The sequence below is a fragment of the Gilliamella apis genome, assembly GCF_002142155.1.
In the GTDB taxonomy this organism is placed as follows: Bacteria; Pseudomonadota; Gammaproteobacteria; order Enterobacterales; family Orbaceae; genus Gilliamella; species Gilliamella apis.
Genome location: NZ_NASD01000009.1, coordinates 57,672 through 98,475, shown reverse-complemented (window position 1 = coordinate 98,475; position 40,804 = coordinate 57,672). Strand labels below are relative to the sequence as shown.

34 protein-coding genes (1 of these 34 running past the window's edge) are annotated in these 40,804 nt (G+C 34.3%); 23 read left to right on the top strand and 11 right to left on the bottom strand.

Translation table 11 applies throughout. The features are described from left to right. Positions 1–811: 811 nt before the first annotated feature. Complete coding sequence (locus B6C84_RS06060; protein ID WP_086354189.1) at positions 812–1,993, top strand: sugar efflux transporter; 1,182 nt, start codon at positions 812–814, stop codon at positions 1,991–1,993. Positions 1,994–2,078: 85 nt separating this feature from the next. Here B6C84_RS06060 and surE read toward each other — a convergent pair whose 3' ends face one another. Continuing rightward, complete coding sequence (surE, locus tag B6C84_RS06055) at positions 2,079–2,858, bottom strand: 5'/3'-nucleotidase SurE (protein ID WP_165755153.1); 780 nt, start codon at positions 2,856–2,858, stop codon at positions 2,079–2,081. Between the two features lie 22 nt (positions 2,859–2,880). Next, positions 2,881–3,750: a KPN_02809 family neutral zinc metallopeptidase gene (gene ypfJ / locus B6C84_RS06050; RefSeq protein ID WP_086354191.1), complete on the bottom strand. Its 870-nt coding sequence runs from the start codon at positions 3,748–3,750 to the stop codon at positions 2,881–2,883. A 482-nt stretch (positions 3,751–4,232) separates the two neighbouring features. Here ypfJ and proP point away from each other — a divergent pair, with 482 nt between their 5' ends. Beyond that, positions 4,233–5,732, top strand: a complete 1,500-nt coding sequence (gene proP / locus B6C84_RS06045; protein WP_065614167.1) for a glycine betaine/L-proline transporter ProP — start codon at positions 4,233–4,235, stop codon at positions 5,730–5,732. 127 nt (positions 5,733–5,859) lie between these two features. Here the strand turns inward: proP and B6C84_RS06040 are convergent, their stop codons facing one another. Together B6C84_RS06040 and B6C84_RS06035 are read right to left on the bottom strand one after the other, a co-directional pair. After that, positions 5,860–6,231: a hypothetical protein gene (locus B6C84_RS06040; protein ID WP_086354192.1), complete on the bottom strand. Its 372-nt coding sequence runs from the start codon at positions 6,229–6,231 to the stop codon at positions 5,860–5,862. A 166-nt stretch (positions 6,232–6,397) separates the two neighbouring features. Next, the gene (locus tag B6C84_RS06035) at positions 6,398–8,236 is read right to left on the bottom strand and encodes a GmrSD restriction endonuclease domain-containing protein (RefSeq protein WP_086354193.1); all 1,839 of its coding nucleotides are present in this window, start codon (positions 8,234–8,236) and stop codon (positions 6,398–6,400) included. Positions 8,237–8,467: 231 nt separating this feature from the next. On the opposite strand from B6C84_RS06035, the gene B6C84_RS06030 reads away from it, so the two are divergent. Beyond that, positions 8,468–8,863 carry a hypothetical protein gene (locus B6C84_RS06030; RefSeq protein ID WP_086354194.1) on the top strand — a complete coding sequence of 132 codons (396 nt, stop codon included), beginning with the start codon at positions 8,468–8,470 and terminating at the stop codon, positions 8,861–8,863. A 227-nt stretch (positions 8,864–9,090) separates the two neighbouring features. Beyond that, on the top strand, positions 9,091–10,803 hold the full coding sequence (gene dld, locus B6C84_RS06025; RefSeq protein WP_065614164.1) for a D-lactate dehydrogenase: 1,713 nt from the start codon (positions 9,091–9,093) through the stop codon (positions 10,801–10,803). Between the two features lie 83 nt (positions 10,804–10,886). Here the strand turns inward: dld and mutS are convergent, their stop codons facing one another. Beyond that, a complete protein-coding gene (gene mutS, locus B6C84_RS06020; RefSeq protein WP_065614317.1) occupies positions 10,887–13,445 on the bottom strand; it encodes a DNA mismatch repair protein MutS in 2,559 nt (852 codons plus the stop codon). A 454-nt stretch (positions 13,446–13,899) separates the two neighbouring features. On the opposite strand from mutS, the gene gapA reads away from it, so the two are divergent. After that, positions 13,900–14,895 (top strand): glyceraldehyde-3-phosphate dehydrogenase, encoded by a 996-nt coding sequence (gapA, locus tag B6C84_RS06015; protein ID WP_034903096.1) that lies wholly within the window; start codon positions 13,900–13,902, stop codon positions 14,893–14,895. Between the two features lie 143 nt (positions 14,896–15,038). Here gapA and cspE read toward each other — a convergent pair whose 3' ends face one another. The 3 genes from cspE to yjgA form a co-directional block, all read right to left on the bottom strand. Further along, a complete protein-coding gene (gene cspE / locus B6C84_RS06010) occupies positions 15,039–15,248 on the bottom strand; it encodes a transcription antiterminator/RNA stability regulator CspE (RefSeq protein WP_025315032.1) in 210 nt (69 codons plus the stop codon). A 396-nt stretch (positions 15,249–15,644) separates the two neighbouring features. After that, entirely contained in the window at positions 15,645–16,175 is a 531-nt protein-coding gene (gene ppa / locus B6C84_RS06005) for an inorganic diphosphatase (protein ID WP_065578025.1), read from the bottom strand. A gap of 69 nt (positions 16,176–16,244) precedes the next feature. Further along, on the bottom strand, positions 16,245–16,781 hold the full coding sequence (yjgA, locus tag B6C84_RS06000; protein WP_065578024.1) for a ribosome biogenesis factor YjgA: 537 nt from the start codon (positions 16,779–16,781) through the stop codon (positions 16,245–16,247). 77 nt (positions 16,782–16,858) lie between these two features. Here yjgA and pmbA point away from each other — a divergent pair, with 77 nt between their 5' ends. From pmbA to recG, 6 genes are all read left to right on the top strand, one after another. Beyond that, positions 16,859–18,211 (top strand): metalloprotease PmbA, encoded by a 1,353-nt coding sequence (gene pmbA / locus B6C84_RS05995; protein ID WP_065614316.1) that lies wholly within the window; start codon positions 16,859–16,861, stop codon positions 18,209–18,211. A 6-nt stretch (positions 18,212–18,217) separates the two neighbouring features. Further along, positions 18,218–19,954 carry a SulP family inorganic anion transporter gene (locus tag B6C84_RS05990; RefSeq protein ID WP_065614315.1) on the top strand — a complete coding sequence of 579 codons (1,737 nt, stop codon included), beginning with the start codon at positions 18,218–18,220 and terminating at the stop codon, positions 19,952–19,954. A gap of 37 nt (positions 19,955–19,991) precedes the next feature. Further along, positions 19,992–21,212 (top strand): CinA family nicotinamide mononucleotide deamidase-related protein, encoded by a 1,221-nt coding sequence (locus tag B6C84_RS05985; protein WP_086354195.1) that lies wholly within the window; start codon positions 19,992–19,994, stop codon positions 21,210–21,212. Between the two features lie 139 nt (positions 21,213–21,351). Next, positions 21,352–21,642, top strand: coding sequence for a DNA-directed RNA polymerase subunit omega (gene rpoZ, locus B6C84_RS05980; RefSeq protein ID WP_034903119.1), 291 nt, complete (start codon positions 21,352–21,354; stop codon positions 21,640–21,642). Between the two features lie 19 nt (positions 21,643–21,661). Further along, on the top strand, positions 21,662–23,770 hold the full coding sequence (spoT, locus tag B6C84_RS05975; RefSeq protein ID WP_086354196.1) for a bifunctional GTP diphosphokinase/guanosine-3',5'-bis pyrophosphate 3'-pyrophosphohydrolase: 2,109 nt from the start codon (positions 21,662–21,664) through the stop codon (positions 23,768–23,770). A 5-nt stretch (positions 23,771–23,775) separates the two neighbouring features. Then, positions 23,776–25,869 carry an ATP-dependent DNA helicase RecG gene (gene recG / locus B6C84_RS05970; RefSeq protein ID WP_086354197.1) on the top strand — a complete coding sequence of 698 codons (2,094 nt, stop codon included), beginning with the start codon at positions 23,776–23,778 and terminating at the stop codon, positions 25,867–25,869. Positions 25,870–26,023: 154 nt separating this feature from the next. Here recG and ulaG read toward each other — a convergent pair whose 3' ends face one another. Both ulaG and ulaR read right to left on the bottom strand, forming a co-directional pair. Continuing rightward, positions 26,024–27,091, bottom strand: a complete 1,068-nt coding sequence (ulaG, locus tag B6C84_RS05965) for an L-ascorbate 6-phosphate lactonase (RefSeq protein ID WP_034901431.1) — start codon at positions 27,089–27,091, stop codon at positions 26,024–26,026. Between the two features lie 26 nt (positions 27,092–27,117). Next, positions 27,118–27,879, bottom strand: coding sequence for an HTH-type transcriptional regulator UlaR (gene ulaR, locus B6C84_RS05960; RefSeq protein ID WP_034901429.1), 762 nt, complete (start codon positions 27,877–27,879; stop codon positions 27,118–27,120). A gap of 424 nt (positions 27,880–28,303) precedes the next feature. Here ulaR and B6C84_RS05955 point away from each other — a divergent pair, with 424 nt between their 5' ends. The 12 genes from B6C84_RS05955 (at position 28,304) to uvrD (ending at position 40,466) form a co-directional block, all read left to right on the top strand. Further along, a complete protein-coding gene (locus tag B6C84_RS05955) occupies positions 28,304–30,067 on the top strand; it encodes a PTS ascorbate-specific subunit IIBC (protein WP_065614311.1) in 1,764 nt (587 codons plus the stop codon). 25 nt (positions 30,068–30,092) lie between these two features. Then, positions 30,093–30,566: a PTS sugar transporter subunit IIA gene (locus B6C84_RS05950; protein WP_065614310.1), complete on the top strand. Its 474-nt coding sequence runs from the start codon at positions 30,093–30,095 to the stop codon at positions 30,564–30,566. Between the two features lie 3 nt (positions 30,567–30,569). Further along, positions 30,570–31,268 carry an L-ribulose-5-phosphate 4-epimerase gene (locus tag B6C84_RS05945; RefSeq protein ID WP_065578041.1) on the top strand — a complete coding sequence of 233 codons (699 nt, stop codon included), beginning with the start codon at positions 30,570–30,572 and terminating at the stop codon, positions 31,266–31,268. A gap of 14 nt (positions 31,269–31,282) precedes the next feature. Beyond that, positions 31,283–31,927, top strand: a complete 645-nt coding sequence (locus tag B6C84_RS05940; protein ID WP_034901424.1) for a 3-keto-L-gulonate-6-phosphate decarboxylase UlaD — start codon at positions 31,283–31,285, stop codon at positions 31,925–31,927. A gap of 67 nt (positions 31,928–31,994) precedes the next feature. After that, on the top strand, positions 31,995–32,885 hold the full coding sequence (locus tag B6C84_RS05935; protein ID WP_086354198.1) for an L-ribulose-5-phosphate 3-epimerase: 891 nt from the start codon (positions 31,995–31,997) through the stop codon (positions 32,883–32,885). 390 nt (positions 32,886–33,275) lie between these two features. Beyond that, the gene (gene lptM / locus B6C84_RS11480; protein ID WP_108720888.1) at positions 33,276–33,416 is read left to right on the top strand and encodes an LPS translocon maturation chaperone LptM; all 141 of its coding nucleotides are present in this window, start codon (positions 33,276–33,278) and stop codon (positions 33,414–33,416) included. 12 nt (positions 33,417–33,428) lie between these two features. Next, a complete protein-coding gene (gene lysA / locus B6C84_RS05930) occupies positions 33,429–34,682 on the top strand; it encodes a diaminopimelate decarboxylase (protein ID WP_086354199.1) in 1,254 nt (417 codons plus the stop codon). Between the two features lie 117 nt (positions 34,683–34,799). Beyond that, entirely contained in the window at positions 34,800–35,624 is an 825-nt protein-coding gene (dapF, locus tag B6C84_RS05925) for a diaminopimelate epimerase (RefSeq protein ID WP_034901419.1), read from the top strand. A gap of 58 nt (positions 35,625–35,682) precedes the next feature. Beyond that, positions 35,683–36,417, top strand: a complete 735-nt coding sequence (locus B6C84_RS05920) for a DUF484 family protein (protein WP_086354200.1) — start codon at positions 35,683–35,685, stop codon at positions 36,415–36,417. 9 nt (positions 36,418–36,426) lie between these two features. Next, complete coding sequence (gene xerC / locus B6C84_RS05915; RefSeq protein ID WP_086354201.1) at positions 36,427–37,350, top strand: tyrosine recombinase XerC; 924 nt, start codon at positions 36,427–36,429, stop codon at positions 37,348–37,350. Then, positions 37,350–38,063, top strand: a complete 714-nt coding sequence (gene yigB, locus B6C84_RS05910) for a 5-amino-6-(5-phospho-D-ribitylamino)uracil phosphatase YigB (protein ID WP_086354202.1) — start codon at positions 37,350–37,352, stop codon at positions 38,061–38,063. Before xerC ends, yigB begins: the two co-directional genes overlap by 1 nt. Before the next feature lie 183 nt (positions 38,064–38,246). After that, the gene (gene uvrD, locus B6C84_RS05905; protein WP_065578011.1) at positions 38,247–40,466 is read left to right on the top strand and encodes a DNA helicase II; all 2,220 of its coding nucleotides are present in this window, start codon (positions 38,247–38,249) and stop codon (positions 40,464–40,466) included. Positions 40,467–40,526: 60 nt separating this feature from the next. Here uvrD and cyaY read toward each other — a convergent pair whose 3' ends face one another. Then, positions 40,527–40,804, bottom strand: partial view of an iron donor protein CyaY gene (gene cyaY, locus B6C84_RS05900; RefSeq protein ID WP_065578010.1) — the 3' portion only. It continues 34 nt past the right edge of the window; 278 of the gene's 312 nt are visible here — the last part of the coding sequence; its start codon lies beyond the right edge, outside the window; its stop codon occupies positions 40,527–40,529.

The following is a 40,804-nucleotide window of genomic DNA, read 5'->3' as shown; positions in this document are numbered from 1 at the left end:
TATCTATCATATTGATTCAAATCAATTTACCAAGTTTATATATTATTTTAGTTTTACTAAACCATGTCACTTATCTATTTGCTTCTTCATTAATAACTAAGATATCAAAACTTTTTTGGCTCAAATTTTTGCATTAAGAATGATGTTTAAAAATTTTGAGGAAAGGGGTTTTTGGATAATTAAAAATATTAAATTTTTGTCTTTTTTCGAATTAAAATTAAGAAATCTTCTTAAAAAACTCATTTGTTATCCTCTATTACTACTAATATTTAATCATCAAATAAAGAGTTCTTTCTATATTAGAAAAGAGATCTAAAACTACGTCATGAGGATTACAAATTATTGGCAATCTTAACATAAATGTTTATTTAACTTGACGAAGCTTAATAGTACAAAATTCTAATACTATTGATAATTTACTTAAGAAATTTGATTTAGTTAATAAATTTTATCTTCCTTACGAACAATTTGCTTTTTTATTAATTCGGTAATCACCTAAGCAAGGTTTACCTAAAGATAACTAATTTATTACTGTATTAAGTTATTTCTTTAATAATATAGTATAAAAATCAAAGAAAGTTGGTTAAGTAATGAATTGGGAAAATCGATTAAAAGAATAATGTTGAAATAAGATTTTTATTCCAAACTAGAATGATTAATTTAATGGTGAAAAAATGATTAGCACAAATTTATTTTATTATTAAAATTAACTATTGCTTGAATAATTAGCTAATGATCTAACTAAAGCCTATATTCGCACTACTTTTAGGGATATAATTGTTACACATTATCATATTGTTAAGTTCCTATTATGACTTCATCATCTCTTCGAAAACCGAGCGTAATTTTTGGCGCTTTTTTAGTAACTACATTTATTATTGGTGTCGCTGGTGCATTGCAATCACCTACCTTAAGTCGTTTCTTATCATTTGAAGTGGGTGCTGACCCTCGTTTAGTAGGTTTATTTTTCTCAATTAATGCATTAGCCAGTATTATTGGTAGTTATTTGCTAGCTAAATATTCAGACAACAAAGGTGACAGACGTAAGATTGTTATTTTTTGTTGCTTGATGGGGTTAGCAAATAGTCTGATTTTTGCTTATTCGCGTAACTATTATGTATTAATTACATTAGGCGTATTTTTTGCAGCATTAGCTTCGGCTGCCATGCCACAAGTTTTTGCTATGGCGCGCGAATATGCTGAAAAAAGTGGCAGAAATGCCGTTGCCTTTAATTCATTGATTAGAGCACAATTATCATTGGCATGGGTTATTGGTCCGCCATTATCATTTGGTTTAGCTATCCATTATGGTTTTACCTCAATGTATTTATGTGCGATGTCGATGTTTATCATATCCATGTTTGTAGTAGCAGTTTTTTTACCACCAGTAGAAAAGAAGTCAATCAGCTCACTTAGTCCTAGTCAGTTAGCTACCGCTAATCAATCAATTTTTACTAATCGTAATGTGATGTGTTTGCTACTTTCTACTATTTTTATGTGGACTGCTAATATGATGTATATTATCGATATGCCAATTTATGTTGAAAAGGTATTGCATCTTTCTGATTCATTACCTGGTGCGTTAATGGGGTTGGCTGCAGGGATTGAGATTCCAGTAATGATAATTGCTGGTTATATGGTACCCGCATTAGGTAAGCGCAATCTATTTTTTATCGCTATCATTTGCGGAATTTTATTTTATATTGGTATGATTTTATTCACTGACCCAACCATGTTATATGTATTGCAGCTTTTTAACGCACTATTTATTGGCATCGTTGCCAATATTGGTATTATCTATTTCCAAGATTTGTTACCAACTCGAATGGGCGTTGCTTCAACTTTATTTAATAATGGCATTATTTGTAGTATTATTTTGGCTGGGATTATTCAAGGTTTTGCATCACAAGCATATGGTCATGAAATAATTTATTGGATTGGCTTAGTGATGGTTACTATTTCTTTTGTCTTTTGTGCATTGGTTAAGAAATAATTTCAAAAGCTTTATATTTATATTTTACGTCTTCCTGATTTTTTAGCTAATCAAGGAAGACGCATTAATTCCATCAAACAAAAAGTTAAACGTTAAAGGTAGCTTTTATTTGTTGATAAAAGTCGTAATCAGTACGTTCATAATGTAATGGTGTAATCGCGACATAGCCATTATTGGCTGCATCGAGCTCTTTATCATCATCAAGCACATTTTGGTTGCGTTGTGCTCTAAACCAAAAATATTCATGGCCTTCAGGATCTTGTGTTTCAGCAACCACAAATTTGCTAACATCAGCAGTCCCTTGTTTGGTGATTTTAATTCCTTTTATTTGCTCTGCTCGGCAATTAGGAAAATTAATATTAAAACAAGTATTCTTTGGTGTCGTTAGGGATAGCAATTGTCTTATCACTGACTCAGCAAGATGAGTTGAACAATGCCAATCTGTTGGTATATTGTCTTCACTACTCACTTGACTCAATGCGATTGCTGGCACACCGAGTGTCATAGCCATCATTGCGGCGCCAACCGTTCCTGATAATACAGTTTCAAAGCCTAAATTTGAACCATTGTTAATCCCAGATAGAACCAAATCAGGCAATTGTTTCGCCATTAATGATTTGATGGCAAATAACGAACAATCTGCCGGTGTACCATAAACTGCATATTCTGTTTGGTTACGCTTTTGTACGCGAAATGGTGATTTCAAACTAACTGAACAAGAAACACCACTTTGATCAACAACTGGTGCGACTATCCAAACTTCGTTGGCGATCTTTTCAGCAATACTTTTTAAAATTCGGATCCCAGGTGCATCAATTCCATCATCATTAACTAATAAAACTCGGTTGACTAATTTTTTCGACATACTTATTTCCTTTTTAATTTCCTTATTGAATAAATGTATTGCACTGATTAATTGCTCCACTATCAAAACCACGTTTAAACCAGTTATAACGTTGTTTTGATGAACCATGGGTAAAACTATCAGGAATTATATAACCATTATTTTGCTGTTGTAAGCGATCATCGCCAATTGCTTGTACGGTATTTAAGGCTTGTTCGATATCACCCATCTCTAAAATATTCTGTTTTTGCATAGCATTTCCCCATAATCCAGCATAACAATCGGCTTGTAGTTCAAGCTTGACTGATAACTGGTTACTGGTTTCGTTAGATTGATTTAGCCTTAATTGTTCAACCCTAGCCAAAATTCCAAGTAAGTTTTGTACATGATGTCCTACTTCGTGGGCAATCACATAGCCTTGAGCAAAATCACCACCGCCACCTAGGCGTTGTTTCATCTCTTGATAAAATGATAGATCAAGGTAAACCGTTTGATCGAGATTACAATAAAATGGCCCCATCATTGCTTGACCTGTGCCACATGCAGTTCGAGTTGCACCACTATAAAGAACTAATTTAGGCGCAATATAGGTTTTACCTAATTGTTGAAACTCTTGACTCCAATAATCTTCAGTACTGGCCAAGATAGTTGAGGTAAATTTAGTTGCATTATTATTTATAGAACTATTATCAACAGGCGATGTTGATGATATGGATGTGGTATCGTCTAAATCAATCAGATTGCTATTCAGTAAGCCAGTTAAATCAACGCCGTAATAACCAGCAACTAACACGACAATAAATAAAACAATTTTACCTTTACCACCAATTGGAATCCTTGTTCCAATATCACTTCCTGATTGTGAGCGGCGATCTTCAATGTTATCACTCTCTCTTTGGTTTCTCCAACGCATAGGGAATACCTCATCAGTTTAAGTAATATCATTTTAAAGGATTATAGATAAGGTTACTAGCTATAGACCTCATTACATGATCAAAAAAAGGAGATGATAAAATGATGTGATAAAAGCGTTTTTTTTGCTGATTTTAGGTATATAATTTTGGTTATACTCTTTGGTGTATTATTCGTATAAACAAAACTAAATTTGCAATTATATGTGATTAAAGTTTTAACTTAATTCTTTATCTAGTCACTTAGAAAACTCTAATTATTTGTTAGTGTTACTTTTTATACAGTTTTATAACTTTATGATTTTATCTTTTTACTATATCAATCATTGTGATATGACCTTCTATTAATAATAATTGTACACTTTCAACAGAAAAGTACATCAAGTCTGGTAATGATAATTACTTCTGTTTGGCATAGTAGCTGATTAAAGTTAATTATTTGGATTTAAATCTTAATATTGATTAATTTAAAAGGCGGTATTTAATGGCAAAAGTGAATAAAATTAAGAAAAAACCGTTAGATATTACTGATATTCCCATTATTGATGATAATCAATTAAAAAAAGCGACTTGGGCATCTGCTTTTAGTAATGCTATTGAATGGTATGATTTTGGGGTATACAGCTTTTTGGCTTATATTATCGGACAGATATTTTTTCCTCATATATCTCCTAGTGTACAAATTATTGCTGCGCTATCAACTTTTTCGATTCCCTTTTTCATTCGTCCATTAGGTGGCATTATTTTTGGCTTAATTGGTGACAATATTGGCCGTCAAAAAGTGTTATCGATTAGTTTAGTAATTATGTCATTAAGCACGTTTTGTATTGGCCTTATCCCCACTTATGAAACGATTGGTGTTACCTCGCCAGTTCTGTTATTAATTGTTAAATTAGCTCAAGGTTTTTCAATCGGAGGCGAATATTCAGGTTCAGCAACGGTAGTTGCTGAATATTCACCTGATCGTAAACGAGGTTTTATTGGTGGCTGGCTTGATTTTGGTTCAATGGTTGGATTTATTTTAGGGGCAGGGCTAGTGGTATTTTTGTCTATGCTACTTAGTCAGTCGGCATTGTACAATTGGGGCTGGCGTATCCCATTTTTAATCGCTTTACCTTTAGGTATAATTAGCTTTATATTGCACCATATTTCAGAAGAAACCCCAACTTTTCAACAACACCTCGATGCCAGACAATCAGAGAACATAGCTGAAACTTCATCAACTACTGCACTAAAGCAAATTATTAGCCAATATTGGCGACATATTTTAATTTGTGCCGGATTGATAATTGTGACTAATGTATCTTTTTACCTATTATTAACTTATATGCCAAGCTATTTAGCACATAACCTCAATTATGATACTGAGCACGGCTTACTAATTATTATTGCTATTATGGTTGGGATGTTAATTATTCAACCCATAGTTGGCTTATTAAGTGACAAAATAGGTCGGAAGCCCTTTATATTGATTGGTAGTATAGGCTTACTGCTTTTGTCTTATCCAGCATTTGTGTTAATTAATAGCCAGCATATTCCTCTCGTCTTTTTAGGGGTGTTTATTTTAGCGTTATTCATAAACTGTTTCACTGGAATTATTACTTCAATATTGCCGGCAATGTTTCCAACTAATATTCGTTATAGTGCCATTGCCAGTATTTTTAATATTGTGATTATCGTTGCTGGGTTAACACCAACACTAGTGGCATGGTTAGTTGAAGCAACCGGCAATTTATTTATGCCAGCTTATTACTTAATGATGATAGGTTTTATTGGTGTTATTACTGGTCTTGCAATGCACGAAACAGCTAAAAAACCATTGCACAATACGACTCCAACTGCGGCTAATCGCCATGAGGCCAAAGCACTCTTATCTGAACATTTTGATTCTATCGAGGGTGAAGTTGAAGATATTGATCAACAAATCGAAGAACTACAAAATAAAAGGCAAGAATTGGTTGATCAGCATCCTAAATTGGATTAAAGAATGCTATTTCAAATAGATAATAAAATTATTAATATAGTCGCGGGTAACTAAAAAATAGTTTGCTCAAATCGTTTTATTAAATTTTAGATAGTGTTGTTATTGGTGGCAAACTATTTTTAACAGATTAAAACAGCAGATCTTTATCCCAAATATAATGGTCAATAGGCAACCATTGCTCTTTTTGTAAATGATACCAAACTGTTAAATTTTCTTTAGCATTAATTTGCCAAGTTATTTCTGTTATTTTAATTTTCCCCTGCTTAATTTCGTCTGGTTTGAAAATATTAAGCAGGCCTATCCTAAATTCTGTTATTAGACCTTCATTAGTTCCTAAAATATATGTTTCTTTTTTATAGGAAGGAAATTTCTTTAGCGCATCATCCCTGGATAAATTTTTTATCAGGTCATAAGAAGTGTATTGAGACTGAGTATTTATTTTTGTCACTATTGATGCTTCCTTAATAGGATTTACCTCAATAGCTTTTTCTTCGGCCATTGCAGAGTTACTTCTGTAAAATGGTAATAAGAAAATAATCAGTAAATAAAATTTTTTCATCATATTAATTAAGATAAAATTTAGTTATTGTATTCCCAATACTTTTTAATATTTGTCTAAATTTTAAGATATTAACTAGTTAAATATACAAAGAATTAAATCAGAGTTAATCTTCTCGTTCTTTATGTTTACCCATTGCCTCTTCAATCAACGAAAATAATTTTTTTTGTCGATCTTCCATAAACCCATTAAAATCATCAGCTCTTAATAATTTAGGATCTATACAATGTGATTCTAAATATCCATCTAATATGCTAGGCGAAATTTGAGGTGAGTCTGCATTACCATTTTCTAATGTTAGTAAATATTGTGAAGGTGCAACACCACCTATTTTACGATTAGTTTTATAGCTAAGTGGCGTTTTGTTAATAATTGAGTCATAGATTTCTGATTTAATTCCTTGCTTATTACACCAGATTCTAGGGAATATATGATGTATATCAACTGCATCACCAAAAAATACTGTATCATCAAATTTTTGACCAGATCTAAAATCTTGTGCACCTTGTTTCATTAGTAAGGCATTAACACCTTTATAAGCTGCAGATAAACGAGATTTCATCGTTTTTAACCTATCTGGTCTAAATTGAGCTTCGCTAATAGTTAAAGGTACTTCTCCGCCTTTTAACCAATCTGGTACTTGTATAAAATCACGAGCATTGAGCGAGTCTACCGCAGAACCATATAGCTCACCAAATACACCACTCCAATACCATTGTTCTAATTTTCGTCGAATAGTTCCATGTTCCCAATCATCTTGTTTTATATCAGCTAATATTGCTGCTAAAGGGACAACTTGTGATTGGTATGGTAGATCATAAATCTCATAAATATTTAATAAATGGAGGAATTTTGCTGCTTTTTGAAAACCTTCTTCTGCTTGTTTTTCATATTTTTTATAGGCAGATAATGGTAGATTTAGCAAAGCTTGACGATTTCCAGATACTGCTGGTAACTCTTTACCCTGTTTTCCTGCTTGTTCTGCTTGTCGTCTTTTTTCTCTTGTATAAAAAAGTGAAATGACCTGCAAGAAATCTGTGTTTGAAACATTGCCGATAATACCTTGTTTTCGTCCTGATAAACGATAAGTATTAGCAAAACGTTTTTGTCGACCCGAATAAGTTTGATCACCATACCAATCTTTTCGTAATTCATGTCCATCAGCAGCATAAATTGCAGTTACTAATTCAAAAGCATCAAGTGCTTTTCCTTTGGTGTTTACTTTTTCAAATACAACACAGACTGCCTCTTTGCTCGTTTCTCTATCTAAAGCTATAACAGGAACTCTATAAGATTTAAAGTTTTCTAAAATTTCTTTTTTAAACTGTCTAAACAGCTCTCGGTTGGATTTATTTATATCACCGGACCAATAGCTATCAAAACCGTCTTGCCATTCATCCCAATCAAAAACTTCAGTCATTGGAAAGACAAAATTACCATATTCTTTTTCAGCAGATGATATATCTAACTCAATTTCCCTTCCAAAATTAGTTGTTAATTTTTTATCTTCAGGAATACTTAGAATTGCTTCCTCTCTATCTATATTAGAATCTAAGGCCTTTTTTATATCAATATAAAACCAGCGTTTAACGTTTTTATTTTTAGCTGTTATTGTTTCAACAACTTGTTTTCGAATTGTTACTTGATACATTGAAGTTATTCGTTGTTGACCGTCTAATAGTAGTGAAAGTGGCGATTCATATTTTGCTTTTTCAGGTGCTCCTTCAATTATTCGGGGTTTGAATTCAACTTGTCCACCAGTATATAAGGTCATTAATGCACCAATAGGAAATGAACGTGATATTGAAGCGATTAAACTTTTTATTCTATCTTCATCCCATACCCAGCTTCGTTGAAAATCAGGTAATTGTAATTTTCCTGTATGGCATTCATTAAGTAAAGTTGAAAGATCAATAGGATTAGTTTGAAATGTTGGTCCGGCCATTAATAAAATCCATTAAATTATATTTTTTTAATTATGACTTTATGAAATCTATAATGCAACAATGTTTAGGTTATCTAAATAATTTAATACCTAAATTACTAAAGTAGTATAATTGCAAAAATTAAAGGATTTCTTACTGAAAAAAATTTAAAATTGTTTAATTTATCTGTAAATTTTATATTTTTGGTATAGTTCTTTTCAGTCATTATTTAAGAAAATAGTGATAAACAAATGTTAAATTTGAAAAGTGTTTATTTATTTCTCATTCTATTTTTGCTAAGTATCACAGATGCCAATGCTGCTGTAGCATTTACAAGATTTTATACTACTAGCGGCAATAGTGAACAGGTATTTTCCTTTGTTTTTTCTGAATTTTTAATTATATTATTTGTTGTTATGGTTAGTATTGTTGGCGCTATAGAGAATCGAATAAAAAATAAAAATATTAGCAAGCCAAAGAAACCGAAAAAAATATCCAAAACAGATGTACCATTAATAAAATCAATCCAAGAATTTAAAAAACTAAAAAAGAATAATTTCAAACACCGGATATTTAATTTTTTGTGGAAGTATTTTTATAGGTTAAAAGAGTTTTTTAGGAAAAAAGTTGAGGAAAGGGGGTTTTAAAATTCAAAATTGTAGATCTTGTTCGATAAAACTTTAATCTTCATTCTTAACCTTTCAATAATACTAATGATTATCTTTTATTTTTGATTCTTTTTAGCTTTTTGTGTCAGTTTTGTTCTTTCTCTCTATAAAGTGTAAAGCGCTCTTTTCAATAAATTTAATTGGTTATAATATAATCAAAATGAATTTGATATTTGTCTAATTCCAATCTAAATAAGGGAACCAAAATGACTGTAAATAATACATCAGATCTTGTTGCGAAGTTAAAAAGTATTGTTGGTGATAAATATACCTTAACTGAACCTAGTCGTACTTTACTTTATCGCCAAGGTGCTCGTTTTGGAGTAGGGGATGCATTAGCGGTGGTTATACCAGGCACACTATTAGAACAATGGCAAGTTTTAAAAGCTTGTGTTGAAGCTGATGTTATTGTAATAACCCAATCTGCTAATACTGGTTTAACGGGTGGTTCCACACCAGATGGTAATGATTATGATAGACCGATAGTTATTGTAAGCACTCGTCGATTAGATGGAATTCAAGTCATTGAAAATGGCGATCAGGTCGTTTGTTTGCCCGGTAGTACATTATTTCATTTAGAAAAAGAACTAAAAAAATATCATCGAGGACCACATTCTGTAATTGGTTCGTCATGTATTGGTGCTTCAGTGTTAGGTGGGATTTGTAATAATTCCGGTGGTGCGTTAATTCAAAGGGGGCCGGCTTATACTCAAATGGCAGTATTTGCTCAGTTGGATGAGCAAGGGCAGTTACATTTGATTAATCATTTAGGTATTGAATTAGGTGATACGCCCGAGGAAATATTACAAAATCTACAAAATCGTGTTTATACCGATAAAGATGTTAACCCGAATGCTGGGTTAGGGCATGATCACCATTATTGCGATCATGTACGACAGATAGATGCTGATACACCGGCTCGATATAATGCCGATCCAGCTCGTCACTATGAGGCATCTGGTAGTGCTGGGCGTTTAATGGTATTTGCGGTACGGTTAGATACGTTTCCATTAGAAGAAAACACTGCAGTGTTTTATATTGGCACGAATAATACCAATGAACTGGATGATATTCGTCGTCATATTTTAGGACAATTTAAAAATTTGCCAGTATCTGGCGAGTATATTCATCGTGATGCGTTTGATATTGCGGCGGTATATGGTAAGCATCTTTTCCTAGCAATTAAGAAGTTAGGGACAGATATGATTCCTCGTTTGTATGCGTTTAAGAATTTGGTTGATCGTATTGTGAAAAAAACACCTTTTTTTTCTGGCAGTTTTTCCGATTGGTTTGCGGTAAATGTGTGTAAGTTGTTACCCAACCATTTACCTAAATCAATGCGTGATTATCGTGACAGTTATGAACACCATTTAATTTTGAAAATGTCTGACGATGGTATCGCCGAAGCTGAGGCATTTTTAAAGGATTATTTTGCCAATAGTCCAACAAATAAGCGTAATGGAAGCTATTTTCGTTGTAATGATAAGGAAGCCGAAGCAGCAATGTTGCACCGTTTTGCCGTTGCTGGTGCTGCGACAGTTTATCGTAATGTGCATACTAAAACAGTTGAGGATTTAGTCGCGTTAGATATCGCTTTGCGACGCAATGATAAAGATTGGTTTGAAACCTTGCCCGAAAGTATTAGTCAGCATTTTATTCATAAATTATATTATGGTCATTTTTTCTGTTCGGTTTTCCATCAAGACTATTTAGCTAAAAAAGGTACTGACTGTTCAAAAGTGGAAGAAGAGATGTTGGTGATACTCGATCAGCGTGGAGCGCAATATCCAGCTGAACATAATGTTGGCCATTTGTATCATGCTAATTCAGATTTAAAAAACTTTTACCATGAGTTAGATCCAACTAATAGTTTCAATCCGGGTATTGGTAAAACCTCCAAAAAGAAATTTTGGAAATAAACCAAACCAAAATTCTAAAATTATCACCGCCATTATTGATTTAATGGCGGTTTTTTTATTAATTTACTATTATTGTTGATTAGTTAAAGTAATTTTTTTAATTGGTAAATGGTTTCTAACGCTTGTTTTGGCGTTAGAGCATCAGGATCGATCTGTTGTAGGGCTAGTTCGACTTCTGATGGTTCTGTGTCGCCAATAAAGGTAAGTTGTGAGCTTTCAATATGGCTATTAGCTGAATGTTTAGAGATGACTTCTAGCTCTTTTAGTTTTTGTTTAGCGCGTTTTAAGATGGTTTTCGGTACACCTGCAAGTCCTGCTACTGCTATACCAAAACTCTTACTAGCTGCACCTTCTGAGACTTCATGGATAAAAGCGACGGTATTGTCGTGTTCTATGGCATCAAAATGGATGTTATAAACACCTAGCATTTGTTCTGGCAATTGAGTTAGTTCAAAATAGTGGGTAGCAAATAGAGTCATCGCTTTGATTTGGTTAGCCAAATTTTCAGCACATGCCCATGCTAGTGACAGACCATCATAAGTTGACGTTCCACGCCCAATTTCATCCATTAAAACTAAACTATTTGGCGTAGCATTATGCATGATGTTGGCAGTTTCGGTCATTTCCACCATAAAGGTTGAACGACCAGAAGCTAAGTCATCTGATGCCCCTATTCGAGTAAATATACGATCAACAGGGCCAATTGTCGCTTTAGACGCTGGAACAAAGCTGCCAATGTAAGCGAGTAAGACGATCAATGCTGCTTGGCGCATATAAGTACTTTTTCCGCCCATATTTGGGCCAGTAATAATCAGCATTCGTCTATCTGATGAGAGAGATAGTGAATTGGCGATAAATGGTTTTTGTAATACTTGTTCTATCACAATGTGTCGCCCATCTTTGATTTCAATGCCTGTTTGATTGGTTAATGTTGGGCAATGATAGTTGAGTGTTAGGGCTCGTTCAGCAAGATTAGTCAGTACATCAAGTTCGGCAATCGCATCTGCACTGGTTTGCATATTGGCTAATTCAGGTATCAGTTGATCGAACAGTTGTTCATAAAGCTGTTTTTCAAGTGCCAATGCACGGCCTTTTGAGGTTAAGACCTTATCTTCATACTCTTTTAACTCAGGAATAATATAGCGTTCGACATTTTTTAGTGTTTGTCTTCGGGTATAATGGATTGGTGCTAAATGACTTTGGCCACGGCTAATTTGGATATAATAACCATGAACCGCATTAAAACCAACTTTCAATGTATCAATGCCTAAAGTTTCACGCTCGCGAATTTCGAGCTGTTCTAAATAGTTGGTTGCACCATCTGCTAAATTACGCAGTTCGTCCAGCTCTTGATTATAACCGTTAGCAATGACACCTCCATCACGAATAATTACCGGAGGTGCTTCAATAATTGCTCGATTTAACAGATCGGCAATTTGATCAAATTGATTAATTTTGGCGCGTAATGCAATAAGTGATGGTGCATTAAATTGCGCTAACTGTTGTTGGAGTTGTGGTAATAGGTTATAGGCATCACGTAACCGAGCAAAATCGCGTGGCCGAGCACTTCGTAGTGCTAATCTTGCCAAAATTCGTTCAAGATCACCAATTTGCTTTAATAGCGGTTGAAGGTCGGTGACATCATTTTGTAACTCTTTAATGGCTTGTTGTCGATTTTCTAAAATGGCCAAATTACGAATTGGCGAGTGTAACCAACGTTTAAGCATTCGACTACCCATAGCGGTTTGGGTTTTATCTAAAATGTCGGCCACAGTATGTTCAGTACCACCTGATAGGTTTTCGGTGATCTCTAAGTTTCTACGAGTGGCGGCATCTAACACCACAAAATCAACTGAAGATTCTTTAACTATTGAGCGAATATGTGGCATGGCTGTGCGTTGGGTATCTTTGACATATTGCAATAAACAGCCAGCTGCACATAAGGCATAATGGCAATCTTCCACCCCATAACCGACTAAATCATTGGTACCAAATTGTAAATTAAGTTGCTGTTTGGCGGTTTCCAGATCAAAGTCCCAAATTGGGCGTCGTCTTAATCCGTGACGATTTTCGATTAAATACATTGATGGAAAGTCTTCAGGGTAGAGTAACTCAACTGGGCTGGTTCGCTGTAATTCAGCTTGCATTGCTTCCGGATTATCACATTCAAATACAAAAAAGCGACCTGAACTTATGTCTAAAGTGGCATAGCCAAAGTGCTGTTTTTGTTGCCATATGCAGGCAAGTAAGTTGTCTTTACGATCTTCTAATAATAATTCATCGCTTACAGTGCCGGGAGTAACAATACGAACAATTTTACGTTCAACCGGCCCTTTACTTGTAGCGGGATCGCCGATTTGTTCACAAATTGCGACTGATTCACCAAGTGAAATGAGTTTAGCTAAGTAACTTTCAACCGCATGATAAGGTACTCCTGCCATCGGGATAGGTTGACCATTAGACGAGCCTCGTTTGGTTAGCGAAATATCTAAGAGTTGTGAAGCACGTTTGGCATCTTCATAAAACATCTCATAAAAATCACCCATACGATAAAACAATAAAATATCTGGGTTTTCAGCTTTCAACTTTAGATACTGGCGCATCATTGGTGTGTGGTCGGTAAAATCTTGGTTATCTGTCATAGTGTGTTAGTTCTTTAATCTTTTGTATTCAATGTATCAAATCTATCGCAGATTCTCATAGTCGGACTGCCAACAAATAGCTTATGATAGTAAAAATTTGTAACTAAAATAAGCTAGCATATATTATTGCTAGGATAATATATATTAGGTTTATGGTCGATAAAATCTTCGCTATGTAATTGTTACTTAATTTAATGATGTACCATGCTAATAATCTATTATTATAACGAATTATTTTTACTTAATGCAGTGGTTATTTTTATGCTGAGAGTAAAATTTTTAATTACATTAACCAATTGATTTTATTGATTATTGTTTGTGATTTCTTTTATGGTTAAAAACTATTTGATTAATTCGTGCCTAATTATGTGTAATGGTCTTGAATAAGACCCCAAAATTTGATAGTTTACTGCAAGTTATTTTTATCATTTAAAACAAAAAGAAGGTAATTGTTATGACAATCAAAGTAGGTATTAATGGTTTTGGCCGTATCGGTCGTATTGTTTTCCGTGCTGCACAAAAACGCTCTGACATTGAAATCGTTGCTATCAATGATTTATTAGACGTTGATTATATGGCTTATATGCTTAAATATGATTCAACTCACGGTCGTTTTGACGGTACTGTTGAAGTTAAAGACGGTAAATTAATCGTTAATGGTAAAACAATCCGCGTTACTGCTGAAAGAGATCCTGCGAACTTAAAATGGAATGAAGTAGGTGTTGATGTTGTAGCTGAAGCAACAGGTTTATTCTTAACTGATGAAACTGCTCGTAAACACATCCAAGCTGGTGCTAAAAAAGTTGTTTTAACTGGCCCATCTAAAGACAATACTCCAATGTTTGTTATGGGTGTTAATGATAAAGAATATGCAGGTCAAGATATCGTTTCTAATGCTTCTTGTACTACTAACTGTTTAGCTCCTTTAGCTAAAGTAGTTAATGATAACTTCGGTATCGTTGAAGCGTTAATGACTACTGTTCACGCAACTACAGCAACTCAAAAAACTGTTGATGGTCCATCTCACAAAGATTGGCGTGGTGGTCGTGGTGCTGCTCAAAACATCATCCCTTCATCAACTGGTGCTGCTAAAGCTGTAGGTAAAGTTATTCCTGAATTAAATGGTAAATTAACTGGTATGGCTTTCCGTGTTCCAACTCCAGACGTTTCTGTTGTTGACTTAACTGCACGTTTAGCAAAACCAGCTAAATACGAAGACATCTGTAAAGCTATCAAAGCAGCTGCTGAAGGCCCAATGAAAGGCGTTCTTGGTTATACTGAAGATGACGTTGTGTCTACAGATTTCTTAGGTGAAGTTTGTACTTCTGTATTTGATGCTAAAGCTGGTATCCAATTAAGTGATAACTTTGTTAAATTAGTTTCTTGGTACGATAACGAAGTTGGTTACTCTAACAAAGTACTAGACTTAATTGCAGTTGTTGCTAAATAATTAGAAGCAGTTGTAATTGCAAAAAAAAGCGGCCTTGGGTTGCTTTTTTTAGTTCTAATAAAGGGATTAAAATACTACCCTTATAAAAAAACGCCTATTTCGAGAAATAGGCGTTTTGCTTTTATTATTTAATTAAACTTTAATTAGATAACAACTACTTCAGCCGCTGCTGGTCCACGAGGGCTATCTTGGATAGCAAATTCGACTTGTTGTCCTTCAGCTAAGGTTTTAAAGCCATCACCTGAGATTGCAGAGAAATGTACGAATACATCTTTGCTGCCATCGGCTGGAGTGATAAAACCGAAACCTTTACTTTCGTTGAACCATTTTACTTGGCCTGTTTTTTTATTCATTTACTAGACATCCTAACAATAATTAATAATTTGCCTTATCGGCTGTTTAGGCATTAACTAACATTAATACACCAACTCATAAACTAATCTAACTAGTCTGGAACTAAATTAAAAAGTTAATCGTTTTCATAAAAATGCTTCTTGTTGTTAGCCCATTACTATTACCTCACAATTTAAAATCGAAAGCAAGATGTTAATGACAATTTTTTCATCTTAGTGTACGGTTTTATATAAAATTTTTATATTAATTTATTTAATTTGATAAATGACAAATTGTTACAACGCTAAGTCATTGAAGTTATTTCGAAAGTAAAAAAAAGTTTAAAGATTGAGTCATAAAAATTATTTTTTATGACTCAGTAGAAATGATTACTTTTTTGAATAATTTAGGTAGGATTACTTCTGTTTTGCTCTTTCAAAAGATTCAATAATTTCTTTACGAGCAGCTTCGGCATTATCCCAACCATCAACTTTTACCCATTTGCCTTTTTCAAGTGCTTTGTATTGCTCAAAGAAGTGCTTGATTTGAGATTTTAATAACTCAGGTAAATCGTCTACATCTTTTATATGGTCATATTCTTTTGATAATTTAGTATGCGGTACAGCAACTAGTTTAGCATCAGAACCTGCTTCATCAGTCATTTTTAAGACACCAACTGGACGACAACGAATTACAGAACCAGGTTGTAATGGATATGGAGTTGGAACTAATACGTCAACCGGATCTCCATCAAGTGATAAAGTGTGATTAATATAACCGTAATTACATGGATAAAACATTGCAGTTGCCATAAATCTATCAACAAATACTGCACCAGTATCTTTATCGACTTCATATTTAATTGGGTCAGCATTCGCTGGAATTTCAATCACGACATAGATGTCATCAGGTAATTCTTTACCGGCTGGTACGTTTAATAGTCCCATTTTTGTATCCTCTATCTTTTATTAGTAAGTAGTGTTTAATCATAAATATAAAACGAACATTATAAAAATTTACTCTGTTTCGCTCAATTCTTTTAAATATTGAAAAATTTGTCTGGCTGTTTTTGGCGGTTTATTTGCAGTCAGTTCTTTTCTAGCTGAACGTGCAAGTGTACGTAATTGCTGTCTATCTGCGGTAGGAAATAGCTCCATAATTGATTCTGCATCGCCAGTTTCTATTAACTCATCACGTAATTTCTCTAAACGGTGAAACATGGCAACTTGCTGGTTATGGCGATTTTTGAGTTTATCCAATGCTTGTGTAATCGGTTCAATATCACGATTTCTAAGTAATTTACCTATGTATTGAATTTGTCTGCGATAGCCTTCTTTTTTTATTTTTTGAGCTAATTCAATAGCATATAATAAATCTTCATCAAGTGGAATTTTACTTATTTCATTTTTGCTTAAATTGACAAGTTCGACACCTAATTTTTTAAGCACCTCGGCATCTCTTTTGATTTCACTTTTACTAACGTAAATAATTTCATCATCTTCTTGATTTATATTGAAGTCGGGTTCTAGATTTGGCTCTTGATTGTTATTCATGCTATTTCTTTTGTTAACTAAAATTAAATTCTGGCATATTATAACGTATCACTAGCAGAATTGTAGAAAATAATAAAATGAGTATTGAACAAATTAAAAAAGATGCGATAAGCCAACAACAACATCTATCCGCTATTGTTGCCGATGCTATTAAACAAGCACAAGCTCGGGTCGATTCAGTAGAGGTGTCGATTAATCAATCTACTGGTATTAGTGTCAGTACAAGAGAAGGTGATACTGAAAATGTTGAATTTAATAGTGATGGAGCATTAGGTATAACCGTTTATCAAAATCAACGTAAAGGTAGCGCATCTACCAGTGACTTATCTCCACAGGCGATTAGCCAAACGGTGGATATGGCAATTAATATTATGCAATATACTTCGCCTGATTCATGTTCAGGTTTAGGCGATCGTGAGTTAATGGCATTTGATAATGCCGATTTAGATCTTTTTCATCCAAGTGATTTAAATGTTGATAATGCAATAGAACAAGCAAAACAGGCGGAACTAACAGCGCTTGCTGAATCTTCATTAATAAGTTGTGATGGTGGTTACTTTAATAGCCGTTATGGTGTTTATGTTTATGGAAATAGTTTAGGAATGTTACAAGGCTACTGTGCCAGTTCACATTCACTTTCTTGCTCGGTGATTGCTGAGCAAAATGGACAAATGGAGCGAAATTACGCCTATACTTCTTCTCGGGATATTAATGAACTGCAATCACCAGTTTGGGTCGGAAAACAAGCTGCTGAGAAAGCTGTTGCTCATTTAGGTGCTAAACAAATTCCAACCATGCAAGTACCTGTCCTTTTTTGTTCGGAAGTTGCTGTCGGTTTAATAAGGCATTTAGTTTCTGCAATTAGTGGTGGTTCGATTTACCGAAAGTCTTCTTTTTTGTTGGATAGTGTAGGAAAAGCAGTTTTCCCTGCTTGGCTGTCAATTTTGGAAGATCCATACATTTTAAAAGGGGTAGGTTCTTCACCATTTGACAGTGAAGGGACGAGAACTGTTAAGCGTAATATTATTGAACAAGGTATTTTGCAAACTTATTTATTAAGTAATTATTCTGCCAAAAAATTAGGTTTGAAATCTACCGGACATGCAGGTGGTATACATAATTGGTTAGTCTCATCAAGTCAAACTGATGCTGATTTTACTGCAATGTTAAGAAAACTCGATAAAGGTGTTGTTATTACGTCATTAATGGGACAAGGTGTCAATAATGTGACAGGTGATTATTCACGTGGAGCTACGGGTTTTTGGGTTGAAAATGGTAAAATCCAATATCCTATTAATGAAATTACAGTAGCTGGTAATCTTAAAGAAATGTATCAAAATATTGTAGCAATAGGTAATGATATTGAAACAAGAAGTAATATTCAATGTGGTTCAATATTGATTGAGAAAATGAGTATAGCAGGAAAGTAATTATACATGGGAAAGTTTACCAATAGTGCATTATTCCAAAAAATCATTTTTTGGATGCCAGGGCTGACGAGTTTATTGCATTATAAGCGAGAGTATCTTGGTTTTGATATTAAAGCTGGATTGTCAGTAGCAGCTGTATCGTTACCTGTTTCAATAGCATATGCTGATCTCACTGGCGTAGGAGCAATTGCTGGTTTATATTCGACAATCTTGCCACTGATTGTGTATGCACTATTTGGTTCTTCTAAGCAATTAATCGTTGGGCCAGATACAGCAACTTGCGCAGTTGTAGCCGCTGTAGTTTTCCCTTTAGCGGCTAATGATCCCGTTTTACGTTGGCAATTAGTTGTATTATTAACCATTATGATTGGTATTTGGTGTCTAATTGCCGGTAAACTTCACCTAGGGGCTTTAGCTGATTTATTAAGCCAACCGATTCTAATTGGTCTTTTAAATGGTATTTCAATTACGATTATGGTTGATCAGCTAGCCAAAACATTGGGATTTAAGTATGACTACTCTTATTTGATTGAGCGCATTGTTTATTTTCCTTTAAAGATATCGCAGATTCATGTATTAACTGCGTTAGTATCATTTTTTACTTTAGTGATATTGGTGGCTTTAAAAAAATTCAAACCTCGTTATCCGGCACCGCTGTTCGCCGTCATAATTATGACTTTTTTTTCATGGCTGTTTAATTTTGAACAATATAACGTACGGATTATTGGTAGTGTGACCAGTGATTTCATCCCAGCAGAGTCATGGTTAGATTTTGATAAAGGCTTAATGCGAAATTTAGTCGTTCCTTCTCTTAATATTGCCGTTATCTGTTTTGTTAGTATGATGATAACGGTACGTAGTTTTGCTTCTAAAAATAATTATGAAACCAATGCCGATATAGAATTTAAAGCATTGGGTATGGCCAACATAGTTGCCGGGTTATCTCAAGGATTTGTTGTTAGTGGTACCTCATCTCGAACAGCTGTTAATGATGCTAATGGCGGTAAAACCCAGTTAGTGTCAATCATAGCAGCTGTTTTAATTGGCTTTGTGGTGTTGTTCTTTTTATCTCCATTACAATACATTCCTACTTGTGTATTAGGCGTGATTCTAATTTATTCTTCGTTATCACTGATTAATTTTCAAACTATTATTCGGTTTTTTAAATTTGATCGCGATGCATTCTATTTAAGTTTAACTACACTCATTTCGGTTTTAGTTATTGGTATTATTCCGGGGATGGCGCTAGCAGTTTTATTGGGATTATTTTTATTTTTGCGTCGTGTTTTTAGACCGAATGATCAGTTATTAGGTGTTGATGATAGTGGTCGAATTCATTCAATTGGTTCTGACGTCAAACCATTGAGTAATACTATGATTTATAGATTTAATTCACCACTTACCTATTTTAACATTGCCTATTTTAAACGTAGAATTATCAATTATATTGATGATTCTGCCGAACAAATCAATTATGTTATTGTTGATGCGATACCTTGTTTTACTTATAAAGATGTTAGTGTGTTGACGGGTATTGATGAATTGGTGAATTCATTAAAAGTTAGAAATGTCGTGCTAATTTTGGCTGGTCGACGTAAAACACTAAAAAATTGGTTTAAACAGATGAATCTTAAATTAGATAGTGATTATATTGAATTTGCTTATGACCTCTATTTTGCTGTGCGATTAGTGCAAAGTAAGGAGCATATGGACAATAAAGTGGATGAAGAAGTTATTAACTAAATATTGAATAATCATTTTTAATTAACTAAGGGTAATTATGAGTAACATCAAAGATCGTATTAAAATTGAAATGATTAGTACCGGTGATGAAGTTTTATATGGTCAAATTATTGATACTAATGCTGCATGGTTATCTGATTTTCTATTTCAAGAAGGTATTACTATTACCTCTCGTCATACAATAGGGGATAATTTATCAACGCTGATTGAAACTTTAAAAGAGCGTAGTTTGCAAAATGATATTTTAATTGTCAATGGTGGATTAGGGCCGACTAGTGATGATCTTAGTGCCCAAGCAGCTGCACTGGCCAATAATGAATCGCTAGTTTTACACGAAGAATGGCTCAAGTCACTTGAGCGTTATTTTCTTAATCGTGGTAGAACGATGCCTGCAAGTAATATTAAACAAGCCATGTTACCTCAAAGTGCGACGTTAATTGATAATCCTATTGGTACCGCATGCGGTTTTAAAATCAAGCTGAATAATTGTCTATTATTCTTTACTCCCGGTGTGCCTTCTGAATTTAAACAAATGATTAAAAATGAGATTATTCCTGAGATCAAGTTGAATTATCCACTGGCAGAAAGCAAACTTTGTTATCGATTAACAACAATGGGCCGAACTGAAAGCGATTTAGCACAAGAAATTGACTCCACATTGGATATACCGGAAAATATCACGATTGGTTATCGTGCCGCAATGCCTATTATTGAATTAAAATTAACGGGTCCTGAAAGCCAAAAAAGTGAAATGGATAAGCTGTGGCAACAAATTAAATTGGTTGTTAATGCTAATTTGCTTTATGAAGGTGTATTAAGTGAATCAGGTGAGACAGGATTAGCTCATGTGGTATCAAAATTATTACACGATACTAATCAATCTATTGTTATTATTGAACAACAATCAGCAGGGATGATTAGTTATCAATTGTTCGAAGCTGATGCGCCTGTCGTCAAATCAGAGATTGTACCTTTATTATTGGATGAACCGAGCAGTTATTTCACAGGATTATTAAAAGCACAAGGTGCTAATATAGCGATCGGTATTATTAATTTTCAAGAAAAGAATAGCCAATTTACTTTAATTATTGCAACATTAAAACAAGTATTACACTTTAATTTAAAGTATACTGGACGAAGTCAAAGCAAAAGAACACAGCAACAAGTCTTAGCAGCAATTGCATTGGATGGCTTACGACGTTACCTTTTAGATATGCCTATAATAGGTGCTAATGTTTGGCTAGAGGTAATGGAATAGATATTTATTATTTTAATTCATCTAAAATAATGGATTTTACATAACATAGTGATATTAGTTATGGACAATTCGCTACAAAATTAAGTAGAATAGCGGATCTTTCAATTGAAGCATATAAGTTAAAATATTAGAGGTAAAAATGGCTCGTGTAACTGTCCAAGATGCAGTAGAAAAAATTGGTAATCGCTTTGATCTCGTTTTAGTTGCCGCAAGACGTGCTCGTCAATTACAAGTCGAAAATAAATCGCCACTAATTCCAGAAGAAAACGATAAAGAAACTGTGGTTGCTTTACGCGAAATTGAAGATGGACTTGTCAATAAACAAATTCTTGATACTGCTGAATTCCAAGCTCGTCAAGATGAAGAATCAGAAGTGCGCACAGCTCTTCATGAAACGGTACTTTTAGAAAATACTCCATCATACGAATAAACATTGCAGAGAATTGCCCATGCAATATTTTGAAAGCTTAAAAGAGGTAGTTGCATCTTATCTTCCTGTCAAGCAAGTTGAATTGATCCAAACTGCATATCTCTTTGCTAAGCAAGCACATGAAGGGCAATTCCGATGTAGCGGTGAACCATATGTAACCCATCCGGTTGCTGTTGCAACCATTTTAGCCGATATGCGGCTAGATTATGAAACCATCATCGCTGCACTTTTGCATGATACTATCGAAGATACCCCGGTCACCTTCCAAGACATTACGCAAAAATTTGGTAAGCATGTTGCAGTTTTAGTGGAAGGGGTTTCAAAACTTGATAAGTTAAAATTTAGAAATCGCCAAGAAGCTCAAGCTGAAAATTTTCGGAAAATGGTTTTAGCCATGACCGAAGATGTGCGAGTAATTTTAATTAAATTAGCTGATAGAACGCATAACATGCGTACTCTTGGTGCTTTAAGGCCAGATAAACGTCGCCGTATTGCTAAAGAAACTTTAGAGATTTATGCGCCATTGGCTCATCGTTTAGGCATTCATCATATTAAAACTGAGCTTGAAATACTTGGTTTTACTGCTATGCATCCTAATCGAGCTAAAGTTCTTAAAAAAGTGGTTAAAATTGCTCGAGGAACTAGAAAAGAACTGATCCAACAAATTCTTTCTGAAATACGAGGTCGTCTAGCAGATGCAGGTATTGATGCTCAAGTAGAAGCGCTTGAAAAGAATATCTATGCGATTTATCAGAAGATGCAACTGCGTGAGCAACATTTTCATTCAATTATGGATATTTATATTTTCCGAATTGTAGTGGAAGATGTTGACGCTTGCTATCGTGCGCTTGGTTTAGTGCATAATTTATATAAACCACGTCTTAATCGTTTTAAAGATTATATTGCTATTCCTAAAGCTAATGGTTACCAATCGTTGCATTCATCATTAATTGGTCCGCATGGTACCCCGGTAGAGGTTCAAATACGAACTGAAGATATGGAGCAAATGGCGGAAATGGGCGTTGCTGCGCATTGGATTTATAATGAGAATGATGAATTAAACAACACCACCACTCAGATTAAAGCCCAACGGTGGATGCAAAGTTTGCTAGAACTTCAGCAAAGTGTTGGTAATTCATTTGAATTTATTGAAAATGTTAAATCAGACCTTTTTCCAAAAGAGATTTATGTTTTTACTCCAAAAGGTCGTATCGTCCAATTACCTGAAGGCTCAACAGCAGTTGATTTAGCTTATGCAGTGCATTCTGATATTGGTTTCCAATGTATTGGTGCGTTAGTAGATCGTAAACCTTATCCGCTTTCTCAACCTTTAAGTAATGGCCAAACTGTCGAAATAATAACTTCGCCAGAAAGTCGTCCTAATGCAAGCTGGCTAAATTTTGTTGTTAGTGCTAAAGCACGCTCTCGTATTCGCCAAGCATTAAAAACGTTAAAAAGAGAAGATGCAATTGAGTTAGGGCGTCGTCTACTCAATTTAGCGTTAATTAAATCAGGCGGTATTGAGTCATTAACACTGAAACAGAAAGATCGTATTGTTGGGTTAACCAAGTTAACATGCTTCGATGATGTATTAGCCGAAATTGGTCTTGGTAACATCATGAGCCATTTTATTGTTAAAGGTTTAGAACATAAAGCGCTTTTATCTAATCAATCTGATACCAATAAAACTTTAGTTATTACCGGTAGTGAAGGGGTTTTAGTGACCTTTTCGAAATGTTGTCATCCTATTCCTAATGATCCGATTGTTGGCCATGTTAGCCCTGAAAAAGGTTTAACCGTTCATCATGAATCGTGTCGCAATATTAGTGGTTATCAGAATAACCCAGAAAAATATATTGCACTTAAGTGGGCACCAAATATCGATCAACTATTTGTTGCAGAGATTTGGGTAGATATTCTTAATAGTCAAGGCACTTTAGGTCATATTCTTTCGATTATTAATGACGAAAAAGCTCATATTCAATGGCTAAATACCGAAGAAAAAGATAGGCAAATTTATACAATTATTTTGCAGCTTGAAGTTAAAAACTCACAACAATTAAATGATTTAATTAGAAAATTATCACTACAACAAGATGTAGTGAGTGTGATACGTAATATTAATTAATTATCATGTCTGATCGTTTACTAAACCATATACCACTAATCAAATTAGCTGGTATTGGTGCTAGTTTAGAAAGTAAATTCCATGCACTAGGCATTAAAACCATTCAAGATTTATTATTACATTTTCCTCTACGTTATGAAGATCGAAGTTCTTCTTGCGCTATAGGTGATGCTACAATTGGCGAATATACCACTATTGAAGGGCGCATAATTAAAACAGAGATTATTTTTAAGCGTCGCCAAATGCTGTTATGTTATATTCAAGATGATTCTGGAATCGCTATTTTACGTTTTATGCATTTTAATGCAGGTATGAAAGCGTCGATGATAGTAGGAAAATGGATAAGTGCATATGGTGAAATAAAAAGCGGTAAAACTAATTTAGAAATTATTCATCCGCAATTTAACATCAAAGCGAATAAAGATGAACGAGCATCGCTAAGCGATTTAAATGAAGAGCGATTTACACCTATTTATCCTTCTACATATGGATTGACACAAAATGTAATCCGTAAAATGATAAAATCGGCATTAATTTTACTAAAAAACAATTTACCAAATGAAATATTACCTGATTCATTAAGTCAAAATTATTTACCTATTTTAGATGCATTGAACATCATTCATAATCCTTCTATTACGACTGATATTGATCAGTTATTAGTTGGTGAACACCCAGCTATAAAACGTTTTGTATTTGAAGAGTTACTTGCCTATCATTTAAGCATGTTAATGATTAAAAGAGATAATCAAAAGCAACATGCTTATTCAATGCACAGTAATCAGCGATTGACTCTACCTTTTCTAGCTTCATTACCATTTAATCCAACTCATGCTCAACAAAGAGTTGTACAAGATATCTATCAAGATATGACAAAGCATATTCCAATGATGCGACTAGTACAAGGTGATGTAGGCTCAGGTAAAACTTTAGTTGCAGCTATGGCCGCCTTAAATGCGATAGAGAATGGTCATCAAGTTGTTTTAATGGCGCCAACCGAAATATTGGCAGAGCAACATTTTAATAATTTTAAACAATGGTTTGAACCATTAGGCATTACTGTAGATTGGTTATCTGGTCGATTAACAGCTAAAAATAAGCAGCAGCGATATGAAGCTTTAAAGCAAGGTGAAATCACGATGTTAGTTGGTACCCATGCGGTGTTTGTTGATAAAGTTGAATTTTCCAATTTGGGGCTAGTTATTATTGACGAACAACATCGATTTGGTGTGAATCAACGGTTACGTTTGTGGGAAAAGGGTATTAAAAATGCCATACACCCACATCAATTAATCATGACAGCAACACCAATACCAAGAACGTTGGCAATGACAGTTTATGCAGATTTGGATGTCTCAATAATTGATGAATTACCTCCAGGACGAACCCCAGTTACCACTGTTGTTATTCCTAATTCCCGTCGAGAAGAAATTATCGACAAGGTTAATCAAGCTTGTTTAAGTCATCGTCAGGTTTATTGGGTTTGTACTTTAGTGGAAGAATCAGAAACTCTGGATGCTCAAGCCGCTGAAATGTTAGTTGAGGAATTGAAAGAAAGGTTACCACACTTAAATATAGCACTTGTCCATGGCAAAATGAAATCTGATGAAAAGCAATCTGTTATGCAGGCTTTCAAAGCGGGAGAGGTTCAACTTTTAGTTGCGACAACGGTTATTGAAGTTGGGGTCGATGTGCCCAATGCAAGCTTAATGATCATTGAAAATGCTGAACGTTTAGGACTTGCTCAGCTACATCAATTACGAGGTAGGGTAGGACGAGGCAGTGCAATTTCACATTGTGTGTTAATGTATCAAGCTCCATTAAGTAAAATTGCTCAGGCTCGGATGAAAGTAATGCGTGATAGCAATGATGGTTTTGTTATTGCCCAAAAAGATCTTGAAATTAGAGGTAGTGGTGAAATTTTAGGGACTAGGCAAATGGGGGAAGCAAATTTTAAAATTGTTGATTTAATCCGTGATCAGCATTTAATTAGCGAGGTGCAAAAAGCATCATATCTTATCTTAAGCGAGTCTCCAGAGTGTGCTAAACAACTTGTTGATTGTTGGCTTCCTGAACGGCAAAAATATATTAATGCTTAATCTTGTTCTTATTGATAAATTGCTTTTAGTTTTGAATGTTAGTGATTATTGTTTTGTTGAAATCTCTTTTCTCACTAGAATATAACAAAATAGAAAAAACAATAAAAAAGTGGACTTAGAAAGTTGTTCTAGTCCACATTAGTTAGCTTTTTAATTATAAAAATGAACGGTATGGCAGTTCAGGTTCATCGGTAAAGATATCTCTAAATCCACGATAGTGTTGATAGTGCATTTTGTTTTTATCGGTTGGATAAGTATATTTACCACCAACTTGCCAGAAGAAAGGCGTAAATTGATACTCCAGACGATCCTTTTTCATTTGCCAAAGGACTTCAATTTCACGCGGGTCACTTTGGAAATTCGCCCATATATCGTGGTGAAATGGAATCACTACTTTAGTATTTAATGATTCCGCCGCCCGTAAAATGTCTGATGAGGTCATTTTATCGGTTACGCCGCGCGGGTTCTCTCCATAAGATAACAAAGCAACATCAATTTTATGATCATTACCATGTTTGGCATAATAATTAGAGTAGTGAGAATCGCCAGAATGATAAAGTGATCCGCCTGAGGTTTCGAATAAATAGTTAACGGCACGATCATCCATACCATCTAATATGGATTTATCGGTGGATGAAACACCTTTCGGTAGAGTGACTAATGAAGTTCTATCAAAAGAGTCTAAAACGCGAATAGTAATATCACCAACTTGGATAGTTTCACCTACTTTGGCAACGATACAGCGATCTTCAGGAACCCCCCAACTTTTCCATAATTCAACACATGCTTTAGGACCAATAAATTTGACTTTTGGTGAGCAGTTTTGAATGACTGCTGCTGCAACATTGACATCAATATGATCAGCATGGTCATGGGTTGCCATTACCGCATCAATCTCTTTGATTGCAAAAGGATCAAGAACAAATGGGCTAGTTCTAAGATTTGGTTGTAATTCACGTACTCCACCCATTCGCATCATTTGATGTTGTTTGTTCATTAATGGATTTGCGTGAGTTTTTTTACCTGTACCACACCAAAAATCGACAGAGATATTAGTATTACCTGCTGATTTCAACCAAATCCCTGTACAAGCAAGCCACCACATCGTAAACGTATTAGGTTTAACTTCTGTTGTTTCTATTTCTTCATTAAGCCAAGTTCCCCATTCAGGAAAGGTGTTTAATATCCAAGATTCTCTGGTAATTTCGTTTACTTTACTCATACTTTGTTCCTTTTACAATTTAATTATTAAACTAAAATCACTTCTGTGCCCTGTTCCTTTATGCTTTCAATTACTTCCTTATTTGCTTGTTTGCCAGTTATTAAAATATCAATTTTAGTAACCGGGCAAAAAAGCATGCCAGAATTTGCTTTGGTATTTATTTTAGAACTATCAACAACGACTACTAATTTTTCAATTTTTTCAAGTATTTGTTGTTCAGCTACCGCTCCCAGTATTTCATTCTTATACAGCCCATTTGGTGTTAATGTTTTACCACTTGTAAACATCCATTTTCCTGCATAAGAATCAGTTATATTTGCTATAGGATTTAGAATAATGTTTTGTGTTTTGTTATATAAACCTCCCATAATGATGACGTTTTCGTGATCATGTTCAATCAAGTAACAAGCTAAAGGAAAATAGTTGGTAATGATCGAAACATTTTTACCACATAATTCACGACCTAATAAAAATGCCGTTGAGCCACAGTTAATAACTATATTTTCATCACTTCCACACAACTTCGCCGCTCTTATGGCAATACGTGCTTTTTCATGATAATGATCGGTATTATTATTTCCTATCGGTGCCCAAATTGGTTTTTGTACTTCTATTCGCATAATGCCATTACGAACTTTTTTTACTTTTCCGTCCTGATCTAGTTTTGTAATATCCCGACGGGCTGTCGCTGGTGATATTGCAAAATAAGAAACCAATTCAGTAACTCTTACCATCCCTTTTTCATTAACCATTGCCACTATTTGGGTGTGGCGTGATATTTCGTTCATTGTACCCTCTTATTAATTTAATATGATTAAATTTGATTAAAAATGATGTTAGTTATCATTTTGTATTTTGTCAATTATTTAAATATTAATATCAATAATAATAAGTTCAATTTATTGATAATAATAGTTATATTTTTAAGTTTTGCTTCTGTTTTTTAAAGATAATGTGATGGATGTCACAATTGCTAAGTCAATAAATTTAGAAAAGTGATCAACATCAAAATAATCACAAACAATCATTGAATGATTGTTTGTGATTGTAGAATATAACAAATGTTATTCAGCGAACTGAATAATATTAAATAGGTTGAAGTTCCATCTATGAGTTTTGCGATAGGTAATTATAAAAAAGACATTTGAAGGTTATAGATACCTAAACAATAACGTTAACGTTAGAAATGTCGATAACCAATGAGAGGGACATATGGAAGTAATTTATAACATTTTTTATATCTTTTATAGTCAAGTTATGACGAAGGCACCATTATTACTGGGCCTAGTTACCTTGCTAGGTTATTGTCTTTTAAAAAAAGATATCACCACAATTTTAAAAGGCACGATTAAAACCATTGTTGGTTTTATGCTGTTACAAGTTGGTTCAGGTGTTTTAGTTTCAACATTTAAACCCGTTATTGCTAAACTTTCCGAATATCATGGTATAACCGGATCGATTATCGATACTTATGCCTCAATGGTGGCTGTCGAAAAGGGGATGGGTGAACAATATTCATGGGTTGGTTATGCAGTATTGCTTGCATTAGCGATTAATATTTTACTGGTCATCTTTAGACGTTTCACCGGAATTAGAACCATCATGTTGACCGGTCATATCATGTTTCAACAAGTTGGTTTAATTACACTTTTCTACTTCCTATTCGGTTATGGTATGTGGGAAACCATCATCTACTCAGCAATAATTACGGCATTATATTGGGGAATTTTTTCAAATATGATGTTTAAACCGACTGAAGCGGTAACTGGCGGCGCAGGTTTTTCTATTGGTCATCAACAACAGCTAGGTTCATGGATTGCGGTGAAATTAGCGCCAAAATTGGGCGATAAAGATGATTCAGTAGATAATTTAAAATTACCAAAATGGTTACATATTTTCCACGATAGTATTGCCGCCACAACGATTGTGATGACGTTCTTTTTTGGTATCATCCTTCTTTCATTTGGTTTGGATAATTTACAAACAATGGCGGGGTCGACCCACTGGACTATCTACATTTTCGAAACCGGACTTAAATTTGCCGTAGCCATCCAAGTTATTGTTGGTGGTGTAAGAATGTTTGTAGCTGAGTTATCTGAAGCATTTAAGGGAATTTCTGAAAAATTAATACCAAATGCAGTGTTGGCTATCGATTGTGCGGCTATCTATGCTTTTTCACCTAACGCCATGGTATTTGGTTTTATTTGGGGGGCATTAGGTCAATTTTTAGCAATAGCGCTTTTACTGGTATTTAAATCGCCAATCATGATTATTCCTGGTTTTATTCCTATGTTTTTCTCTAATGCCACCATTGGCGTATTTGCCAATCATTATGGTGGATGGAAAGCGGTAATGAAACTCTGTTTTGTTATGGGAATGGTTGAGGTTCTAGGCTCTGCTTGGGTAATTAATATTTTCGCCCAAAATGGTACGCCAATTGATTCTTGGATGGGAATGGCTGATTGGGCAATTTTATTCCCACCGATTTTACAAGGTTTATCTTTCTCTCATCTATTTATCTATGTCTTGATTGCGTTATCTCTGGTCTATATGTTCTTTGCGGCTAAATCACTACGAGCTGAAGAAGCCCTACAAAAACAACAACCAACCAATGATATTCATGATGATGTTAATGAAGCAGTAGTTGAAAAAATGGACGAAGTGGCAATTAGTGAAGGTCAACCGATTCGTATTCTTGCTGTTTGTGGTAGTGGTCAGGGATCATCAATGATGATGAAGATGAAAATTGCCAATTATTTAGATAAAAAAGGTATCGCAAATGTCATGGATTCATGCGCAGTCACGGATTACAAATCAAAACTACCTAATGTCGACATTATCGTTGCTTCTAAACATTTGATTCATGAAATCGAGGTTAATGAAGGACAACATGCATTAGGTGTCCAAAACATGTTAAATCCTCAAACTTTCGGCGATGAACTTATTGAGCTTATCAATAAAGTGAATGGTAAATAGGCAGAATATTTAAAGGAGTTCAACAATGGCTTTCAAAGAATCATTAATTGAAAATAACTCTATTTTACTCAAAGCAGAAGCTACAAGTTGGCAAGAAGCTGTTAAGTTAGGAACAGATATGCTGGTTGCGTCTAAAGCGATTGAGCCTCGTTATTATGATGCCATCATTCAATGCGTTAAAACCATGGGGCCTTATATCATTATTGCCCCTAATTTGGCCATGCCACATGCGCGACCAGAAGATGGCGTAAACCGTACGGCTTTTGCATTAGTAACTTTGAAAAAACCTGTTTATTTTGAGGGAGAGACCGATCCTGTTGATGTACTAGTTACCCTCGCCGGTAGTACTTCTGATCAGCATATGGAAGGATTAATGGAAGTGACTCAAATTTTAGATGATGAAAATAGTGAGACAGGTGTTGATCTGGATAAATTAAGACGTTGTAACAGCAAAGAAGATGTTTATGCGGTTATCGATCGCGCGCTAAATGGAGGCTAAATGATGTTTCAAGCATTAAAAGAACGCGTACTACAGGCTAATTTATTGCTACCACAATATAATTTAGTCACCTTTACATGGGGAAATGTATCAGAAGTGGATCGTGCAAAGGGAGTCATGGCCATCAAACCATCAGGGGTTGAGTACTGTGATATGACCATAGATGATATTGTTGTGGTTTCATTAACCGGCGAAATTGTCGAAGGCAAACTAAATCCCTCTAGTGATACCGCAACTCATCTCGAACTCTATAAGGCATTTGCAAATATTGGCGGAATTGTACATACCCATTCTCGTTATGCAACCGTTTGGGCACAGGCAGAATTGGATATTCCTGCATTAGGTACCACTCATGCTGACTATTTTTATGGTGATGTACCTTGTACCCGGCGACTAACTGATAGTGAAATTGCGACAGATTACGAAAAAAATACCGGATTAGTTATTATCGAGGAATTTAAACATCGCGGTATTGATCCTATTGCAATGCCTGGGGTTATTGTTTCTGGTCATGCACCATTTTGTTGGGGTAAAAATGCCTTAAATGCAGTACACAATGCTGTGGTACTTGAAGAAGTCGCAATGATGGCAATTTCAACTCGACAACTTAATCAAACCATCAAAATTCAACAAACATTATCCGATAAGCACTATTTTCGCAAACATGGCGCTAATGCTTATTATGGCCAAAAATCAAATTAGATAAGGAAACCAACATGACAACACCAAAATTACAAATTGCTTTAGATCAAACAGAACTAACCTCAGCATTGGAGGTGGCAAAAAATGTTTCAGGATTTGTTGATATTATCGAAGTTGGCACTATTCTCGCCTTTGGTGCAGGAATAGAAAGCGTTAAAAATCTAAGAAAATTATATCCTAATCATATATTAGTCTGTGATTTAAAAACGACTGATGGTGGAGCGATATTAGCTAAAATGGCTTTCTCAGCTGGGGCTAACTGGTTAACGGTTTCGGCTGCAGCGCATATCGCTACCATTGAAGCATGTAAAAAAGTGGCTGACGAATTTAATGGCGAAATTCAGATCGAATTATATGGTCATTGGACACTAGAAGATGCCAAAGCATGGCGAAAATTGGGGATTAAACAGGCTATTTATCATCGTTCTCGTGATGCTGAATTAGCTGGTATTGGTTGGGGAGAGGATGATTTGGTTAGAATGCGACAATTGTCAGATTTAGGTCTTGAACTTTCCATAACGGGCGGAATTATTCCTGAGGATATTCACCTATTTGCAGGAATTAAAACCAAAGCCTTTATTGCTGGTCGAGCTCTTGCTAGTGAAAATGGTAAACAAACTGCTCAAGCTTTAAGAGAGCAAATTGCTAAATATTGGTAATAGATGCGATGCAGTCAGTAAAATGACTGCATATTTGATGTTCAAATAAATATTATTAGGTTTTATTATGGCAAAATTTGCAATTAATCCGACCAATCAATCTAATTATATTGGTATTTATGAAAAGGCATTACCTAATGAACTTACTTGGCAAGAAAAACTGCACGAGGCGAAAACATTAGGATTTAATTTTATCGAGATATCAATTGATGAATCAGAACAGCGAAGAGCAAGACTTGATTGGTCAGATGATGAGATTTATCGATTAAAGCGATTATGTGAACAATATGGACTACCATTGCATTCTATGTGTTTAAGTGCTCATCGTAAATTTCCATTTGGATCTGCCGATAAAAGTATACGTCAGCAAGCCAAAGTTATTATGAATAAAGCACTGATACTCGCCTATAAACTAGGAATAAGGGTAATTCAATTAGCTGGATATGATGTTTATTATGAACCAGCCAATTTACAGACTCACCAGCGTTTTATTGCGGGAATGCAGTGGTCAGCGAAACAAGCTGAAAAAATGGGGATAATGCTTGCCGTTGAAATCATGGATACTAGTTATCTCAATTCACTCAGTAAGTTTGAAATTCTAAAAAAAGAGGTCAATTCTCCTTATTTTATGGCTTATCCAGATGTAGGGAATATTTCTGGTTGGAATTATGATGTCTGTACAGAGCTTATGTTAAGTCGAGAGCACATTGTTCAAATACATCTAAAAGATACTTATAAGGTTAAAGCTAATTATTCTGGTCAGTTTAGAGATTTAACTATTGGCGAAGGGGAGGTTGATTTTCTTGCTATATTTAAAATACTAAAACAGATAAATTATACTGCTCCGCTTGTTATTGAAATGTGGGCAAAAGATCATAAATGGAGAGAAAACATTATAACAGCTCAAAAACGACTCAAAACCATAGCCGAGAATGCCGAATTTGTTCTGTTTAATTGATTTCTATCTAATCATGAATTATCAATGTTCCATGTTTCATGAATTCTAAAAATGGAGCATTGATATACTTTATAAATCATTTGAAGATATATAGTTAATCCAATTATGGTAACTTTAGATTTATTAGTTGCTATTATAATTTTATTTTTAGAGTCTCTGATTATCAATAATAAAATAATTATGATTAATTGAACTAAATTTCAGCGATACTATGATGTAAGCGTTGTAATTTATATTCAATTTTTATATAACTTTTTATTATCAATAGTATAAAATTATTCAAATTTTTTTGTATCTTGCTTAGAAAACTTAATGATTTGTTCTTTGCACGAATATGGCTATCGTGTAATATAGTCTTCATTATAAATCTGATTAAATTGCGAATATTTTATGAAATCCGCTCTAAAACTCTTTTCTCTTTTTTTAGTTATTTTCACATTATTAGGCTGTGGTTTAAAAGGTCCACTTTATTATCCTGCAGATCAGTCAAATGCAATTATTGAATCTAATGATACAAATAAATTGGCTTAAAGGAATAATCTAATGGACTTTTTACATTATCAAAATGGCCATTTATTGGCGGATAACGTTGCTATTTGTGATTTGGCTAATCAATATGGTACCCCTTTATATGTTTATTCTGCTGATCATATAACTAAGCAATTTCTTTCTTATCAAGATTCTTTAAAAAATAAGAAGCATTTGATTTGTTATGCAGCAAAAGCGAATAGCAATTTATCTGTTTTAAACTTATTAGCTAAACTTGGTGCAGGTTTTGATATTGTTTCACAAGGTGAATTAGAGAGAGCTTTAAAAGCTGGCGCCGACCCTAAAAAAATTGTATTTTCAGGGGTAGCAAAATCTGTTGTTGAAATTAGACGTGCGCTTGAAGTAGGAATTAAATGTTTTAATGTTGAATCAGAACCTGAATTATATCGTATCAATGATATTGCTCATCAATTAGGGAAAATAGCTAGTATTTCTTTACGGATTAATCCTGATGTAGATGCAAAAACACATCCGTATATTTCAACAGGATTGCGTGAAAACAAATTTGGTATAAGTTATCAATTAGCTTTAGATACTTATCGTAAAGCAGCATCATTAAATAATATTAAAATAGTTGGTATTGATTGTCATATTGGCTCTCAATTAACCGAGTTATCGCCTTTTCTTGACGCGGCTGATCGTATATTGGCATTAGTTGACCAACTAGCAGCAGAAAATATTCATCTTGAGCATATTGATTTAGGTGGAGGGTTAGGTGTTTGTTATCATGATGAACAGCCACCATCAGCGACATTACTGGTATCAAAACTAATTGAAAAGTTAAAAAATTATCCTGAACTTGAAATTGTTTTCGAACCAGGTAGATCAATCATTGCCAATGCTGGATTATTAATTACTAAAGTTGAATATACTAAGCATCAAGATGGTAATCACTTTGCGATTGTTGATGCCGGGATGAATGATTTAATACGACCAGCTCTTTATCAAGCGTGGATGCAAGTTATACCAGCCAAAAAGTCAACAGATTCAAATACCAAAAAGATTTATAATGTTGTTGGGCCAATTTGCGAATCTAGTGATGTATTAGCTTATCAACGTGAACTCTCAGTTGAACAAGATGATCTGTTAGTTATTTGTAGTGCAGGTGCTTATGGTTTTAGTATGGCATCTAATTATAATAGTCATCCTCGACCGGCAGAAGTCATGCTTGAAAATGGTAATCAGCATAAATTGATTCGAGAGCGTGAAACTTTTGATGATTTATGGCGCGGTGAATTAGTATTATAATTCATTATAAAGCTGATAAATATGTTTTCTAAATTTTGCTTGATGACTCCATTTAATCAAACAAATATGATGAAAAAGTAAAAAATACTGATGATTTACAATAAAAGGTAACTAGAGATGAACTTTTCAAAAATGCATGGACTGGGTAATGATTTTATGGTTATTGATGCAGTAACGCAAAATGTTCATCTTTCAAGTGAAATGATCAAACGTATGTCAGACCGATATACAGGGATTGGGTTTGATCAGCTACTTATTGTTGAGCCACCTTATTCTCCTGAAAGTGATTTTCATTACCGTATATTTAATGCTGATGGTTCTGAGGTTGAGCAATGTGGTAATGGTGCTCGTTGCTTTGCTCGCTTTGTGCGATTAAAAGGATTGACTAAAAAAAGAGTGTTAAAAGTCAGCACTATGAAAGGTAATATTGTTTTGACGGTGAATGATGATGAAACCGTTCGGGTTAATATGGGAACACCAATTTTTGAGCCTAATAAAATTCCTTTCAAAGCCATTAAAGAAGAAAAAACTTATATTATTCGATCACAAGAACAAACAGTTTTATGTGGTGTCGCCTCTATGGGGAACCCGCATTGTGTAATTCAAGTTGAAGATGTGCTAACTGCTCAAGTATTAACTTTAGGTCCGCTATTAGAGCAACATGAACGCTTTCCTGAAAAAGCGAATATTGGTTTTATGCATATTATTGATCGAGATAATATTAATTTGCGTGTTTATGAAAGAGGCGTGGGTGAAACTCAAGCTTGTGGAACAGGAGCTTGCGCCGCTGTTGCTGTTGGCATTAATCAAGGATTATTAAACCAGCGGGTGAATGTTAATCTACCCGGAGGAAAATTAATAATAGATTGGAAAGGTAATCAGTCGCCGCTTTATATGACTGGACCAGCTACACATGTATATGATGGTTATATTGCTATTTAATTGCGCTAAACTTTATGAATTTTATTAACCTGATTACATAAAGACAATGAAATAAATTATGGTCGTAAAAAAAACACAAACATTGAAGTTAAAACAGCCGCGACGAAAAATATCATTTGTTAAATTAAATGATGAAATGGTTAGCCAATATATTATTGATAACCCAGATTTTTTTATTCGAAATGCGACTCATATTGAACGCATGCGCGTACCACACCCTGTGCGAGGTATGATTTCACTACCTGAATGGCATATGGCAAGGCAACGTAATAAAATTAGTCAACTTGAGTCGGAAATCACATTACTGATGGAGCACGCAAGTGCTAACGAATTACTCTTTAATCAGTTAATAAAATTGCAATTTCAATTAATAAAAGCAAAAGATATAAACGAATTATTAGATTCTTTAAAAATTTGGGCCAAAGATTTAGGACTTAGTGGTGCCTATTTATATTTATTTGATGATAAATGGTTACTTAGTGCACCATCAAATTATCATTATTTAGCTTTAAACTCCTCGCAGTTTGATTTTATTCGTGTAAGACATTTACAGTATAGCCAATTTTATTTGGGGTCATTAAATACAACTGAATTAGATTTTTTATTACCTAAACATGGTTATGTTGGCTCTGTAGCTTTATCACTATTGGGGCAATTTGGTGATCTTGGTTTATTAATGTTTACGAGTACAGATCCTCAGCATTATCAGACTGGACAAGGAACCTTGTTGTTAGAAAAGATCAGTGAAATATTGCCAATTCTTATTGAAAAATGGATTATGCGAAAAAAGTAAGGAAATATGATGGTTAAAATTAATCCTAATTACTCTTCTTTTTTAACCAAGCCTGTTGAGCATTTTTTAAATTATTTGAAATCTGAAAAACAACTTAGTATAAATACTCAAATTAACTATCGTCGTCAACTTTATGCGCTTATTGATTTAACTGAAGGCTTAGATATTACTAAATGGCAGGATATTGATTCATCTGCTGTGAGGTTACTTATTAGTCGCAGTCGACAAACCGGCCTACAAGCTCGTAGTTTATCATTAAGATTATCTGCATTACGCAGTTTTTTTGATTGGATGGTTAAAAATGATCAGATCTCAGCCAATCCAGCCCGTGGTGTATTAAACCCTAAATTGGGTCAACATCTTCCAAAAAATATTGATATCGATGAGATCAATCAACTACTTGATATTGAGTATAGTGATCCGCTTTCTGTACGTGATAGAGCAATGTTAGAAGTAATGTATGGCTCAGGATTACGACTTTCTGAATTAGTGAGTCTCAATTGCCGAGAATTAAATTTAACTGAAGGTGAAGTCCGAGTAACAGGAAAGGGTAATAAAGAGCGAAAATTACCTTTAGGCCGAGAGTCAATTAAATGGATTGAGCACTGGTTAACTATGCGAAATGATTTAAAGCCACAAGATGATGCCGTTTTTATCTCTAAACTGGGTAAGCGTATATCACCACGAAATGTTGAAAAACGGTTTGCACAATGGGGTGTAAAGCAGGGATTAAGTTCACATATTCATCCGCATAAACTGCGCCATTCATTTGCTACTCATATGCTTGAATCGAGCGGTGATTTACGGGCAGTACAAGAATTACTAGGTCATGCGGATTTATCCACCACCCAAGTTTATACCCATTTAGATTTTTCGCATTTATCAGAAGTTTATGATTCGGCTCATCCAAGAGCTAAAAGAGGAAGAAAATAATGCACTTTTATCGTTCAATTAACTGCATTAAAGCAATCACATTCGATCTTGACGACACTTTATATGACAATAGTACGATTGTTGATAAAGCTGAAGAGGAAGTGATAAAAAACTTACAACAATATGAGCCATTACAGTATCTAACCTTAGATTTGTATTATCAAGAAAAAAAGTTGGTCCTTGCTGTAAATCCAGAAATATATCATGATGTTATAGATTGGCGAGTTGAGACAATCAAATCGTTATTAAATAAAACCAATATCCCTTTAAATGAATATAGCAAGATTATTGATGAGGCTATTGATTGTTTTAATTTTTGGCGTCATAAAATGGTTGTTCCTAAATCAACACATATATTACTAACTAAATTAGCCAATAAATACCCATTAGGTGTGATTACTAATGGTAATGTTGATATAAACAGAATCGGTTTAGGTGACTATTTTAAATTTTCGCTAAGAGGTGGTCCTGATGGTCGCTCAAAACCATTTCCCGAAATTTTTGCTTTAGCCGCTCAGAAATTAGCTATTCCTAATAATTATATTTTGCATGTTGGTGATAATTTGGAGACAGACGTCAATGGTGCGATCAATAATGGTTTTTTAGCTTGTTGGATTAATATTTTTGGTAGGGATATTTATCATCTTTCAGATGCTAGATGTTTACCACATATTGAAATAACACAATTGCCAGAATTAGATAATCTGTTATAATTCAGTGCATATATGTATAAAAAGACAGGCATTAAATGTTTATTACATTTAATGCCTGTCTTTGTTCTTTTTTATACCTACTTATAATAATTATAAATACAATGAAAAAATTAAAAACGTTTACAACATTTACAACATTAATACTAATTAATGTTTGCTATAATTGCGATGGGTTAACACATCATGGAAAATAAACAGTCATTATTAATCGACCTAAACACTGAACAAAAAAATGCTGTTACAACTGATAGCCAATACACCATTGTTCTTGCTGGTGCGGGAAGTGGTAAAACACGTGTATTAGTTCATAGAATTACTTGGTTGTGTGTTGAAAAAAATTATTCACCAAACTCAATTTTTGCCGTTACCTTTACCAATAAAGCGGCGGCTGAAATGCAAGAGCGTATACAAGCTTTAGTTGGTGAAGGATACTTAAATGGTATGTGGGTAGGAACTTTTCATGGTTTAACCCACCGTTTGTTGCGTATGTTTTCTCAACAAGCTAAATTACCTGAGAATTTTCAACTTATTGATAGTGAAGATCAGATCCGCCTTATCAAACGAATTTTTCGTGAACTTAAAATTGATGAAAAGGAATGGTCACCAAAAGAGTGTGCTAACTTTATCTCCACGCAAAAAGAAAAAGGACTTAGGGCAGATAATCTAAAACCAGAAGATTCGAAACAAGCAATGTGGCAAACAATTTATCGTGATTATCAAGCAATTTGTGATAGAGTTGGTTATGTTGATTTCTCAGAGTTAATTTTGAGAGCATATGAATTGCTTTGTAGTAATGAAACTGTTTTAAATTATTGTCGCCATCGTTTTTCAAATATATTAATAGATGAATTTCAAGATACTAATAAAATTCAATATTGGTTGGTGAAAAAATTAGCTGGAGACACAGCAAACGTAATGATTGTTGGTGATGATGACCAGTCAATTTATAGTTGGCGTGGAGCTAATGCTGATAATTTACAAATGTTCATCGATGATTATCCAGAAACTGAAATCATTCGTTTAGAGCAAAATTATCGATCGACAGGCATTATTTTAGACTCTGCAAATAAGTTGATTGCTAATAACCGCAATCGTTTGGGTAAAAATTTATGGACCGACAGTGGTGACGGAGAAAAGATTTCACTATATATTGGTTTCAATGATATTGATGAAGCACGATTTGTTGTAGGTCAAATAAAAAAATATCATGCTGATAATCATAATTATGCTAGCTGTGCCATTTTATATCGTAATAATGTGCAATCACGTATTTTTGAAGATACCTTATTACAAGCCGGTATACCTTATCAAATTTATGGTTCAATAAGATTCTATGAAAGGCAAGAGGTTAAATTAGCTTTAGCTTATTTACGATTATTGCATGACCATGATAATGATATGGCATTTGAAACTACGGTAAATACCCCAACTCGTGGCATAGGCAGTGTCACTTTAGATAAAGTTAGATTATGTGCTAAGCAGAATAATATTTCGTTATGGGATGCATGTTTAATGCTGATCGAAAAAAATGCTTTAGCTGAAAGACAACGTTCAGGTATTAGTCGTTTTTTAGAATTAATGGAATCTATTCATGTCGAAGTTAATGAATTACCATTTTATAAACAATTAGATGCAATTATTAAATTATCTGGCGTATTGCAAATGTACGAACAAGAACCTGGTATTAAAGGACAAGCTAGATTAGATAATCTAGAGGAACTTGTTTCATCTGCAGAGCAATTTTTTAGAGTTAACCAAGACAATGTAATTCAAGACAATGAAACTGGCAAAACCTTGACTGTTTTAGAATCATTTTTAGCATTTACCTCTCTTGAAAGCCGTGACGTAGTAAATCAACAAGATTCGGTGCAATTAATGACGTTACATTCAGCGAAAGGTTTAGAGTTTGACAATGTCTTTATTGTTGGTTTAGAGGAGGGTCTTTTCCCTGCATTACGCTCTCAAGAACGAGAAAAAATGGAAGAAGAAAGACGCTTAGCTTATGTTGGTATTACCCGAGCTCGTAAGTTTTTAACTCTCTCTTTGTCTGAATCAAGGCGACTTTATGGCCGTGAGGAGCGTAATTTGCCATCACGTTTTTTAGCTGAATTACCAACTGAAAATTTGCAAGAAATCAATTCTCGAGCTAATTTAACATCATATAATAATGATTCTTCCAATAAAAATGAGCAGTTCTACCAAGATCGTAAAAAGTCATATATTAAGAAGAAAAAAGAAAGCGATGGATACACATTAGGTAGGAAAGTTAAGCATAATCGTTTTGGTGAAGGTACCATTGTTAATTTAGATGGTGAAGGTGAGCATAGACGAGTGCAAATTGCTTTCATTCATGAAGGGGTTAAATGGCTAGTAGTGAAGCTGGCAAATCTTACCTTAATGTAAATGATAGATTCTAAATAATTAAAGGATGCTAAGTTTTAGCTTAGTATCCTTTTTGGATTATTATTGCTCTGATTGCTCTTGTACTGATAAAGCAAATATCTCTTCAAATGGTTGATCTGTTCGATTACATATCCATTTGTCATCAATCAAATCAAAATGATAACCTTGCTTTTGTGTTGCTAACCAAACTTGAAAAAGTGGTTCTTGAGTATTAACGATAATTTTACTATTGTTTGGAAAACTAATGGTAATAACGTTGCCGTTAGTTTCATAATCGAGGTCTATATCATGTTCGTCAGCGTATTTATCTAGATATAATTCAATTTGATAAAAAAGTT

Bases quoted from the DNA above. Each gene is read 5' to 3' on its own strand.
- B6C84_RS06060 (WP_086354189.1), top strand. From the start codon at position 812: ATGACTTCATCATCTCTTCGAAAACCGAGCGTAATTTTTGGCGCTTTT.
- surE (WP_165755153.1), bottom strand. From the start codon at position 2,858: ATGTCGAAAAAATTAGTCAACCGAGTTTTATTAGTTAATGATGATGGA.
- ypfJ (WP_086354191.1), bottom strand. From the start codon at position 3,750: ATGCGTTGGAGAAACCAAAGAGAGAGTGATAACATTGAAGATCGCCGC.
- proP (WP_065614167.1), top strand. From the start codon at position 4,233: ATGGCAAAAGTGAATAAAATTAAGAAAAAACCGTTAGATATTACTGAT.
- B6C84_RS06040 (WP_086354192.1), bottom strand. From the start codon at position 6,231: ATGGCCGAAGAAAAAGCTATTGAGGTAAATCCTATTAAGGAAGCATCA.
- B6C84_RS06035 (WP_086354193.1), bottom strand. From the start codon at position 8,236: ATGGCCGGACCAACATTTCAAACTAATCCTATTGATCTTTCAACTTTA.
- B6C84_RS06030 (WP_086354194.1), top strand. From the start codon at position 8,468: ATGTTAAATTTGAAAAGTGTTTATTTATTTCTCATTCTATTTTTGCTA.
- dld (WP_065614164.1), top strand. From the start codon at position 9,091: ATGACTGTAAATAATACATCAGATCTTGTTGCGAAGTTAAAAAGTATT.
- mutS (WP_065614317.1), bottom strand. From the start codon at position 13,445: ATGACAGATAACCAAGATTTTACCGACCACACACCAATGATGCGCCAG.
- gapA (WP_034903096.1), top strand. From the start codon at position 13,900: ATGACAATCAAAGTAGGTATTAATGGTTTTGGCCGTATCGGTCGTATT.
- cspE (WP_025315032.1), bottom strand. From the start codon at position 15,248: ATGAATAAAAAAACAGGCCAAGTAAAATGGTTCAACGAAAGTAAAGGT.
- ppa (WP_065578025.1), bottom strand. From the start codon at position 16,175: ATGGGACTATTAAACGTACCAGCCGGTAAAGAATTACCTGATGACATC.
- yjgA (WP_065578024.1), bottom strand. From the start codon at position 16,781: ATGAATAACAATCAAGAGCCAAATCTAGAACCCGACTTCAATATAAAT.
- pmbA (WP_065614316.1), top strand. From the start codon at position 16,859: ATGAGTATTGAACAAATTAAAAAAGATGCGATAAGCCAACAACAACAT.
- B6C84_RS05990 (WP_065614315.1), top strand. From the start codon at position 18,218: ATGGGAAAGTTTACCAATAGTGCATTATTCCAAAAAATCATTTTTTGG.
- B6C84_RS05985 (WP_086354195.1), top strand. From the start codon at position 19,992: ATGAGTAACATCAAAGATCGTATTAAAATTGAAATGATTAGTACCGGT.
- rpoZ (WP_034903119.1), top strand. From the start codon at position 21,352: ATGGCTCGTGTAACTGTCCAAGATGCAGTAGAAAAAATTGGTAATCGC.
- spoT (WP_086354196.1), top strand. From the start codon at position 21,662: ATGCAATATTTTGAAAGCTTAAAAGAGGTAGTTGCATCTTATCTTCCT.
- recG (WP_086354197.1), top strand. From the start codon at position 23,776: ATGTCTGATCGTTTACTAAACCATATACCACTAATCAAATTAGCTGGT.
- ulaG (WP_034901431.1), bottom strand. From the start codon at position 27,091: ATGAGTAAAGTAAACGAAATTACCAGAGAATCTTGGATATTAAACACC.
- ulaR (WP_034901429.1), bottom strand. From the start codon at position 27,879: ATGAACGAAATATCACGCCACACCCAAATAGTGGCAATGGTTAATGAA.
- B6C84_RS05955 (WP_065614311.1), top strand. From the start codon at position 28,304: ATGGAAGTAATTTATAACATTTTTTATATCTTTTATAGTCAAGTTATG.
- B6C84_RS05950 (WP_065614310.1), top strand. From the start codon at position 30,093: ATGGCTTTCAAAGAATCATTAATTGAAAATAACTCTATTTTACTCAAA.
- B6C84_RS05945 (WP_065578041.1), top strand. From the start codon at position 30,570: ATGTTTCAAGCATTAAAAGAACGCGTACTACAGGCTAATTTATTGCTA.
- B6C84_RS05940 (WP_034901424.1), top strand. From the start codon at position 31,283: ATGACAACACCAAAATTACAAATTGCTTTAGATCAAACAGAACTAACC.
- B6C84_RS05935 (WP_086354198.1), top strand. From the start codon at position 31,995: ATGGCAAAATTTGCAATTAATCCGACCAATCAATCTAATTATATTGGT.
- lptM (WP_108720888.1), top strand. From the start codon at position 33,276: ATGAAATCCGCTCTAAAACTCTTTTCTCTTTTTTTAGTTATTTTCACA.
- lysA (WP_086354199.1), top strand. From the start codon at position 33,429: ATGGACTTTTTACATTATCAAAATGGCCATTTATTGGCGGATAACGTT.
- dapF (WP_034901419.1), top strand. From the start codon at position 34,800: ATGAACTTTTCAAAAATGCATGGACTGGGTAATGATTTTATGGTTATT.
- B6C84_RS05920 (WP_086354200.1), top strand. From the start codon at position 35,683: ATGGTCGTAAAAAAAACACAAACATTGAAGTTAAAACAGCCGCGACGA.
- xerC (WP_086354201.1), top strand. From the start codon at position 36,427: ATGGTTAAAATTAATCCTAATTACTCTTCTTTTTTAACCAAGCCTGTT.
- yigB (WP_086354202.1), top strand. From the start codon at position 37,350: ATGCACTTTTATCGTTCAATTAACTGCATTAAAGCAATCACATTCGAT.
- uvrD (WP_065578011.1), top strand. From the start codon at position 38,247: ATGGAAAATAAACAGTCATTATTAATCGACCTAAACACTGAACAAAAA.